This is a genomic window from Xanthomonas sp. DAR33341 (assembly GCF_003992815.1).
GTDB classification, from domain to species: Bacteria; Pseudomonadota; Gammaproteobacteria; order Xanthomonadales; family Xanthomonadaceae; genus Xanthomonas; species Xanthomonas cissicola.
Genome location: NZ_QEYV01000041.1, coordinates 1 through 57,671, shown reverse-complemented (window position 1 = coordinate 57,671; position 57,671 = coordinate 1). Strand labels below are relative to the sequence as shown.

Below are 57,671 nucleotides of genomic sequence, written 5' to 3'. Positions count from 1 at the left end.
CGCGTTGTAAGCGCGTCTTCCAAAGGAATCCGCATGTCCCGCACCGTGTTCTGCCACTACCAGCAAAGCGACGCCGAAGGCCTGGATTTCGTGCCGTATCCGGGCGAGCTCGGCCAGCGCATTTTCGCGCAGATCGGCAAGAACGCCTGGCAAGCGTGGTTGGCGCACCAGACCATGCTGATCAACGAAAACCGGCTGTCGCCGCGCGACCCCAAGCACCGCGCCTTTCTCGAAGCCGAGCTGCAGAAGTTCCTGTTCGAGCGCAATGCCGACAAACCCGAAGGCTATGTGGCGCCGGTGGGTGACTGAGCGCGCGGATGTGGGATTGCGGAGTCGTGAGTTGCACCAGTAGTGGCAGCCTTTGCTGCATCCAATGCGTCTGAGAAGTAATGGGGTGGCTGCATCTGCTGAAAAGAGCGAGTGCCGGAACGGCCAGGCCCTTCACCGACGTGGCGTGGTGTTCCCGTCGCAAAATAAGCTTGGCGATCCGCCCATATCCCGCGCACGACGTGGGTGATCTGGCGGATGCGCCATGCGTCGAGCTCCGCGGGCCTCATGGTCGCCAGCAGCGCCCGATGCCTGCTGCTCCGGGCGCTGCGCTAGCGGACTGCCGCAATCTTGAAGCTCAACGGCGGTTGCAGTGCGATGCCGCAGCGGCATCGCAATGGCGATCTGTCGGACTCAACCAACCCCGGTCGGCCCATCCAGCAACATGCGGATGCGCTTAAGCAATTCCTTCTGCGTATAGGGTTTGTTCACCACATCGAACTCAGCGCCGCCCACATCGGTACGCTGGATGCTGGCATCGGCGTAGCCGGTGGTGAGCAGGATCTTGACCTTCGGCAACATGCGGCGCGCCTCACGGGCGAGCATCACCCCGTTCATACCGCCGGGCATGATCAGGTCGGTGAATAGCGCATCCACTTCCGGGTTCTTCTCCAGGATCTCCATCGCCTCGCGTCCACTGGACGCAGACAGGATGCGGTAACCGGCATTTTCCAGAAACATCCGCGCCACCACCGCCACATCCTGCTTGTCTTCCACCACCAGGATGGTTTCGTTGCCACCCTTGTCGATGGCGCGACTCTTGGCTATCTGCAAATCGTTTTCGAATTCGCTGGAGGCGGGGAAATACAGCCGCACCGTGCTGCCCTCGCCCACCTCGCTGTAGATGCGTACGGTGCCGCCGGACTGCTTGACGAATCCATACACCATCGACAGGCCCAGGCCGGTGCCCTGGCCTTCCTCCTTGGTGGTGAAGAACGGTTCCATCACCCGGCTGACCACCTCCGGCGGCATGCCCGAGCCGGTGTCGGTCACGGCAATGCTGACGTAGCGGCCCGGTGCCAGCTGGTGGTACATCGCCAGATCGTGGCCGGTGATCTCCACGTTCTGGGTCTGCACCGTCACTTCTTTGCGTTCGGCCTGGGCCATCGCGTCGCGCGCATTGATCAACACGTTCAACAGCGCCACCTCTGCCTGGGTGGTGTCGATCTGGCAGTTCCACAGCCCTTCTTCCAGCGACTGGCGCAGAGTGGCCCCGCCTCCCAGCGCGCGCTCGGCCATGTTGGTCATGCCGGCCACCAGTCCGTTGAGGTTCACTACCCGCCCGCGCAGTTTCTGCTTGCGCGAAAACGCCAGCAGTTGCTGGGTCAAGGTGGCCGCCTTGGCAGCCGCTGCCGCCGCGTGTTCGGCACTGAAGGCAATGCGCTCGGCACTACCGCCGCCGGCGCTGGCCATCATCTGGATCACTTCCAGATGGCCAGACATCACCTGCAGCAGATTGTTGAAATCGTGCGCGATGCCGCCGGTCAGCTGGCCCAGCGCTTCCATCTTCTGCGCCTGGCGCAGCGCATCTTCGGCATCGCGGCGCCGGCTCACATCCAGCTGCGAGCCGAAGAAATACACCAGGTTGCCCTTGTCGTCGAACACCGGCGAGATGAAGAGCGCATTCCAGAACGAGGAGCCGTCCTTGCGGTAATTCAGCACCTCGGTGGCAAATTCGCGACGGCTTTCGATCGATTCGCGCACATCGCTGATGCTGGCCGGATCGGTCTCCGGCCCCTGAAGGAAGCGGCAGTTGTTGCCGATGACTTCATCGGCGGCATAGCCGGTCATCTCCAGGAACGCGCGGTTGGCGAACACGATGGGATTATCCGGAAGATGGGGGTCGGTCACCGTCATCGGCATGCGCGTGGTTTCCACTGCGGCAAAGAAGATGTCCGAGCGGTGCTTCTCGACAGGCAGGCTGCGAGATTCGCTGATGTGAGGCGCTCGCAGCTCTCCGTGACCGGGATCGTTCAAGTGATGTTCTCCGCGGGGCCATTCCCGTGGCCACAGTCTAGTTGGGTCCGGTGAGGCGATTCGTCACATCCATGAGCATTTCCCGTACGGCCGCGCCTGCCGCTAAACCAGTGCGCTGCGATTGCAGCTGCGCACCCGTGAGCGCTGGGTGTCACCCGCCCCTCGTTTGGCGGCGTTCCCGGCCCGACGGCGCTGCGCCCACTGCGCTCACTCAGTGCAATACCGCCGGCTCGGCCGGGACACCGGCGCGCCGCGCACTGACACGTTCGCCATGATCCCGGCACTACACGCAGAGCCGGCGACGCGCGGGCGAATGAACGCACAGCGACGCCATCACGTTGCAGGCGTATAGGCAGATAGCAGGACCGGCTTACCCGGGTCGGCGGCAATTTCTTTGTGTTCGCTCAGGCGCAGCGCGTCGGCATCGGCAGCGGCGCGTCCTGGGTGTTCATTTCCCATACGTCGATCACGCGCTTGTGGAACACGACAGCGCCGCGGTGGCGGTCGTAACGAAAGGTGATGCAGTCCGTCCGGTATTGTCCGCACGCCAATCCGTTTTGCACGGTGAAATACGCGCCCTTCGCGACCAGGCCCTGGTCGCTGTCCAGAAACGGATCGCACTGCCCGCCTTCGTCGGCTTTGAAAATCACCCGCGTGTTGCGCACGGCTTCGACAAACCCACCGTCCGCGTTTGCAAGCAGCACCAGCAAGGTACGCGGCGGTGCCGCATGTCCATTGCCACGCAGCGTCTGTTCTGCGGATGCACGCAACGCAACCACGTCGTCCAGCCGGCCACCTCGGTGAGATCTGCGCTAGCGACACCCATCCACCGATAGTAGGTAACGATTCGGCAGCGCCTGCGGGTAGCGTTGCGACGCCGGTTGGCATGGCGAGCGTCGCCGTCATTGCCGGCACTGTTGCCCACCATCCGCATGGTGTCGTCATCGCGGTGTCCTGGTCTGCGTCGAGGCTGCCTGCATGGCCGGCCGTCGTTGTCGCGCGCGCCGGCATCGGATTGCAGGACCTAGGACCGTGCGGCGCACGCGCATGGTTGAGTCGACATACTGTCGAGCGTCTGCAGCATTGCTTCGCCACACCGCGTTTTTCGGCAGTGAAGATCGCTCGTCAAGCCCGCTTGCCGGCTCACGCCTAGCTGTCGAAATCCCCACGTCCGATTGATGCCTCCACCGCGATGCTGGCCTCGCACCACGGCGTCCAGTGGTGCATTCCCCAACTGACGAAACGAGAATCCGCAATGGCAAATCAGAACGACAACAAGGGTGGCACCAGCAACCGCGGCTTTGCTTCGATGGACGAAGACAAGCAGCGCGAAATCGCATCCAAGGGCGGCAAGGCGGCCCATGAAAGTGGCAATGCCCACGAGTTCACCTCGCAAGAAGCGCGCGAAGCCGGCAAGAAGGGCGGCCAGGCGAGCGGTGGCGGCAACAACCGCTGAGCTGCACAACACTGCAGGTACCACGGCGCTTCCGGAAGAGCTGAAGCTCTTTCGGAAGCGCGTTCTTTTCATGCGGCGTCTCAGCTGATGCGACAGCACATCGGCACGCTGCCGCCCGATGACAACGATTTTCCAGGCATTCCCACATGCCACCGTGCATACAGCAGCGCCGCGCCATCTGGGTGGTTGCGCACGAGTCGATACGCTGACGCAGCAGACCAAGGTCCGCCGTGGGCCGCAGTGAACGCGTTCGCCGCGCGCTCGGCGCGGTCGAATACGCCTACCCCGACCATTTGCGCAGCACGCTCGCGACCTTGCCAACGACTGCCGGGGTGTATCTGTTCCATGGCAAGGACAGCGGACTCCCCTTGTACATCGGCAAGAGCATCAACCTGCGGATGCGGGTGATGGATCACTTCCGCACGCCACGCGAAGCCTCGTTATTGCGCCAGACCCGGCGCATCAGCGTATTCGAAATGGCCGGCGATCTCGGTGCGCAGCTGCTGGAATCCCAGCTCATCAAATCGATGCGCCCGCTGTACAACCAGAAGCTGCGTCGCGTACCGCGTCAGTTTTCGATCCGCCTGTATTGCGGCGAGGTGTCCATCGTGCATTCGGCCGAGCGCGATCCGGCGGTAACACCATGGCTGTATGGGCTCTATTCCAGCCCACGCGCCGCCAAGGAGGCGTTGCGGCGGCTGGCCGATCGCGACCGCCTTTGCTACGGGCTGCTCGGCCTGGAACGCGCCACCGATGGTCGCCCGTGTTTCCGCGCCATGTTGGAACGCTGTGCCGGTGCCTGCCATGGCGCCGAGTCGCTGGGCGACCACGAGACGCGTCTACGCGCTGCCCTCCAGCACCTGGAACAGGTCGTATGGCCGTTTCCTGGCGCGGTCGCACTCATGGAAGAAGGTAAGCAGTTGCGCCAGTTTCACGTGCTGCGCGACTGGCACTATCTGGGCAGCGCCACCTCGCTGGCCACTGCCCGCAAACTGCAGTCCACACCCGGCGACTTCGATCGCGATTGCTACCGGATTTTGCGCAAGGGCCTGCAAACGCATCTGCACAACGTGGTGTTGCTATAAGCACGACATGAGTGGGCGCACCCACTTCGGCACTCGCAGTACGCGCCGAGTTCATGCGAGGCATCGCGCGACTTGCCGCCGGTCTTCCCTGTTCCCCGCCAACCACGATCTCGCCACCTGCACGCTCGAAGCGCACGCAAGAGTCCGCGATTCTTCAGCCGCTCTGCCTTTCGCAGCTGCGGTATTCCTTGGGGTCCAAAAACTCCGCCAGACAAGAACCTACGCGCAGCGCCTGCTCGCGCGCGTCGCCCCGGTACTCGCCCTGCCCTGCGCCCTCGATCGTGGCCACGGGGGCGGCGCGGTCGCGGTGGTAAACGAACGCAGTCGAAAGCCACAACGTCGCGCCAGGCGCCTGGCTTTCCAGGGTCTCCACGCGGAATTCACCGCAGTAACCGTGGATCAGGGTGCGTCGGAGTGTCTTGTGCGTCATGCGCGCAGTATCGCCATGCACATTTGAAGATCACGTCGAAATCGATTGCATCGGGCGCACGTAGCACCTACGCGCACGACCGGGAAGCCGAACCAACGCGCAAGTCTGTGTCCATGCTGGATCAGATCAGAATCAGCGCGCGCGCGTGCAACACGCATCACTGCCCACCGCGTGTGCAATCGAGAAAGTGATAGGGAGAGCGACAGATCCGGCGATGACCGGGAAGCCTTGCGAACGAAGGCTTGGAATATGGTGGCCGAGGACGGAATCGAACCGCCGACACGGGGATTTTCAATCCCCTGCTCTACCAACTGAGCTACTCGGCCACTTAACCTGCAACACGATGCCTGCGTTGCGAGGACGCGCACTATAGCGAGCAGGCGCAGTTTGGGCAAGCGTTGCGAGCAACTTTGTTGCCGGCCGCTCTCGGCGCCGGCGTTTCTCGCGCCGGTTCACGCCGCGCGGCCGGGTGCATGGCCTAGCCTGCGCGCGTCCACCGGAGATTGTCATGCGCCTGCCCCGCCTGCTGTTGTCGTTCGTCGCCCTCCTGCCGCTGACAGCGCTGGCGCAACAGCCGGTGCGTGCGGTGCCGCAGCTGGACATCTCGCGCTACGCGGGCCAGTGGCACGAGATTGCGCACCTGCCGGTGTCGTTCCAGAAAAAGTGCCGCGGCGACATCACCGCCAGCTACACCTTGCGCGACGATGGCCTGGTCGGCGTGCGCAATGGCTGCCGCACCGCCGATGGCAGCCTGACCCAGGCCGACGGCGTGGCGCGCCCGGTCGATGGCCAGCCCGGGCAGTTGCAGGTGCGCTTCGCTCCCGAGTGGCTCGCTTGGTTGCCGCTGGTGTGGGCCGACTATTGGGTGATCGCGCTCGACCCGGATTACCAGTGGGCGATGGTCGGCGAGCCGGATCGCAAATACCTGTGGATCCTGTCGCGCTCGCCGCAGATGCAGCGCGCGCAATTGGAACGGCTCAAGGCAAAGGCGGCCGAGATGGGCTACGACCTGTCGCCGTTGATTGTCGCCGCGCCGTTGTTGTGAGGCCTGCCCGCGCCCCGGCCTAGATCCGGCGCCACCGCTTCGCGCTCAGGAGCGGCGACCGTACTGCGTAGTATTCTTGGCGCCGCCTCATTCCCGCCAAGGACCCGAGTCCATGCGTCGTGCCTCTCGCCTTCTTCTTGTATCGCTGGCCTGCGGGCTGCTGCTGAGCGCCTGTGGCGGCGCAGTCCGCCGGGTGTCCGAGCCGGCCGCCAGCATCCAGCAACTGACCGTGCGCGCCGACGGCTCCTGGTCGCTCGACCTGCGCCTGCAGAACTACAGCAGCATCCCGATGCAGTTCGAACGCGTGGCACTGGAGATCTCTGCCAGCGACCAATTGGCCGGCAAGCTCGACCAGGCAGTGGGCATGTCGATCGGCCCGGAAACCGCCGATGTGGTCACCGTCGCCGTGCAACCCACCTCGCTGGGTCGTATCACCGTGGCCGACGTGCTGGCCGGCGGCCGCTCGTTCCCGTATACGCTCAAGGGCACCGTCTGGGCGACCCCGCAGGACAAGAAGCAGCGCCAGTTCCGTGTGGAATCGCGCAATACGCTCAGCCCGGCCCCCGGCCTCAATGGCGTGCTGCGCTAAGAGTGGCTAACAAAACTACTGCGCAGCCGCCAGGCGGCGCGGCCGGTGCTCGGAATCGGCATGTACCCCTCGTACATTCCGGTTCTGAGCGCGCCGTCCGCGCCCACCTGACAGCTGCTCGCTACGTTTTGTTAGCCGCTCTAAGGCGCACGCCTCCCGTCCCCGCTTCCAAGGATCCCGCATGAGCAGCTACACCGCCCCGCTGACCGATTTTCGCTTCGCCCTGCACGATGTGCTCGGCGCGCAAGCCCTGTTCGCCCGGCTCGGCTATACCGAGGCCAGCACCGACATCATCGACGCCGTGCTCGAAGAGGCCGGCCGCTTCACCTCGCAGGTGCTGGCGCCGCTCAACAGTGTGGGCGACGAGATCGGTTGCGCGTTCGACAAGAGCACGCACGCGGTGGCCACTCCGCCCGGCTTCCGCGCCGCCTACGATCAATTCGTGGAAGGCGGCTGGAACGGGCTCACCGCCGAACCGCAATTCGGCGGCCAGGGCATGCCGCACACGCTGGGCGTGCCGCTGAGCGAAATGATCAATGCCGCCAACCTGGCCTGGGGCAACTTTCCGCTGCTGTCGCATGGCGCGATGGAAGCGCTGCGCCAGCACGGCGAGACCTGGCAGCAGGACGTCTTCCTCAAACCCCTGATCGACGGCCGCTGGACCGGCACCATGTGCCTGACCGAACCGCATTGCGGCACCGATTTGGGCCTGCTCAAGACCCGTGCCGAACCCAATGCCGATGGCAGCTATGCCATCACCGGCACCAAGATCTTCATCACCGCCGGCGAGCACGACCTCACCGACAACATCGTGCACCTGGTGCTGGCCAAGCTGCCGGACGCACCGGCCGGCGCCAAGGGCATCTCGCTGTTCGTCACTCCCAAGTTCAAGGTGGACCGCGACGGCACCGTGGGTGAGCGCAACGCGCTGCATTGCGGCTCCATCGAGCACAAGATGGGCATCAAGGGCTCGGTGACCTGCGTGATGAACTTCGAGGGCGCACAAGGCTACCTGGTCGGCCAGCCGCACAAGGGCCTGCAGGCGATGTTTACGATGATGAATACCGCACGCCTAAGCGTGGGCCTGCAAGGCATCGGGTTGTCCGAGCGCGCCTACCAAAACGCCCTGCGCTACAGCCGCGAGCGGTTGCAATCGCGGGCGCTCAGCGGCGCCAAATCCCCGGACAAACCGGCCGACCCGATCATCGTGCACCCGGACGTGCGCCGCATGTTGCTGACCGTCAAGTCGCTGACCGAAGGCAGCCGCCTGCTCGCGTTGCATGCGGCCAGCCTGGTCGACGTCGCCCATCGCGGCGAGAGCGAACGCGAACGCGCCGACGCCGAGACCCTGGTGAGCTTCCTCACCCCGATCTCCAAAGCCTGCCAGACCGAATGGTCGATCGAGAATACCTACCACGCGCTGCAGTGCTTCGGCGGCCACGGCTACATCCGCGAGTACGGCATGGAGCAACTGGCCCGCGACGCGCGCATCACCACCATCTACGAAGGCACCACCGGCATCCAGGCGCTGGACCTGATCGGCCGCAAGACCGCCGCCAGCCAGGCTGCCGGGCTGAAGCTGTTCCTGGCCGATGTGGAAACCTTCGCCAACGCGCAGGACGGCAACGCTGCGCTGGCCGAGTTCATCAAGCCGTTGCGCGACAAGTGCAGCGAATGGGCGATGCTGACCCGCGATGTGCTCGATCGCGCCGCGCGCAACCCGGACGAACTCGGCGCCGCCAGCCATGACTATCTGTTTTATTCGGGCTACGTGGTGCTGGCGTACTGGTGGGCGCGCAGCGTGGCCGCTGCCGACGCATCGGCGCACGGCGAGGACTTCAGGCGCGCCAAGCGGGAGACGGCGCGGTTCTACTTCGCCCGCATCCTGCCACGCACCCTGACCCATGCCGCCGCCATCCGCAGTGGCGCCGCACCGCTGATGACGCTGGAAGCGGAACTGTTCGGCGAAGGCTGAGCGCCGTCATCACGGCGCTGCCGCTGCCGTAGGAGCGGACCTGGCCGCGACGGGGCGGTGTCGCTCGACAAGGCGTCGCGCCCGGGTGCGCTCCGACGGGTAACGCCGCAAGATTCCGCCGCTGCCGTAGGAGCGGACCTGGCCGCGACAGGGTGGTATCGATCGGCAAGGCGTCGCGCCCGGGTGCGCTCCTACGGGTAACGCCGCGAGATTCCGCCGCTGCCGTAGGAGCGGACCTGGCCGCGACGGGGCGGTGTCGCTCGGCAAGGCGTCGCGCCCGGGTGCGCTCCGACGGGTAACGTCGCGAGATTCCGCCGCTGCCGTAGGAGCGGACCTGGCCGCGACAGGGTGGTATCGATCGGCAAGGCGTCGCGCCCGGGTGCGCTCCTACGGGTAACGCCGCGAGATTACACCGCTGCCGTAGGAGCGGACCTGGCCGCGACGGGGTGGTATCGATCAGCAAGGCATCGCGCCCGGGTGCGCTCCGACGGCTCACCAACGCCATCACTGCGTTCGAAGGGTGATCCCGCAGCGCGGCGGCACGGCATCGCGGCCAACAGTACCTGCTGAGCCATACTTTGGAGACACGTGCCAACGCCGTTCGCTGTGATACACAAACTGTCAACGATCGGGTATAAGCTGTTTTCCCGATGGAGACAGACACGCACGTTCGTGATGTGATCGTCCCCGGAGGCAGCTATGCCCCGGACGCGGGCGGCGCTGTCGCTGCAATCCACCAACTTCCCACGCTTCGCCTGCTGTCGCTCGATGCGCACGGCCGCGTGCTGGATTGGATCAACTGGCAAGACGCCGCCTGCCTGTACGCCCGCGATGCGGTGTCGTGGACGCTGGGCGAGCCTTGCATGCAGATCCACGGCGGCATCTCGCGGCTGACCGGCGAGCGCAGCACGCTGGAACTGCACCCCATCATCGCCGCGCGCGGGCATGCCCGTTCGCGCGCGCTGGACCCGACCCCGACCCTCAGCAACACCGCGCTGTTCGCGCGCGATTCGCAGCTGTGCATGTACTGCGGCCAGCATTTCAGCCGCCCGCACCTGACCCGCGACCACGTCATGCCGGTGTCCAAAGGCGGTCGCGACAGTTGGGAGAACGTGGTGACCGCCTGTTTCCAGTGCAATTCGCGCAAGGCCAACCGCACGCCGCAACAGGCGCATATGCCGCTGCTGGCGGTGCCCTACCGGCCGAGCTGGATCGAGCACCTGATCCTGTCCAACCGCAACATCCTGTCCGATCAGATGGCCTTTTTGCGCGCGCAGCTGCCCAAGCGCTCCAAGCTGTCGTTGTAAGCCGACTGTCCATTTGTTGCGGCTGCTGGCTGGTCAGTGGCACGCACGCTTCCCAGAGTGCCAAGACAGCCGCAGGTGGTTGAGCCTGGACGCGCGTGCCGTTGCCCACTCGCGCAGCAGCGTTGGCGGCTTCACTGACGCACCGGGTGTCGGTCGTGACATCGAACCCGGCTACCGCGATCCAACGCATGAGACGCCCGATACGGCGCAGTGTCGGCCCCCTACGCAGAGGCGCGGAGCCAAGTGCTCGCGGAGACACGGCGCAGCCAGCACATCGCCAGGTGCGGCAGATTGCCGCAGGTGTCGGGCGAGCGTCGCGCGCGCCAGGCGTCACGGTGCGCGCGTCCATCACTTCCCGCTGACAGCTGAACCGGTTTGCTTGCCGGGCCTTCGCATGGGGAGGACAATACGGCTTCAGAAGATTGACACGATGATGATCGACACCACCCGCTATCCGCGCCTGTCCCGCATCCAGACTCCCGACGATCTGCGCCGCTTCGACGAAGCCGAGCTGACCGCGATCGCCGAAGAACTGCGCTCCTATCTGATCGAATCGGTGGGCAAGAGCGGCGGGCACTTCGCGGCCGGCCTGGGCGTGATCGAGCTCACCGTCGCCCTGCACTACCTGTATCAGACGCCGGTCGATCAGCTGGTGTGGGACGTCGGGCATCAGACCTACCCGCACAAGATCCTCACCGGCCGCCGCGACCAGATCCACACGGTCAAGCAAAAGGACGGCGTGGCGCCGTTTCCCAAGCGCGAGGAAAGCATCTACGACACCTTTGGCGTTGGCCATTCGTCGACCTCGATTTCGGCCGCGCTCGGCATGGCCATCGCCGCGCAGCGCAACGGCGACGACCGCAAGGTGGTGGCGGTGATCGGCGACGGCGCGATGACCGCCGGCATGGTCTACGAAGCGCTCAACCACGCCGGCGGCATGGACCCGGAACCGAATCTGCTGGTGATCCTCAACGACAACCGCATGTCGATCTCCGAAGCAGTGGGCGGGCTGACCAAGATGCTGGGGCGCGCCAGCGGCAGTCGCACGCTCAATGCGATCCGCGAAGGCGGCAAGAAGATCCTCGGCGACAAGAAGAACAACCCCACCGCGCGTTTCGTGCGGCGTTGGGAAGAACACTGGAAAGGCATGTTCGTGCCATCCACGCTGTTCGAGGAAATGGGCTTCCATTACACCGGCCCGATCGATGGCCACGACCTGCCCAGCCTGGTCGGCGCACTGAAGACTCTGCAGACGCTCAAGGGCCCGCAGCTGCTGCACGTCATCACCACCAAGGGCAAGGGCTACGAACTGGCCGAAGGCGATCAGATCGGCTACCACGCCGTTGGCCCGTTCGATCCAAGCAAGGGCCTGGTCGCCAAGACCGGCGCAAAGAAGCCGACGTACACCGACGTCTTCAGTGACTGGGTGTGCGACATGGCCGCCGCCGAACCCAAGCTGCTGGTGATCACGCCGGCGATGCGCGAGGGCTCGGGCCTGGTGCGTTTCAGCAAGCAATATCCGCAGCGCTATTTCGACGTAGCCATTGCCGAGCAGCACGCGGTCACGCTGGCCGCCGGCATGGCGACCCAGGGCGCCAAGCCGGTGGTCGCGATCTATTCCACGTTCCTGCAGCGCGGCTACGACCAACTGGTGCACGACGTGGCGGTGCAGCAACTGGATGTGCTGTTCGCGATCGATCGCGGCGGCGTGGTCGGCCCGGATGGCGCCACCCATGCCGGCAATCTGGATCTGAGCTTTTTGCGCTGCGTGCCGCACATGGTGGTGATGGCGCCTGCCGATGAGGCCGAATGCCGTCAGATGCTGAGCACCGGCGTGCAACACCAGGGGCCGGCAGCGGTGCGCTACCCGCGGGGCACCGGTCCCGGCGCAGCACTGGACGCCTCGCTTGCCACGCTGCCGATCGGCAAGGCGCAGCTGCGCCACAGCGGCACCCGCATCGCCCTGCTCGGCTTCGGCGCGACGGTGGATGCGGCCGAGGCGGTCGGGCGCGAACTGGGGCTGACGGTGGTGAACATGCGCTTCGTCAAGCCGCTCGACAAGGCGCTGCTGCTGGAGCTCGCAAAAACCCACGATGGCTTCGTCACGATCGAAGACAACGTGGTTGCCGGCGGCGCAGGTTCTGGCGTGTCGGAACTGCTCAACGCCGAAGCCATCACCATGCCGCTGCTGCATCTGGGCCTGCCGGACAGCTTCCAGCATCACGCCAGCCGCGAAGACCTGCTTGCGGAAGCCGGCATCGACCAAGCCGGCATTCGCGCCGCCTTGCTTAAGCGCTGGCCGCAGCTGATGATCAGCCTGCCGCCTGCGTTGAACGCTGCGACAGGCTGATCGCGCCTGCCAGGCTCCTCGTGGCGCGTGCCGCCTTACATCGGCGGCGCCGCGCCAGTACGCGCAAAACCTTCCACCAGGTGCACGATGCGCGCCTGCGATTGGATCAGTTGCAGCTCCGCCTGCAGGCGACGCACGCCGTGTGGTACCTCGTCAGCACCGAGCGCCTCACGCAGCGACGCCGGCAACCCATCCAGATCGCGCACCCACCAGCCAGCACCTGCCACCTGCAGGCGCGCGGCGTGGTCGAACTGGTCGTAATCCAGCGGGTAGACGATCGCCGGCAATCCCACGGCAAGGCAGGCGTAGAGAATGCCGGCACCGCCGTGGTGGATCACCAATGCGTAGCGGTGCAGGTGCTGCGCGTAATCCACGTACGGCAGACGCTGATAGTTGCCCTGCCCCGGCTGCAGCGGAGCGCCGGTGTCGCCGTCGCTGAAATGGAAGACCACCTCCGGGAACTGCGGCGCCAGCGCACGCAACACGCCATCCATGCGCTGCTTGACCCATTGCAGATGCGTGCCCAGCGTCACCAGCACATGCCGGCGACCGTCGATGAAGGTGGGCGCCGTCACCGACGACGGCGGCGTGCACAACTGCGGCCCGACAAAGCGCACTGCCGTCGGCCAACGCTGCGCCAGCTCGAACGACGGGACTCCCAGAGCCAGGATGCACTGCGGCGAATACACCGCCTCGCTGCGATCGCTGCGATAGATCGCCGGCAACCCGCAAGCGCGCATCTGGCGCCGATAGCAACGGTGCAGGGTCCGTTTGAAACCACGCGTGAGCCCGCGCACCGCTGCATGCCAGACACGCTGCAAGGGCGTGGTCGCAGGCAGCAACCCACCAAAGTAGGCGGGCGGCCCATCCGTGGTTTCGATCACGCACGGCGACGGCATGCTGGTCCACCAGGCAATGCCCATCGTCTGTGCGGCCAGTCCTGCGCTGGGCAGGGTGAAGTCGACGATCACCAGATCCGGCCGCCGCTCGCGCCAGCGCTGCTGTAGCGCTTCGCCAAGCTGCGCCATGAGCCCGAGTGCGCTGTGCAGCTGCCGACGCAGGCGCACGGGGTTGTGGCCCACTGCATGCGGCGGGTTGGCGATGGAAAGCAGCACGCGATCGGCATGCGCATCCAGCACGCTGGCAGCGGTGAGCCCACATGCCTCGATGCGCGCCTGCGCGGCAGGCGTGCTGATGACGCATACCGCGTGCTGCGCAGTGAGTTGTTGCGCGATCGCCAGGATGGGATGCAGATGGCCGCTGTATGGCGGTGCGATCAGATCAATGCGCATGCGCTACGCCCTGTCGCGTCCGTTCGATCTGCGCAACAAAGCGCTGGCACTCGGCAAGCACCTCGGCGTTATGCAGGTACGCCATGTGTCCGCACGCAGGCCTTGCATCGACCCGCCCATCGAACAGTGCGCGAGAGATCCAGTCGCTGCGGCCCTGTACCACGCGCAGCTGGCCGAACACGGCGGGCGCATCACACACCGGGCCGTACGCAAAAACCGCCAGACGCGCGCGCAGCGCATCCGGCAACTGCAATGCGGTCAGTAGCTGCAGCCCGCAGCTGCCGGCAAGAAGCAGCGTCATCGGCCTCTGATCCAGCAGTGCATGCACACGCTTGCGGTCGGCCTCGGCAAGGCGGGCATGTCGGGCCGCAAGATACTGCCGCGCATTGGACAGGCTGGCACGCCACAACGGCGTGCGCCGGTGCGGCGCGCTATTGCGGCGGTACGGATAATTGCAATCCACCAACTGCCGGCCTGTGCCCTGCAGCTGTCGCAGAAATGCGCCCTGTTCCGTACTCAAGGCGCAGCTTGCCGGATCGCTTTGCCCGGTGAGAAAGGCGATCTGCAGCGGGCTCGACTCACTCCGCACGAAAGCACCCGTCGGGTAACACGCGGTAACGCCGCGTGCGCCAGCGGATCGTGCGCACCAGCGCTGCGTGCAGCAGATGCAGCGGCTGCAGACATTCGGCGCATAGCGACAGCAGCAGGCGATGGCGAACGGCGCCGGTGACGCGCCATTGCACACCGCACAGCAGCAGCGCGCGTGCCAGCAAAACGATCAGCACGCAGAGTGCAGCCGGCCAGGTGTGCTGCACGCAAGCGCAGACCAGCATGGCCAGCAGCAGCACCGGCGGCAGCCCCTGCAACACGCCGATGGCACTGCGTACACGCAGGCGTTGACGGCCTAGCAGGATCGATGCGAACAGCATCCAGCGATGCATCTGGCGTACATATCCACGCAGGTCGGGCATGTCGGTACGCATCGCCACCGGCGCAGTGGATTGCCAGAGCCGCCCGCCGCGGTCGCGCACCAGGGTGGCGAAGGCCAGATCGTCGGTCAGTTGCTCCAGCAATGCAGTAAAGCCACCCCAGCGGCGCAGTTGTTCGGTACGCGCGGCATAGCACATGCCGTTGATGGTCAGCGGCGCTGCGAATGGCAGCCAGCCCAAGTACGTGAGCGCGGCATTGTTGTTGACGAACTGCGCCAACAAGCGCCCGGCCAGCGTGGCGCTGTCGCGGTAATACGGCAGTGCGGTGACCACATCGGCATGCGCGAGGTCCAGCAACAGTTGCGACAGCGCACGGTCGCCAAGGTGCGCATCGTCGTCGAGAATCAGGCTGACAGGCGCATCGATGTGCGGCAGCGCGCAATCGAGTTTCCAGGCCTTGGGGTTGATGCCAGGTGGCGCCGGGGGCACCAGCATGCGCGCGATACGCAGCTGCGGATATTGCGCAACGACTGCATCGGCAGCGGCGTTTCCCGGGCCATCGTCGGTATCCAGCAACCAGATGAACTGCGCCTGCGGCACTGCCTGCACGTTGGCGGCAAGCACCTCTTGCAAATGCGCATCGCCACCAAGAATAGGCTGCAGGATCGCCACGTCGGCCGGTGTCGCAACGGCACTGCGCGCTGGCCTCAACCGTTCGCCGCGCACGACCCACAGCGCGGCCGCCGTCTTGACCAGCAGCACGGCCAGATACGCCGCTGCCAGGATTGGGACGATCAGCTCCACTGCGCTGCCTGCCAGCGCACGAAGGCGTCCACACCCTCGTCCAGGCCAACACTGGGCGGGCCAAGATCGGCAAGCGTGCGGCGCGGATCGAAGGTCTTGGAATACGCGAACACGCCAACGCCGAAGCGCGTGATTGGCGGCTCGCCCCGCAGCCGCAGCCCGCGATACACCGCCTCCACCGCGCTGGCCATGCGCAGTGCGGTGCCGATGCGTACCTCGCGCCGTGGCAATGGCAGCTGCAGGCGCGCCAGCACCTCCAACAACACGTGCTGCAGGTCCACCGGTTGTGCGTTGGTGAGATTGTAAGCAGCCTGCAACTGCGGCGCGGTGGCCGCGCGGTACAGGTAATCGCACAGCGTATCGATATAGATCAGGTCGCCGATCACCGGCTGGGTCTGGCCGACGAAACGTGGCAACGCGCCCTTGCGCGCCGCGGCGATCACGCGCGGAAACAGCACCGTGTCGCCGGGCCCGAACACCGCACGCGGGCGCAAGACGCACTTCTGCCCCGGGTAGTCATCGAGCAGGGTTTCGCCAAGATATTTGGTTTCTGCGTAAGTATTGACGAACGCCGGGCCGATCGGGCTGTCTTCGTCCAGGTCGTATTGATGCGCTTCGCGATAGAACACCGAACTGGAGGAAACATACAGCAGGCGCGGGCAGCCGTTGCGTTTGCAGAAGTCGATGACATTGGCGGTGGCCTGGACGTTGTGCAGCTGAAACTGCGCACGCGTGCCCCACGGCGAGGCCAACGCAGCTGCATGAATCACCACATCCGGTTGCCAGTCCAGCGAAAACGCCCGGCTCAGATCGATGCGATGGTAGTTGGGCAGATCGCTGGCGCGACGACCGATGCCGCGAATCTCGACAGCCGGCTGCCCCTGAAAGCGCCGCAGGAACGCACCACCGACAAAACCGGACGCGCCGGTCACGAGAATGCGCAGGCTCATCGCCACTCCGGTTGATAACGGTCAAGACTCGGCTGGCAATGCGAGGGCAGGATCGCCAGCTCCGGATGGGCGTGCGACAAGGCGTGCAAGCGATGCACGGTGCGCTGGAATGCGTGCCAGTCGTGCATCAGCAGGCGCGTGGGCCAGGCCGGCCATTGCAGCGTGGCCCAGGTGGCCGAGGACCACACCGCGTCCGCACACAGCAACACCTCGCGGTCGTGCTGGTCGCGAACGCGTAATCCCATCTGGCCGGGCACGTGTCCGGGTAGCGATACCGCGAGCACGCTGCCGTCCTCGAACAGATCGTAAGCCGGGCCTAACCCCTGCCAGGCTCCAGTCAACGCGCGCTGCGGAGCCTGGTCGGCAAACTGCAGCCGCTGGTCGAAGTCGTCGGGCAGCAACTGCGGCAGCAAGGCGCGGCGCAACCCGCCCACGCGCGAGCAGCTGCGCAGCTGCTGGTGGTCCGCACGCAGGCACATGAAGCGCGCATTCGGCAGATCGCGCAGACCGCCGACATGGTCGGCGTGGAAATGCGAAATCAGACACCAGGCGATGTCATCCAGCGCTACGCCGCGTTTGCTCAGCTGGGCGCCCAGGATTTCGTGAGCGGGCAGGCGCACTGGCGTGGTCAAGCGATACAAGCGCTCCGGCCAGGCATCGGTGGCACGAAAAAAATGCGCCGCGTAGCCGGTGTCGTACAACAGCGCGCCACGCTGCGGATGCCGGATCAGCACGCTCAATGCGGGGAATTCCACCGCGTGCCAGTGACCATCGGCGCGCACCATGCGTTCGCAATGGCGACAGTGGCCTACGCGCAGCAGCTCGAGCGACACGCGTACCGGCATCAGTAGCGCAACACCGTGCCGCCGATGGCAAGCCCTGCCCCGGTGCCAAGCAGCGCGACCAGATCGCCGCGCTGCAGGCCCAGGTCGACGCGTGCCTGATGCAACGCATGCGGCAACGACGCGGCAACCTGATTACCGGTGGTCTGCAGGATGCGCACCACCTGATCGGGGCGCAGTCCCAAGGTCTGCACCACATGATCCAGGCCGCCACCGGAGGCCTGGTGCGGTACCAGGCAGCGCAACGCTGCGGCGGCGATGCCGGCCTCGTGCAGCAGCTGTTCCCAGAACGCTGGCAGATGCCGCGCGGCGAAACGGTAGGCGCCGCGTCCGTCCATGCAGAACACGCGCGAAGCATCGGGCGCGCTGTCTTCGCCGTGCGGATAACGCGTGCCGCCGCCGCGAATGCGGCACAGCTCCGCGCCATTGCCATAACTGGACAGCCGGCTGGAGAGCAGCGCCGAGCCCTGCCCTGCGTCGCTGCGGCCAACGACCACCGCGGCTGCGCCATCGCCGAACAAGCCGGCCGTGGCCGGCGTCGCTGCGTCCAGCCCGGCCGATGCGACTTCGCTGGAGACGATCAGCACGCACTCGTACCGGCCTAGCGCCAGTGCGTTGGCCGCCATATCCAGGGCCACCAGGAAACTCAGGCAGGTGGCATTGACGTCGAATGCGGGGATGCCCGAATCGCCGAGGCCGAGCGCGCGTTGGATCAGCACCGCCTGGCAGGGAATCGGCTGCTCCATGACGCTGCAGGCGGAGATCAGGCAATCGATCCGACTGGCATCGAGCCCGGCGCTGGCCACGGCCTGTTGCGCAGCGGCTGCCCCCATCGACGATGCGGTTTCGCCCTCGCCCACGTAATGGCGCGTCTGCACACCCAGACGCGCGAACGTTGTTCCGGCCGGCAACTGCCAGCGCTCGTCCAACTGGTGCGATGTCACTTCCGTCGCCGGAACATGGCGCCCGGTGCCCAGGATGCGCAGCGGCAATGCGTTCAACGCGCAGCTCTCAAAACGTGAAGGCGCGCAGCATACCGTGGCCGCATCGGCAGGCCCACCGCCATGCATGCCGATACACATCTAAGCGCAAGCACCGCGACGCACGCCGCGCAATAGCCGCCTGCCGCATCCACTGGATCGATGCCAGCTCCGGTGCTCGCGCGCAGCATGACGCGCCAGGCGCACGCGGCGGCATCGGCTCAAGGCGCTTCCACGGCATAGCCCAACGCCTGCAGGCGTGCCAGATAGCCGTCGGGCGCGGTCAGCCGGCTGATCGGCAGCACCGCGAACGTGCTGCGATTGCGTTGCAACGCGGCGGTGGCGATGCCCAGCCAATGCTCGCGCATGCGCCGCTCCAGGTCGCCGATGCCGCGTTTTTTTGCGGCACCAGAGCTGGCCATTGCGCCCATGCAGGCGGCCTGCGGGTCTTCGCGTGGCAGCTGACGCAAGGCCTCGATATCGCCCACCGACCAGGCATTGGCGCGCTCCACCATCGTCGGCAGATCGCGTTCCACCGTGACCAGAATGCTGCGGAAACACGCGGTATCGTCCATTCCGCCCGCACGGAATTCCTTGAGCGCCTGACGTGGATCCTTGATTTTGTAGTCCAGCGCGGTCGGGGTCGGCTTGATCCCCGCGCGCTTGGCCGCGCGTTCCACCACGGGCCAAACCACCGGCGCACGGGCCAGGCCGGAGCGCTTGATTGCCGCCTGATACAACTCGCCGGCGGCCAGCATCGGACGCTTGCGCTCCACGCCGCGGTCGCTGCCGAGATAGCGCGCCTTGGACACGCTCCAGCGCGCATACAGGTCGGCCGGCAAGATGTCGCGCAGCTCGCGTCCGTCTTCATTCTTCATCGCCTTCATGGCCGACGGCAGCAAGGTCAGCTTGCCGAAAAATCCCATGTCCGCATCCACCTGCACGGTTGGCGCTTCCAGCACCTGCTGGGACTGGCCGATGATGGTCTCCACTTCGGTCGACTGCCACTGCAGTCGCTTTGGCAATGGCGACAGGGTGCCCAGGATCCACAACACATGATCGCCCTTGCTGACCTTCCACAAGCCCGGCCCGGGCTGCACGCCGCGCACGACCATGGCCTCCAGATCCACCACTGCCGGTGCCGGCGCCGGCACCGCCACCTTGGGCGGCGCGGCTTCACTGGCGGTCGCCAGCAGCGACACCAGCGTCAGACCCATTCCCCATCCTGCGACCTTGCGTTGCATGGTGTGTCGCCCCCTGTTTGAGGCGGACAGTACGCCAAGCCGGCAGCAGCCGCGTTAGGGAAGCGTTCGGAACCGCAAGCGCCGTCGATGATTAGCGTGGCAGCAGCGTCGCCAGGTGTGCGGCCAACGGCGAGGCCTTGTCGAGCAGCGCAAATCCTTCCCAGACAAATCCCGGCGATACCGTGCAGCCCACCAGGGTGAAATCGCCGAGCGAGCGTGCCGCTTGCCAGCAGCCTGCCGGCACCACATGCATCGGCTCGCCGCGTTCGGCGGCATCCACGATCACATGCTGCACTTGCTCGGTGCAGGTGTCATAGATCAGCAGTTCCAACGCATCGCCCAGCTGCCAATGCCAGGTTTCTTCCGCATCCACGCGGTGCCATGCACTGCATTCGCCTGCACTCAGCAAGAAGCGGATGGCGGTCATTGCCGGACGGGTATGGCCGTTGTCGGTCACCTGACGTGCAGAGGCGTAGACGCGGCGATAGTGCCCGCCTTCCGGATGCGGGGCGAGGTCCAGCGAGCGGATCAGAGCGGCGGCGGTCGGATGCATGCGTGCATGCTAGGCCAGACGCATCCCCCCTGCATCAGGGCAGCTGCTTTCCTGCGCGCAGGCAGGTGCGGAAGAACACCAGCAGATCCCAGCTATAGCGCTTGAGCAAACGGCGTGGCTCGTTGAGCAGCCGATACATCCATTCCATATGCAGGCGTCGCACCCACTCGGGCGCACGCTTGGCGGTACCGGACAAGAAATCGAGCAACGCGCCCACCCCGAACACCAGCGGCACGCTCAGCGCATGGCTGTGGTCCAGGATCCAGCGCTCCTGCAGCGGGTTGCCGAACGCCACCAGCAGCACATCGGCACCGGAGCGATTGATGCGATCGGCCAGGCCCTCGCCCGCCGCCGCAAATTCGCCATAACCATCGCACATGCCGACCACCTGCTGCCCCAAGGTCCCGGTCAGCGTGGCCGCAGCGGTCTTGCCCACGCCCGGACGGCCGCCCAGCAGAAAGAACTTCAGCGGTTGCGCACTCTCGCTGCACAGATACGGAATCAGGTCGGTGCCATTGAGGTTGCCGGCAAAGCGGCGGCCGTGGATCAGCCGCGCAGCCAGATCCAGGCCGATCCCGTCGTTGACGATACGCACGCTGGGCTCACGCATGCGCACCCGCAGCGCCTGGCACTGCACGATGAAATTGGTATTGGCAAAGAACACCCGCCGCGGCTGGTGGGCGGCCAGTGCATGAAATAGATCCAACGCGAAGGCTTCCTGCGTAGTGGACAACACCGGAAAGCCGCCCAACGGAATCACCACACCCGGTGGCGTGGCCCCGCTGGCAATCCCCGTTGTTTCCACATCCACGCGCTGGCCCTGCATCATCGAATCACCAAAGGTCGTAGGGGAAGGCAGCCAACAGTCCAGCCTGCAGCCTTTCCAGATCGAAATCGCCGTTGCCGCCCAGCTGCAGACACTCTTCCACGCTGTTGCCGGAATGCCACTGCATACGCCCGGTGCCGTTGTAGTAGTCGTCGTACTTGAAGCGATCTTCGCCGTTGCCCCAGTCCAGGTACACCGCCGGGATTCCATAGGCTTCGGCAAGGATCAGGCCGTGCAGCGAGCTACTGATCACCAACTCAGCGCCAAGCAACGCGCTCATGAAGGTTGCGGGCTTGACGTTGGGAAATACCAGGTGGTCCTTGTACGCGCTGTACTTTTCGACCGGCTCGTTGAAGTGCGGAACGATGGCGAACGGGCGCTTGTTGATCGCGCCGAGCGCATCGGCCGGGAAGAACATCGGCGTCAGCAGCCCGGGATCGCCATACACTTCCGGCACTGCGATGCCGCGATCGAGCAGAAACTTGCGCGTCTTCGGCCCACGCACCGCACGGACATCGAGCGTACTGAAGGTGTTGCGCTCGGCAGGAATCTTGCCGTTGATACCGCTACCCCAGACGGTGTCGCCGTCTTTGGCGAAGTGCAGCACCGAGCCGATCGCGATCAGCTTCTTGCTCAGATCCCGCTTCTCGATCAGCGTTTTGTCCTGCAACGACAGCACGCAGGAGACGATCACCTTGGACAGGTGATCTCCCATATTCACGCCAGCGTTCTTGGGCTGCCACCAGAACAGCGCACGACGTTCTGCATGTTCTATCCATTTCTGCAGCAAGGCGTTGGCCATAACGTATGAGTCTCCTAAAGAAAAAATGTGCGCCGCATCAGTGCGAGAGCGCAGCCTCCGACGAGGTATGCACCGCTGCGCTTTGCTGTGGATACAACCGAGTTTCCGGATACGCACTGGGATCCAGCACGCGATCGGTGGTGTCGGACCAATTCAGGCACTGGCGATAACGCACGCGTGGCGCTTCCAGGGCGCGGCCGATTGCCGCAACGACAGAATCGGCGTTCCCCGGAGTGTAGCCGAAACGCGACTGATACGGCCCCACCACGGCATTCGGACACACCGCAGGCAAGCCGAAAAAGTCGTATTGCAACAACTTCATCGAACTGTCCGCCAGGTAGACCGGCACCTGCTCGGACGCATACGGCGCAATCCCGAACCGCGCGTGCTTGATGTAGCCAATGGTCTCGGCGTGCTTCATCTCGCCGTAGACCACCACGTTGTCGCCGTATCCCGGATGCCGCCCCATGCCCGAGCCGATCACATGAAACGTCACCTGCGGGAAAGCCTTGCTGGCAACCACGAAGAATTCCGGATCGAACAGCATCGAACCGACGGCCACTGCGTGGGTGCCCTCGCCGTACGGCGACGGGTCGCCGAGTTGATCCAGGTTGTGATCTACACCATGGCCAACGTGATAGACATTGTCACGGCTGGCGATTTCTTCTGCCATCGCCGGCGATACCAGTGCAATCACATCGAGCTTGGGTGCCACGCGGTCGAACTCGCGTTCGATATACGACGCAACATTGATCGTGCTCAGTCCGTCTGACGCGCGGTACACCAGCTTGGCTGCGGGATTGACGCGCTTGGCCAGTTCGATGAAAGCGACCGCAATGCCGCTTTCGAACACGATCACATCTGCCTCGCGCATCCAGTCGAGTAACTGGCGCGGCGGATGCGCGGCATACCAACGGAACATCGCATCCTCGACCGACCGCAGCCACGGACGGCGCGTATTGAACGGATGCACGGTCGTGCGCCACAGGTAGCAGTCGACGCCTTTGTGCGAGACGACCGTGTTTGCGGTCTCGTCGAGCGGCAGACGCATATCCCCCTTCATGCGCGACAACCGGCTGTAACGCAGCGAGAAGAACCGCGTGGTCCCGCGCAATGCCAGTTGATCGGTGATGAAGTGGATATTAGCGCGCCGGGGCGTGCGGTAATCGTGGGCGGACAAGACCAGGTAGCAAGGCCGGCGGATGCCGGAAGCGGCGGCGGGTGTGTCGCTCATGGGCCGTGTCCTATGAATGAGTGAGAGAAAGCATGACCGACTGCAGGCGAAGACGATGTCGACTCATCGACGTGCCTTGGCCTGCGTCAGCAGCTTGCGAATGTTGACGATGGCAATCACATCGCGGCGGAATGCAGGCCAGATCGCCAAGGCAAGCAGGCAAACGGCAAGCATCGTCACAGCGCCGACAGCCAGTTGCTCCCACAGCGGGCCGCCAACCGTGATGGAGGCATAGTACGCACAGCCACCCGCTACCCCGTAGGCGACCATGGCGCGCAGCGCATTGGTGAAGAGAGCTCCGACCGGCGCGTCTGAAATCTTGCCGATCCATAGCAGCGACAGCGGCCAGGTCAACAACAGACCGAACGAATAGCCGATCGCCACCCCCATCGCGCCCCAGCGCGAGCCGACGAAAATGCAGGCAATCAGCAGCACGCGGCTGACCAGCGAATACACCAGCTGCGCGCGCATCAATCCCCGCGCAAGGAATACCCAATACGTCGCATAGGCCGCCGTCTGGAAGATACCGCCCAGTGTCAGCACCTGGAACAGCGGCACCGCCTCACGCCACTGCTCGCCCAGTACCAGCACGATCAGCGGCATCGCCAGTGCGCAGGCGAACGCGAACAGCGCGAAGATCAGGTGCACCATCACGGTCTGCCCGCGCAGCAGGAACGCGCTGAAGCGCTCGCGGTCGTCCTGCAGCTGCGACAACACCGGCAGCGCCACGCTGGTGGCAGGCGCATTGATCTGGTTCAACGGCATCATCAGCAACTGGAATGCGCGGTTGTACAAGCCCAGCGCGTCCGGTCCGGTCCGCCAACCGATGATCACCTGGCCCACGTTGCGACTGGCATATCCGAGCAACTGCGCAGCCATCAGGTTCCAGCCGAAACTCATGAAATCGCGCATCGGCGCCGAACGCTGGTAGCCACCCGGCAACCAACGCGCGCAACTCGCTGCGATGATGAAATTGACACCGGCCTGCACCACCTGCTGTACCACCAGCGCCCAGTAGCCCCAGCCCAGCAGCGCAGCAGCAACCGCTGCGCCAAGACCGAGCACCTGCGAGCCGACATCGCTTAGCGCCACGTGCCCGAAGCGCAGCCCGCGGCTCAGATGCGCGCGGTACTGCGTGGTCATGCCATTGATCAGGAAGGTGACCGCCAGCGCCTGGGAAATCGCCACCAGGGCCGGCTCTTTGTAGAAGTTCGCAATCAGATGCGCCGAGGCGAACACCGCCAGCGACAGCGCCAGACCAATGCCGCTATTGATCCAGAACAGGTTATCGCGCTGCTCGCGACTCACTTGCTTGGCTTGCACCGCTGCGGCCGACAGGCCGAAATCGCGCAGGATCTCGGCGGCGCCGACGATGGCAGTGACCATTGCCATCAGACCGTAGTCGTAGGGCGTCAACAAGCGCGCCAACAGAATGATGCCGCCGAACTGCACCACCATCTTGGCCGACTGGCCAAGCATGGTCACCGCTGCGCCGCCGGCAGCGCGCGAGCCCAGACTGCGCTGTGGCGGTGGGGGCGGTGTGGAAGATGTCATCGTAGGTGTCTCTGCGGTCACAGCGCGGCATCTCCATCCTTGCCCAACGCTTCCAGATAGGTGCGGTAATGCAACTGCCCGATCCGCGGCCAGTCGCGCTGCGAGAGATCCGGCGCCGGGCCGCGTGGCGCAGCACGCACCTTGTCCAGCATGCCCGTCAGGAGCGCGGCATCGAACTCGCCTTCATACAGGAACACCCAACCGGGGCCGACTTCCTCGGCGATGGCCGCGTTGGATTCGCTCCACGGCGCCAGCACCGGACGCGCCAGCGACAACGCCAGCAGCAACGTGCCGGAGTTATGCATCCGCCGATACGGCAACACCACCAGTTCGGCCGCGCTGACTTCGCGCGCCAGCACCGGCTCTTCCACATAGGCCAGCAAAGCGCTGATCCGCGGATCCTGCGCGCAGGCGTCCTCCACCAAGGTGCGCATCTGCGGCGTGGCCGGGTTGCCGACGATACGCAGGCTGAGACGCGCATCGTCCACCCCGCGCATGACCTCCAGCAAGGTTTCGACACCTTTGTACGGGCGAATCAGGCCAAAGTGCAGCAGCCGCCCAGGCACCGTGCTGCCCTGCTCCATGGTCGCGAACCAGTCGCGATAATGGCCGTGCAGAATCGTATCGGTGAACGGCGGACGTGACGGCGTGGTCGCATTGATGCGAATCCAGCGCCGCGTCAGCCGGTCGATCCAGCGCAGCAGGCTACGTTCACGCCAGCCGCGGTCCTCATGCGGCGCAAGATTGTGCAGGGTGCGCACCACCGGCGTGCCGGTCAGCTGCAGCTTGAGCAACAACAACGCAGCGCAGACCTGCTTGGCCAAGGTGCCGGCAGTGCTCGGATGGCGTAGCAGGTATTCGGGCCAATGCAGATGCAACACGTCGTAACGCGACAGCAATGCATCGCGCATCGAGAAGAAACGCGGATGCACTGCGGCAGGCAGCGCGTCGTAGAGCTGGGTCAGGTACGGGTTGGTGTTGGCATTGGGCTTTTCGGTGGAAAACAGCACCGTCACCTGCGGCTGTGTTGCCGCATGCGTCATTGACGCAGAAGCTGGCGCGCTCATCGCACAGCCTCCTGCACGCGCGGAATGCCCAACGCGTCGTGGTATTCGTCGACGTAGCGCCCGACCACGTGCTTCCAGTCATAGCGGCTCACATAGGCCATGGACGCCGAGCGACGGGTGTCGAAATCGCTGTCGGACTGCAAGGCAAGCGCCTGCACCTGATCTGCTGCCGATTCGATCCTGTCGCGGTTGACGATCACGCCCTGGCCCGATTCGCTGGCAAGCCGCACGAATGGCGGAATATCGCTGAGGATCGGGATCAGGCCCGCGCTCATCGCCTCCACCGCCGCGATACCAAAGCCTTCATGCCGCGACAGGCACACAAAGAACTGCGCCTGCTGCATCAATGCGCGCAACTGCTCCTGCGAGGGCGACATGCTCAGCTGCACCTTGTCCTGCAGCCCGCGCTCGGCGACCGCTTTGCGCAGATCCGCTTCGTTCAGATCGTATTCGCGGCCGGCAATGATCAACCGCCATTGCGGGTCGCGCTTGAGCGCCGCCTGCAACAACTCCAGGGTTTCGATCAGCCCCTTGTTGACCGACCAGCGCCCGAAATACAGCATGGTCCGGCCGGGCGTGGTCGCCCCCTGCCCTGCATATTTTTCTACGTCCACACCGTTTTCGATCACCCGCAGCCGCGCCGGTGCCACCACCTTGGCGAACAGATCGCCATCGTTTTCGCTGGTGGCGATCACGCGTGCATAGGCCAGTGCCGAGGTGCGCGTGAGCGTCTGGAACCACAGCTGCTTCATGCGCGATGCGTAGGCGGTATGGAAAAACCCGCCGTGCGTGGACACCACCATCGGCTTGCCGTGCAGCGGCTTGGTCAATGCCAGATAGTCGTAAAAAAAGTCGATGCCATGCAGATGCACGACATCGGCCGAACGAATCGCACCAAGCACCGAGGGCGCCAGCGGGTAGCGCGACGAGCCGCGATAGCCAATCCGCCGGATCGACAGCCCTTGATGCGTGTCCTGCGCCGCAAGTTGCGCACCCGGATCGGTGAACACACGATCGAGCGTCACGACCTCGACCGTATCGGCGCTAGTGGCTTGATGTTGGCGGGCAACATTGAGAACGACCTCTTCCATGCCCCCGATCGAAGGATGGAATTGGCGGACGACATGCACCACTTTCATTACGCCACTCTCCTTTGCCAGCGGCGCGCACTCAGTTGCTGCGACGGCTGATGATTCTGAAAACTCGTCATTTGCGTTTCAACCCCAACATCCACGGCGCGATCGGCACCAGCACCGCGCGCATCGGCACGCTTGCAGCAATCGCGAACGCGCTCAGCCCCAACGCCCAGGCAGGTGTGCCGATTGCGCTGCGTGCGATCAGGCCCGTACGCGCCACCACGCTGGTGGTCACCAAGAAAACCAGGGTATGCGTGCACAGAATCAGCAAGGTGTTGGTACCGATCCATTGCACCCAGCGCAGACGCCGAATGAAATAGGCGACGCAAAACGTCATCGCCGTTCCGAGCAGACTGACCAGCAGGAAGATGGCAGCCGACTGCCCGAACTGCAGGTTGTTCACGTCCACCTGCCCGTTCCACCCGGCCAGCCACCACCACAGTGCGGCTAGCGGCAACAAGGCAAGCGCCCACACCTGCGCGCGCAGCGATCGTAACGCATCGGCGAACCGCGATAGCCAACCGCCAAAGGCAATGAAGAACAGCGCGACCGGCAGCACATCCAGCGCGAGCGGCAAACGCTGCTGCCGCGAAGGAAACCACCCCGCCCATGCCAGCGCTAGTGGCAGACTGATCGTCGCCACCGCGGCCGCACTCAATCGCGCACGCAACGCAATGTAAGCCAGCGTCGTGACAAATAGCGCGGGCAAAAACCACAGCGCGGGAAGCACATACAGGCGTGACCCATTGGCCCACAGCAGTCCCGTGAGCGGGTGCCACCACGGGCGCGTCTGCGGATGCCCCGCATGCCCATCGATCGCAGCAGTCAACAGCCACAGCGCATAGGCGACCATGAAAAAAGCGAGATACGGCACCAGCAACGTGCGCGCCAGCTTTGCGACGGATGCCGCCGTCAATGCCCGATGTCCAAAACGCTCGCCAACCCAGCCCGACAACACGAAAAACAGCGGCACATGGAAGCTGTAAGCGAACATCTTGTACGCTGGCGGCATGCCGCTGGCATGGCCCAACACCACCAGCGCGATGGCCAGCGCTTTGGCGGCGTCGATCTGCCAATCGCGCGTCAGCGCAGGCGCCGTGTTGGCGTCCGTGAGGTGATGCGCACGCATGTCGTGTAGTGAAGAGAATCCGCTTGTCATGCCAAAACGCCGCTCATGCCGCCACCGGGCGCGCACCCAGCGCCCACGGGGCGAAGCGCATCAGGATCCAACGCAGCGGCACGCTGGCGGCCAATGCGAACAGCGTGACGAAGACCGCCCAACCAAGCCCCGGACGCGCGCCGCCGAATCCACCAGCCAAGGCCGCAACACCGGACAGCACGAAGAACACCAACATATGCGTACAGAGAATCAGCAAGGTGTTGCGGCCGATCCACTGCAGCCACGCCCAGCTCTGTACCAGCCGCGCCGCGCAGATCACCATCAACGAACCAAGCAACGCGCTAACCAGGAACAGCGCGTGATCGTGTCCGAATTCGAGCATGTTGACGTCGATTCGCCCATTGGCGACGGCCAGCCAGGCCACCGCCAATGCCAACACGACCGTTGCCAGGGCGCTGCCGGCCAAGGATGTCGGCAGGCGTGGCGAGAGGTAGATCAGCAAGGCGCCCAATGCGTAAAAGCACAGCGACACCGGTAGCACGTCCAAACCGAAAAAAATCCGCACGTACTGGGCCGGGAACCAGTTCATCCAGAACCATGCCACGATCAATGCCAGCCCTGCGATCAGGATCGGCGACATCAGGCGGCGCAAGACCAGGTAACTCACCACGGTCGCCAACATGACCGGCAGAAACCACAGCGGAGGTTGCACGTACAGGTCCGGGCCGATACCGGTGAACATCGCCACGATGGGCTCCCACCACGGGTGACTTCCCCAGCGCGCAGCCTTTTCGCCGATATTGCGGGTCAGCAACCAGTAGGCATAGCCCAACAGATAAAAGGTGACGTATGGCAGCAGCAGGCTACGTGCCTGCTTGCTGATCGTCTGCGTCAAGCCGGTATTGCGCGACGCATAACCGGCAGCCAGCCAACCGGATACCAAGAAAAACAGCGGCACGTGGAAACTGTAGGCGAACAAGGTCATGCCATGTGGGACGCCCTTTGCATGACAGAACACCACCAGCAAGATCGCAATGGCCTTGGTGGCATCGATGCGCGGGTCGCGGACGCGACCGCTGGTTGCAACCCGTGCGTTGGCGGCCGGCAAAGCCGACGGCGATGCCGGCATTGCCGACACGCTCATCGTGCCGCTCCCGCAGGCAATGGCAACTGCGCGCCATCTGCCGTTGGATCGTCCTTGATCAAGACAGCCTGCGTGCCGGACGCAGACCAGGTCGGCAGCATGTGCCACATGCAACCACAGACGAACCACCACAACGCCGAGGTCTTGATCGAAAAGTAGCCGTTGGAGACAAGCAGGCTCAATGCGAACGCAAAGATCGCCAGGTTCTTGAACAGCTGCCCTTCCTTGCTCGGCATCAGCAGCAGGAACGAATAGGCCAGCAGGAAGGCCAGCACGCCCACGATCGATTGCGATGCGATGAAGTACGAAATGCCGCTGTCGAAGTAACGATACGCCTGTGCAAAATCCAGCCCCATCCACGATTCGAACGACAGGTTATTCATCGAATAAACGGTGAAGAACACGCGCCCCATCGTGGTGTCCTGGTACGCGGTGATGCCCGTGACCCAGACAAGCAGCCATGCGCTCATGATCACCAGCAGAAACACCAGGAAGGCCAGCCGCTGATCCAGCCGTTTCAATAGCGGCGTCAGCAGCACCATCAACACACAGGTGCCCGCCGCCAATCGCCCGTCTGAGGCGACGATCATGAAGCCGATCAACCCCACCGACAGGATCAGCGCCGCCGGTCGCATCCAACGCCAGAACACCAGCACGATCGCGGTGAAAAAGCAGATGTAATTGCCCATCGTCACCGGCTCGATGAACATCGAGGAGGCACGCGGCAGATTGGAGCCCGGCAGGAAGTTACGCTCGCCCGGTCGGGTGGCGCTGACGAACAGATTACTGTCTTCGTTCCAAAAGCCTTCGGCGCTCATGCCGCGCGCATTGACAAAGAAGCTCTTTGGATTGATCAGATCGCCGTATTTGACTGGCATCGCCAGCTCGAACGCGGCAACCAATGAGACGATGATGGTCATGCGGATGAACAACTTGGGCACCGAGCCGGTGTAGGCAGAGCCAAGCACGACGAAGGCGAACACCACCAGGGCGTCGCGGAAGAACTTGGGGTCGATCTGCCAGTTCACCAAAAACCGCACGAACATCAGCGTGACGATCAACCCGAGTCCACTGACGATCAGGGCAATGCGCTTGCGGCTCAACGAACCCATGCCAAGCAGGAAGCACGCCGCGTAGACCATGAACTCGACCGCGTAGGTGATCACCGGCCGCACGGTGAACACGTTCGCGTTGATGAACGCCAGCACCAGGTTGTAACCCACGCCGACCAGCAACGTCAGCTCGATCAGCAGGTTATGCCAGCGCACGCGAGTTTCCTCGCTCATTCGAATCAGCATGCAGATGCCCGCTTGGAAGGAGCGGCTGCAATGCAGCCGCCCGCGGCGCCGGACGCGCCAGCTCGCACGCTCCCCACCATCATCAGTACGCGGTCTTCTGTCCGAGCACGCGTACAGCGGTCAGCACGATGATGCGGATATCCAGCCACAACGACCAACGGCGGATGTAATCGAGGTCGTACTGGATACGCTTCTTCATCGTCCGCAGTTCCGGGGTCTCGCCACGGAAACCATTCACCTGCGCCCAACCGGTGATGCCCGGCTTGACGTAGTGACGCTGCATGTAATGGTTGATCAGCTTTTCGTAGTGCGTGTTGTGCTGAGCAGCATGCGGACGCGGCCCGACGATCGACATGCTGCCGCCCAGCACGTTGAAGATCTGCGGCAATTCGTCCAGGCTGCTGCGGCGCAAGAACGCACCGAAACGCGTGATACGTGCGTCGTTCTTGGTTGCCTGCTGAATCGTCGTGCCATGGTCGTCGTGCACACGCATCGAGCGGAACTTGAACATGTAGAACTCACGGCCACCCAGCCCATGACGGCGCTGGCGGAAGAACACCGGACCCGGCGAGCTCAACTTGACGCCCACTGCAATGGCGGCCATCAGCGGCCACAGGCCAAGCAGCGCGATGACGGCCAGGATCTTGTCTTGAAGCGCCTTGGCCACCACGAAGTAATTGTCGCGGTCCACACCACCCTGACGCAGATTGATCACCGGCACATTGCCGATCTGTTCGCCAGACTGATTGAGCAGACCGAAATCGAACAGGTCAGGTACCAGTTTGACGTTGATCGGGTAACGGTCCAGGCGCTGCAACAGCTGCTTGATGTGGTCGCGTTCGCCCAGCGGCAGCGAGATCCAGACCTGTTCGACCTGGTTTTCCTTCAGATAGTCGATCAGCGCGTCCGGCTCGCCCAGGCACGGCAGCGACTGACGCTGTTCGGTCACGGCAATGTCGTATGGGGTACGGAAATAACCGACCAGGTTCATGCCGACCCACGAGTTACGGCTCAGGTAGTGGTTGATTTTCATCACCGGGTGGCGCAGCCCCACCACCACCACACGTTGCACGTCCACGCCTTGGGTACGCAGATGGTTCAGAAAGCCACGCAGCACCGTGCGTGCCGCCACCAGCGAGGCCAGACCACCGACGAACCACAGGCCGATCCAACCACGCGACACCTGCTCGCCCACCTGCACGATCAGCGCATGCACGGCAAACAGCGCGAACACGCCGCCGAACGCACCGCCCAGCACCATCAGTTCGCTCAACAAGCCACGGCCGCGCCAGCTGCGGTACAGCGGGAACAGCGCAAAGCAGATCACCGAATACAGCAGCGTCGTGGCGATCGCCAGCCGATACGGCGCCGCCGGCACCCAGGAACCAAACACAATGCGGTAAGCGACCAGACCGGATACCACCACCATGGTCAGGTCGAACACGCGCAGAACCAGATCGGCCGCAGCCGAATATTTGGACAACAATCGCGGCGAGGAAGTTGTGTAGGTCGCGCTACTCAAGTCTGCCAAAAGCATGGGGATGTCCTCCAAACTCGATACGACGCATGCGGGGGAACATACGAATCGCACGCGAGCTTTCAATCATCTCCGCCAAGCGATCACCGCGGTAAACCTACCGACCCCAGATCACTCGACAGCCCTTTGTTTCAACAGAGACAAACTTTCAAACGAAGGAGCCCGAAACATACTGGATCCCACCTTTTCCACGCTGAATCAGTTGTCACTTTAATTAACCAACGTTTTGCAACATCACGATGTCAGTTCAGCCGCGTTTCCTGGCCATTGACGCGCAAGAAGTACCGCACGAGCGCCACAGCCAAACCTAGGAATACGCCAAAGATCAGGCCCAAGGCGAGGTTCAATTTCAGTTTCGGCGAAGTCTTCGACGTAGGCACATCTGCGGTATCGACGATGGTCACGTTGTTGGCGCCGACATTGCCTGCCACGCCGATTTCCTTGTAGCGCTGAAGAAGCGCATCGTAGAGCTGGCGGTTGGTGTCGACGTCGCGCTTGAGCATGTTGTAACGAATGCTGCGGCCCTGCAGATCCAGCTCGTTGTTCCGCAAACCGGCGATGCGCTCGTTGAGCAACTGCTCTTGATGCACCGACGCATCGTAGGTCGCCTTCAGCGACTGGCGCACATTGACGACCTCGCCGTTGATCTGCCGACGCGACTCTTCGATTTGCGCCTTCAGACGCTGCATTTCCGGGTAGTCCGGCTTGAAGGTCGATAGCTTTTGTTGGTATTCGGCGGTGAGACGCACCTGCTCGCTACGCAGGCTCTGGATCAACGGACTGCTGAGCACCTGGGGCAACGACATGCCATCGCCACTGGCTGCCTGGCGCCAGGCGGCCTCGGCCTTGATGCGGGCATCCTGCGCAGAAGCGAGCAAGGCGTTGAGATCGGTCAGGTTCTGCGCCGGCAACGAAGGTTTGTCGTCGCCCACCGACACAATCTGCTCGTCGGTCGAGTATGCAACCAGCGACTTTTCCGAGTCTTCGACCTTGCTGCGCAACTGCTCCAGTCGCTCGGCAAGGAACTTGGTCGCGAACGAGGACGCCTTCATGCGGCGTTCCTGCGTACTGATGATGAACATCTTTGAGTACGTGTTGGCGATCTTGGCCGACAGCACCGGGTCCGGCGAATCGTAATTGACGTAGACCAGGCGCGAATTGAGGATAGGCTCGACCACCAGACCGGCCAGCAACGTGTCGGTGAGGCTGCGCTCGACGATCGCCTGACGCGAATCGACCGATTTCCCCGCTTCGGGATTCTTCGCCGCGGCCTTCTCCAGCGCCTCGTCCACCTGGTCCTTGAACGCCGGCTCCTTGTCGAGCTTGGCTTCGCGGATCACGGCACGTGCCAACGAACGGCTCTGCAGCAACTGATACTGGGTCTGGTAGAAGTCGCGATCCTGCGGCGACTCTACCGGCATCAGGTTGTCGACATTCACCACGTTCAGCGAATCGCGTTCGATCTGCAGCGTGCTGGTCGCGCGGTACTTCTCCGGCATGAGCAACGTGATGGCCAGCGCCAGCAACAATGCCGCCAGTGCGATCGCGATAATCAACCAACGCTGCGATACCAGGGCGCGCCAGTAATCGAGCAACCCCACATCGGCAAGTTCGAGATGCCCATGACGCTGCGACGAAGAGGAACGATTGTCGGAATTCATGCTCATCGGTAAGCGCGCCACACCATCACAAGAGGAGTCAGTTCCAGCATGGTGCGCAACCACACGCGCGCATCCGAGCGGTACACCACGACGATGTCGCCGCCATAAATCTCAGGATCCGGATTGGTGCCCTTCTCGATTTCGGTCAGGTCGAACCGCGCGAGCATCTTTTGCCCGTTGACCATGCGAAACACGATGACATTGCCGCGGCTGGCGACCGTACTCACACCCTTGGCCTGCGCAATGGCTTGCTGCAAGGTCAGATTGGCGCCGATCACCGGATAGGTGCCCGGCTCGTCGACCGCCCCGGTCACGGTGACGCGACGGCCGTTGGATTCCTGCACGAACACCGACACCTGCGGATTTTGCAGATAACCGTTGCGATACCGGTCGGCCACCATCTTTTCCAACTCACCGACGCCCATGCCGGCCGCATTCACATCGCCAATGAGCGGCAACGAAATATGGCCGTTCTGATCGATACGGACCTGCCGCTCCAGATCGTCGATCTGGAAGACCTTGACCAGCAACAGGTCGCCTGGCGAAAGCCGATACTCGGGCTGCACTGCCGACATTGCGAGCGGGTCAGGCAGCGGCAACGAGGTCGCCATGTCCTTACCGGTGCTGCAAGCGCCCAGTGTCATCGAGCAGATCAACGCCAGGCTGAGCGCTTGGCAAAATCGTCCGATCAGTTTCTTCATGCGTGTGGCTGGCTGCCTCGGTTGGGTGGGACAGGAGCTCGCGCAGCATTCAACCGGCCAAACGCGCCAGCACGAACGTACGACAGAGGATTCATCCCAGGACATCGGGATCACGACAGGTAACGCGTGCTGCACTGCACTATCGCACAGAAAAATCGCACCGCAAGAGACCGCACGCCATTTTTTTGACAGCGTTGGCCTATTGATTCAAGTTCGTCGATATCGCGTTAACGAACCGTGATCCACGTTTGAATCTGGAGAAAATGTTTCGGAGTGTTTTCGGACACTTAGCACCATTGCGTGATCCAAGTCCATAGCGAACCGGACTGCAGAAAGTGGACGCTAGTGCGCCGTTCATGCTGCATCGCGATATGCCGATATGCATATCCACCCAGGCGATCGCAGCCACAAAATGCAATGTTGCGGCGCAACAAAAAAGCCCATGACAGGACGTCATGGGCTTGATGTTTGGTCGGGGTAGCCGGATTCGAACCGACGACCACTAGTCCCCCAGACTAGTGCGCTACCAGGCTGCGCTATACCCCGAAGATGCTGCGTTCCGCCGCGAGAGCGGCCTGCGATTATAGCGGCTTTGTGAAACGTTTTCCTAGCGGCGCAGCAGTTGCAGGACTTCTTCCAGCTCCATCCGCACCTGCTTGATGATCTGATTGCTCAGCGCCGACTCGCTCTTGGCGCCTTCGCCTTCCAGACGCAAGCGCGCACCGCCGATGGTATAGCCCTGCTCGTACAGCAGCCCACGGATCTGACGCACCATCAGCACGTCATGGCGCTGGTAGTAGCGTCGGTTCCCGCGCCGCTTGACCGGCTCCAGGCTGGGAAACTCGGTTTCCCAATAGCGCAGCACATGCGGCTTGACGTCGCATAGCTCGCTCACCTCACCAATGGTGAAATAGCGCTTGGCCGGGATCGGCGGTAGCTCGCGATTACTGCCCGGATCCAGCATAAGCCTCCACCCGTTCCTTGAGTTTTTGGCCAGGGCGGAACGTCACGACCGTCCGTGCCGAGATCGGAATTTCTTCGCCGGTCTTGGGATTGCGACCGGGCCGTTGGTTCTTTCGCCGCAGATCGAAGTTGCCGAAACCCGACAGCTTCACCTGACGGCCCTGCTCCAGCGCATCGCGCAGCACATCGAAGAACGCGTCGACGAATTCCTTTGCCTCACGCTTGTTCAGACCGACCTCGTCGAACAGACGTTCGGCCATCTCCGCTTTCGTCAATGCCATGCCAACCCCCTGGTTACCGCCTCAACTCCGGATCCGGGCGCGATGCTCGCGCTCGATCACGGCCACCACGTCGGCGACGACCGCATCGATGTCCCGGTCGGTGAGAGTGCGCGAGTTATCCTGCAAAATCAAGCCCATAGCAAGACTCTTGAAACCTGGCTCGACCCCTTGCCCGACATAGCGGTCGAACAATTGCACCTCACGCAACAATGGCCCGACCGTGGTGCGTACGCTGGCCGACACTGCCGCCCAGCTCACCTCGTCGGGCACCAGGAAGGCCAGATCGCGGCGCACCGAGGGGAAACGCGACAGCTCGCCGGCGCGCGGCAAGGTCCGCTGGACCAAGGGTATTAGCTGCAACTCGAACGCGATCACGTCCACGTCGATGTCCAGCGCCTTGGCCAGACGCGGATGCACCTGCCCGATCCAGCCGATACAGACGCCCTCGCGATAGACATCGGCCGACCGGCCCGGGTGCCCGAATGGCCGCGTCGACGGCTGGAACTCCAACTGCGCGCCACTGGCCGCAGCCAGTGCCATCAGGTCGCCCTTCAAATCGTGGAAATCCACCTTGCGCGCTGGCTCGCCCCACTGCAGCGCCAGCGCATCGCCGCACACCGCCGCGGCAACGTGCTGCGATTCCCCGGGTGCTGCACCGGTTTCGGCCGCAGCCGCGAACACCTTGCCCAATTCGAACAAGCGCACCCGCCCAGCCTGACGTGCAGCATTGCGGCCCAAGGTGGCGACCAGGCCCGGCAACAGGCGCGGACGCATGATCGCCAACTCCGCACTGAGCGGGTTCGCCAGCGGCACCAGCCCTTCTGTGAGCTGCCAACGCTCCAGCAAGGCGGCATCGACGAAGGCGTAATTGATGGTTTCCTGCAGCTCGCGCGCCACCAGTTGGCGCCGCACGCTGAGCTCGTCCAGCTGGGTTTCGCTTGGCATCGCGATGCGACTGGCGCCACCAGGCAGCGTGGTCGGCACCCGGTCGTAACCGTGGATACGCGCCAGCTCTTCGATGAGATCTTCTTCGATGGCGATGTCGAAGCGACGGCTCGGCGCCACCACTTCCCAGCCTTCGGCAACCGTCTCGACGTGCATGCCGAGCGCACGCAGCATACGCACGACGTCGGCATCGTCGATCTGGATACCGAGCACGCGTGCAATGCGCGCGCGGCGCAGGCGGATACGCGCCGGCTGCGGCAGATGCTCCGGCAGCTGCGCATGCACCACCGGGCCAGGCGTACCGCCGGCCAGTTCCAGCACCAGGCGCGTGGCCACTTCAATTGCCTGCGGCGGCAACGCCGGATCCACGCCACGCTCGAAGCGATGCCCGGCATCGGTATGCAGGCCGAGTTTGCGGCCGCGCCCCATGATGGCCGCAGGGTCGAAGTACGCCGACTCCAGGAACACATTGCGCGTGGTTTCGGTGACGCGCGTGTCCAGCCCGCCCATCAAGCCGGCCAAAGCAACCGCACGCCCGGCATCGGTAATGGTCAGAAAACTGTCGTCCAGCGTGACCTGGCGCCCGTCCAGCAGCGCCAGCTGCTCGCCAGCGCGGGAACGGCGCACACCGATCGGGCCGTGCAAGGTCTCCAGGTCGAATGCGTGCATCGGCTGGCCCAGCTCCAGCATTACGTACTGGGTGATGTCCACCAGCAACGACACCGGACGCACGCCGCTGCGGCGCAGCCGCTCGGCCAGCCACACCGGCGTCTTGGCGGCCGGGTCGATCCCTTCGATCACACGACCGCAATAGCGCGGCGCATCCTTACCGGCGTCCAGTTCCACTGCCAGCGAGCGCGTGGACACCGGCGCCACGGCAACGGCGTCGAACGCCACCACTTCGCTGGCGCACGCGGCGGCCACGTCGAAGGCGATGCCGCGTACGCTGAAACAATCGGCGCGATTAGGGGTGAGCTTGATCTCGATGCTGGCATCGGGCAGGCCCAGATACTCGGCCAGCGCCTGCCCAACCGGCGCATCGTCCGGCAACTCGAACAGGCCCGACGCATCGCTGTCCAGACCCAGTTCCTTGGCCGAACACAACATGCCGTTGGACGCCACACCACGCAGCTTGGCCGCAGTGATGGTCAGCTCGCCGATCTTCGCGCCGACCAGCGCCAACGGCGCCACCAGACCCGCACGCGCATTCGGCGCGCCGCACACGATCTGCAGCAGCTCGCCCTGCCCGGCATCGACGCTGCAGACCTGCAGACGATCTGCTTCGGGATGACGCACCGCCTCGACGATACGCGCCACCACCACCTGACCAAGCGACTCGCCCAGCGGCGTGACCTCTTCGACTTCCAGACCGATCGCCGTCAGCGTCGCGGACAGTTCATCGCGCGTGGCCTGGATCGGAACGTGGCTGCGCAGCCAATTTTCAGAGAATTTCATGAGAGGCCGAGAATCGGGAATGGGGAATGGGGAATCGCAAAAGCGGGGTTGTCAGGCCTTGGGGAGCGAACCGATGGAGCACATGGCTCTTACGATTCCCGATTCCCAACTCCTGATTCCCACCATCAGGCGAACTGCCTAAGGAAACGCACATCGTTCTCGAAGAACGCACGCAGGTCGTTGACGCCATAGCGCAGCATCGCGAAGCGCTCCACGCCCAGGCCGAAGGCGAAGCCGGTGTAGCGCTCAGGGTCGATACCGACGCTGCGCAGCACGTTGGGGTGCACCATGCCGCAGCCCAGCACTTCCAGCCAGCGCGTGCTGCCGTCAGGCTGCTGCCAGGCGATATCCACTTCCGCGCCCGGCTCCACGAACGGGAAATAGCTGGGGCGGAAACGCATTTCGAAATCGCGTTCGAAGAACGCACGCACGAACTCGGACAAGGTGCCCTTGAGGTCGGCGAAGTTGGAATGCTCGTCCACCAACAGGCCTTCGACCTGATGGAACATCGGCGAGTGGGTCTGATCCGAATCGGAGCGATACACCTTGCCGGCCGCGATCATGCGCAGTGGCGGCTTATGCGCATCCATGTAGCGCACCTGCACGCCCGAGGTATGGGTGCGCAGCAGGCGTCCGTCGCCGAAATAGAACGTGTCGTGCATCGCGCGCGCAGGATGGTGCGGCGGGAAATTCAGCGCTTCGAAGTTGTGCCAGTCGTCCTCGATTTCCGGGCCGTCCGACAGCTCGTAACCGAGCCGGGCGAAGATTTCGACGATGCGCTCCAGCGTGCGCGTCACCGGGTGCAGACCGCCGCGTTCGCTGCGGCGGCCCGGCAAGGTGATATCGATGCGCTCGCCGGCAAGACGGGCATCCAGCGCGGCGGTTTCCAGGGTGTGTTTGCGTTCGGACAAGGCCGCGGTCAGCGCATCGCGCGACAGGTTGATCGCCTCGCCAGCCGCCTTGCGCTGCTCTGCCGGCAACGTCCCGAGCTGCTTGAGCTGGGCGGTAATGCTGCCGCTCTTGCCCAGCAATGCGACACGCAAGGCTTCCAGTTGGTCCGGCGTCTGCGCCGCGGCAACATCGGCCAGCGCGCGTTCGGTCAGGGATTGAATCTCACTCATTGCACTTGCGCCTCAACTGCTAGCCGAACGGTGTTCCCGGATACACCGGAACGCATTGTCACTGCATCGCTCTGTCATCGCCCGCTTGGCGACTTCGCAAAAACGCAAAAGGGGAAGGACTCGCGCCCTTCCCCCTGCATATCTGCTTTGTCCTCATCAGAAGCCGGCACAAGAATGTGCAAGCCCCTACGAGAAACTACCCTGTCAAAAGTCCGCACATGGATGTGCGGGCTCTTGCGAGGGACTCGCACTATGCCGCCAGCGCGCCCTTTGCCTTCTCGGCCAGCGCGGCAAAACCGGCGGCGTCGTGCACGGCGATATCGGCCAGCACCTTACGGTCCAGGGTGATGCCAGCCTTGAGCAGGCCATTCATGAAACGGCTGTAGCTCAAGCCGTTGATGCGGGCAGCCGCATTGATGCGGGTGATCCACAGCGAACGGAAATTACGCTTCTTCTGCTTACGGCCAATGTAGGCGTACTGCTGTGCCTTGATGACCGCCTGCTTGGCAACGCGGAAGACCTTGCGGCGAGCGTTGTAGTAGCCCTTCGCCAGGGTCAGAATTTTCTTGTGGCGGCGGCGCGCCTGCACACCACGCTTTACTCGTGCCATGGTTCAGTCCTCAGAGATAGGGAAGCATACGATCGAGACGGCCTGCGTCCTCGGCACGGACGTGATTCGTCTGCCGCAGGTTGCGCTTCCGCTTGGTCGCTTTCTTCGTGAGGATGTGGCTACGGTTTGCGTGGCCGCACTTGTACTTGCCGGAGGCGGTCTTGCGGAAACGCTTGGCCGCCGCCCGGTTGGTCTTGATCTTGGGCATTGCAATGTCCTTGATGGTGTTTTGTCACTGACACGGGCGGCAATCTTGCGACCACGCTTTCCATCCTTGCCCTTGCCTGCTTGTAAGTCCTTGATCGAACACGATCCGGACAGGTCCTGGTGCCGCTCGCACGGCTCCCCGGTAAAACCGGGCCGCGCAGTCTACCCGTTAACGGGAATTATTGCAAATCGTTGAGCTTGCGACGCAACGGACCGGCCGGGCCCGTTGCAGCGCCGAATCGGATCCTCAGACCTTCTTCTTGGGGGCGATCATCATGACCATCTGGCGCCCTTCCAGGCGAGGACGCGACTCGATGACGATGTCGTCGCCCAGATCGGCCTCGATCCGCGCCGCCATCTCGCGACCAAGCTCCTGGTGGCTCATTTCACGGCCACGGAAGCGGATGTTGACCTTGACCTTGTCGCCCTCTTCCAGGAAGCGGCGCATGTTGCGCAGCTTGATCTGGTAGTCGCCCTCGTCGGTGACCGGGCGGAACTTGAGTTCCTTGATCTCGACCTGCTTGGTCTTTTTCTTGGCCTCGTTGGCCTTTTTCTGCTGCTCGAACTTGAACTTGCCGAAATCCATGATCTTGCAGACCGGCGGATCGGCCTGCGGCTGGATTTCGACCAGATCCAGGCCTTCTTCTTCGGCCTTGGCGAGCGCTTCGTCGCGCGACAACACGCCGACCATCTCTCCGTCGCTGCCGATCACGCGAACGCGCGGCACACGGATTTCTTGGTTCTTGCGGTTCTGTTTGTTGTCAGGGGTACTGATATTGCAATCTCCCAGAGGAATCGAACCGGCGCATCCGGATCATCCAGACCGGCCGGGGTTGGCTCACGCTGCCTGCTCTGCCTGCAGACGTTCGATGAAGGCCGAGACCGTCATGGTCCCAAGGTCCTCGCCTGAACGGGTCCGCACGGCGACAGCGCCATTTTCCTTCTCGCGGTCGCCGACCACGAGCAGATATGGCACGCGTTGCAGCGTATGCTCGCGAATCTTATAACCGATCTTCTCGTTACGCAAATCGGCGCTGACACGGAAGCCTTGATTTGCAAGGGTTTTCCGCACAGAGTCGACATATTCAGCCTGAGCATCGGTGATGTTGGCGACAACGACCTGCACCGGGGCCAGCCAGGACGGGAAGGCACCGGCGTGGTGTTCGATCAAAATGCCGATGAAACGCTCCATCGAGCCGACAATGGCCCGGTGCAGCATGACCGGATGCTTCTTCTGGCTGTTCTCGTCCACATACTCGGCGCCGAGACGGCCCGGCATCATGAAATCGACCTGCATGGTGCCAAGCTGCCAGGTGCGACCGATGGCGTCCTTGAGGTGGTACTCGATCTTGGGGCCGTAGAAGGCACCCTCGCCCGGCAGTTCCTGCCATTCCACCCCGCACACGCCCAGCGCGCTGCGTAGCGCGGCCTCGGCCTTGTCCCAGGTGGCATCGTCGCCCAGGCGCTTTTCCGGACGCAGCGCAATCTTGATCTGGATGTCGTCGAAGCCGAACGCAGTGTAGACCGCCAGCGCCTGCTGGTGAAAAGCGGTGACTTCGGATTCGATCTGCGATTCCAGGCAGAACACGTGCCCGTCGTCCTGGGTGAAGCCGCGCACGCGCAGGATGCCATGCAGCGCGCCGGAGGGCTCGTTGCGGTGGCAGGCGCCGAACTCGCCGTAGCGGATCGGCAGGTCGCGGTAGCTATGCAGGCCCTGGTTGAACACCTGCACGTGGCCGGGGCAGTTCATCGGCTTGACTGCGTAGGTGCGCTTCTCCGATTCGGTGAAGAACATCGCGTCCTGGTAGTTGTCCCAGTGGCCGGATTTCTGCCACAGCGACACGTCCAGGATCTGCGGGCAGCGCACTTCACCGTAGCCGCTGTCGCGGTAGACCTTGCGCATGTACTGCTCGACCACCTGCCACAGCGACCAGCCCTTGGGGTGCCAGAACACCAGGCCGGGCGCTTCTTCCTGAAGGTGGAACAGGTCCTGCGCCTTGCCGATGCGTCGATGGTCGCGCTTGTCGGCTTCTTCCATGCGCAGGATGTAGGCGTCCAGCTGTTTCTTGTCGGCCCAGGCGGTGCCGTAGATGCGCTGCAGCTGCTCGTTCTTGGCATCGCCGCGCCAGTAGGCGCCGGAGATGCGGGTCAGCTTGAACGCCTTGAGGAAACGCGTATTCGGCACGTGCGGGCCGCGGCACATGTCCACGTATTCCTGGTGGTAGTACAGGCCCATCGCGGTGATGTCCTCGGACATGTCCTCGATCAGGCGCAGCTTGTACTCCTCGCCGCGCTGGGCGAATACCTCGATCACTTCCGCGCGCGGAGTGACCTTCTTGATCACGTCGTAATCCTGCGCGATCAGTTCCTGCATGCGCTGCTCGATCGCGGCCATGTCTTCGGGCGTGAACGGGCGCTCGCTGTAGATGTCGTAGTAGAAGCCTTCGGCGATGACCGGGCCGATCACCATCTTGACCTCGGGATACAGCTGCTTGACCGCGTGCCCGACCAGGTGGGCGCAGGAGTGGCGGATGATCTCCACGCCCTCGGCGTCCTTGGCAGTGATGATGCGCAGGCTGGCGTCATGGTCGATGACGTCGCTGGCATCGACCAGCTGGCCGTCGACCTGGCCGGCGATGGTGGCCTTGGCCAGGCCGGCGCCGATCGACTGGGCGATCTGCATCACCGAGACGGGGGATTCGAATTCGCGGCGGCTGCCGTCGGGGAGCGTGATAGTGATCATGGGCAAGAATGAGGTCTGGTCTGGCTGCAGCGGTCGGCTGCCATGGGAGATCTGGCCATCGCTGGACAGGATCGGAGGACAATGCGGGACGTGAGGCAAGACGGCGCCATGCAGGCGCTCTGCGCGCTGGCGCAGGCAGGGATCAGCGGTGGGCGGTGGTAGTGCTCATGTCGCACGCTGGGCCGGCGCGGGGCGCGGGCCACCTTCTCGCAGGGGGTCTTGGGCGTGAATGGTAAACCAATCAGACGCCCGCTGCGTACGGCGGCACGGCGCTGGCAGGCGCATGGCATGATGCCGGCCACCTGTCCTGCCGTTGCCAATCATGACCATCAAGGGTAAAGCCACCTCGCTGGATATCGCCTACCTGGCCGGCGTGTCGCAGCCGACCGTGTCGCGCGCACTGCGCGGCAGCCCGATGGTCAACGAGGAAACCCGCAAGCGCATCCTGCGCATCGCCCGCGAGCTGAACTACAAGGTCGACAAGAACGCCTCCTCGCTACGGCTGCGCAATGCCGGCACGCTGGCACTGCTGTTCTTCGAAGACCCCACTGCCGACGACTCGCTGATCAACCCGTTCTTCCATTCGATGCTGGGCTCGATCACCCGTGCCTGCGCGCTGCAGGGCTACGACCTGCTGGTGTCGTTCCAGCAGTTGTCCAAGGATTGGCAGGCCGATTATGAAGACAGCAACAAGGCCGACGGCATCATCCTGCTGGGCTATGGCGACTATCAGCAATCGCGCCAACGGCTGCAGCTGCTGGTCGAGCAAGGCACCCACTTCGTGCGCTGGGGCGCGGCCCTGCCCGGCCAGCCCGGCATTTCGATCGGCAGCGACAATTACCAGGGCGGGCTGGACATTACCGACCATCTGCTGGCGCAGGGCTGCCGGCGCATCGCGTTCCTCGGACACGCGTCCAACCACTACCCCGAATTCGAAGAACGCTACCGCGGCCATGCCACGGCGCTGGCGCAGCACGGCCTGGTAGCCGACCCGGCGCTGCAGTTCGATGCGATCACCACCGAGTTGTCCGGCTACACCGCATGCCTGGCACTGCTGGACAGCGGCAATGCGTTCGATGCGGTCTGCGCAGCCAGCGATCTGATCGCGATCGGTGCGATGCGCGCCCTGCGCGAGCGCGGCCTGCGGGTGCCGCAGGACGTGGCGGTCAGCGGCTTCGACGATATTGCGTTGGCGGCGTCGGTTGCGCCGGCGTTGTCGACCGTGCAGCAGGACACCAAGCAGGCCGGCACACTGCTGGTGGAAAGTCTGGTTGCCTTGATTCGCGGGGAAGCGGCGCAGAGCCGCACGATTCCGGTGCGCCTGGCGCTACGCGATTCCTCGCGCAGCAGCGGGCTGCAGCCGCCACTGGGTTGGGCGCCGTCCGGCGCAGAGGCAGGCGATGCGATGACGGGTCGAGCCGCGGACGGGGCGGTCAGGCGTTGATTCGGGATCGGGACCCGGGACAGCGCGCCGGTTGGGTTGCGAGATCTCGCAACCCGCTGGGTGCGTCGTAGGAGCGCCCGCGGGCGCGACGCGTTACCGGTAATGCCTGATCGCGCCCAGATGCGCTCCTACCTGTTGCGCGCGTCGCGCGCGGCCTGCTCGGCCATCTGCAGGTCGAGCTGCTGGCGCAGGGCCGGGTCGGTGATCGGCGCATCCGACAGCAACACGCGCACGCCATGCGCCGGCACCGCTGTTGCGAAACCACGCTGCACCTGCAACTGCTCGCCATTGATCGCATCGCGCCATGCGCCGGGCTGCAGGAAGCGCGTCACTTGAATGGTGGCTGCGGTATCGGCCTTGTTGAGCAGCACCAATGCGGTTTGGGTTGTGCCAGCATGCTGATAGACGCGCAGGAACGCGGCTTGATTGCCACGCAACTGCACATCGACCTGTACGCCACGCTGCAATGCCGGGGTGTTGCGACGCACCTGGGCGATGCGTTGCAGCGGGCCGAAGATCGGGCTCTGCGGTGCGGTACGAATGCGCTCGACGCCGAAGTAATTGCGGTTGCCGGCATGTTCGGCACGCCCACGCATGAAGCCGATTTCCGAGCCGTAATAGATCACCGGAATGCCGCGGGCGGTGAACAACCAGTTGTGCGCATCGATAAATCCGTTATCGCTGGCATCCAGACGCGCCATGTCGTGGTTGTCGTAGAAGCTCATCAACGCGTAGGGGTTCGCATAGGGCCCTTGACGCAGGAACAAGGGCGCGGCGAGTTTTTCGAAGCCGGCCTGTTCATGACCGAATACCGCGGCAAGCTGCTGTTTCAGCGGGAAATCCAGCACGCTGACGCCGGCATTGCGCGTCCAGGTATGCCCGGCGATCTTGTTGGCGTCGTAATCGAAGGCTTCGCCGAACATGAAAAAGCCCGGGCGTTTTTCACGTATGCGCGCCACGAAGGCATGCCAGAAGCGATCCGGCATCCAGCCGATGGTATCGATGCGAAACGCATCGGCGCCCTGCTCCATCCACTGTAGGTATGCGCCGGCCAGATAATCCAGCACCGCCGGATTGTTTTCGTTGAGGTCGGACAATTCCGCCAGGCCGCCGCCGGTGTTGTAGAAGGCATGCAATGGGTTGTGCTGCGGATCCAGTTGCGCGGGCGCAAGGTTCTGGTGGTCGGCGACCAGGCGCCCCTGTGCATCGTAGAGCTTGCCAAAGCCGGGTTGCGCCTGCGGCATGGTGTAGGCCGGCGAACCATGGTTCCCCACGATGTCCAACACGACCTTCAGCTTGCTGGCGTGCATGGCACGGGTAAAGCCGGCGAAATCCAGGCCCGGGCTGGGCAGATGTTCGTCGAGCGTGTAGAAGTTGACGCCCCAATAGCCGTGATAGCCGGTCTTGCCATGGTCGCTGAGCGTGCTGCCGCAGGTGATCGGCTTGCCGCCGGTAAACGCTTCGTCGGGGTTGTCGACGATCGGGGTGATCCACACCGCCCCGAAGCCCAGGTCGCGGATGTAATCGGCATGCTCGACGATGCCCTTGAAGTCGCCACCGAGATAGCCGATGTTGTCCTCGCTGCCGTCGGCGCATGGTGTGGGCACATCGAAGGTGCGATGCGCACCGCCCTGATCGCGATGGTCGTTGCCGGTATCGCCGTTGACGAAGCGGTCGGTCACCACGAAGTACACCGCCTCGGCGGCGAACGGCTCCAGGGTGCCGTAGTAGTCCTTGGCTGCAGGCGCCGCCATCGCCACGCCTGCGTACATCGTCAACGCTACATACATCGCACTGCGCATCATTGCCCTCCCGAGGCCACTGGAACCCGCACCACGCACACACCTGCAATCAACAGGCTGAGCCCGCCAATGGCCAATGCATAGATCGGCTGCCCGCCCAGCCACGCGCGCAGCACAAAGCCCAGCGCGCTGGCGGCGACCAACTGCGGAATCACGATAAAGAAATTGAAGATGCCCATGTACACGCCCATCTTGGGAGCGGGCACGCTGTCTGACAGCAAGGCATATGGCAGCGACAGGATCGAGGCCCAGGCGAAGCCGACGCCCAGCATCGACAGCAGCAACCACTGCGGGTCGCGGATGACCAGCATCGACAACAAGCCGGCGGCACCCAGCCACAGATTGCACAGATGGCTCCAGCGCAAGCCGATCGCACGCACCAGCAGCGGGATTACCACTGCAGCCAATGCAGCGAAGCCGTTATAGGCGCCGAACAACACGCCGACCCAGTTTGCGCCATCGTTGTAGGCCGCCGAAGCGGTGTCGCTCGCACCGAAATGCACCTGCGTCACCGCGGCAGTGGTGTAGATCCACATCGCAAACAAGGCAAACCACGAGAAGAACTGCACCCAGGCCAGGCGACGCATCGTCATCGGCATGCTGCGCACGTCCTGCACGATCGCCACCAGCATGCTGGTGGCGGGCAACATGCGGGCCAGGGCAAGCAAGACGCCGTAGGCGAAACACAACCCGGCCAGCACATACAGCATGCGGTCGCCGTGCTGCCAGGCGATGGCCGCGGCGAGCAGCACGCCCAGACCGCACCACAGCACGCTCGCCATGGATGTCGGCACCATGCCAGTGCTTACCGCCTGCGCGAGAGGCGGATGCGCATCGTCAAAACCGGCCAACTGCTCTGGGCTGTACTCGCGCGTGCGCAGCACCGTCCAGGTGATCGACAGGAACAGCACCGCTGCACCGAGGAAGAACGCGTAGCGCACGCTGTCGGGCAACTGACCTGGCGGCGCGGTGTTGGCAATGCCCCAATGGGTCAGCAGCCAGGGCAGAAAACTCGCGACGATCGCGCCGATGCCGATGAAGAAGCTCTGCATTGCATAGCCGGTCGGCCGTTGCGACGGCGGCAACTGGTCGCCCACCAGCGCACGGAAAGGCTCCATCGAGATGTTGATCGATGCATCCAGCACCCACAGCGTGCCGGCGGCCACCCAGAGCATCGGCGCGTTGGGCATCACCAGCAAGGCCAGCGTGGTAAAGACAGCGCCCACCATGAAATAGGGACGCCGGCGACCCCACGGAGTCCAGGTACGATCGGACAGGTAACCGATGACCGGTTGCACGACCAGGCCGGTGAGCGGTGCAGCAATCCACAGGCCGGGCACGTCGTCGACCTGCGCGCCCAGGGTCTGGAAGATGCGGCTGGCATTGGCGTTCTGCAGTGCGAAGCCGAACTGGATGCCGAGAAAGCCGAAGCACATGTTCCAGATTTGCCAAAAATCCAAGCGTGGCTTGGCGGTCATGGCGTAACCTCCACGCGTGCTGCAGGCCCGACCAACAACGCACTGACCTGCGCAGCGTTGACCACGCCATCGCGGCCGCCGCGACCGCCGTTGTACTGCGCAAAGTGCGCCAACGCGCTCATGTTGAAGCCGTTCTCGAGCCGGAACGTGCAGGCCTGCCCCGCCACCGCATCGAAAGTGACCTGCGTGGAGAGCTGCTCGCCCACGCTATGCGGCATCACGATGACCTGCGATTGCGCGGGTTTGCCTGGGCATTCCAGCACCAGCTGTTTGACCGCGGCGGTGACCCCGGTATTGATCGGGCCGTTGTCGTTGCGGTAACGCAGCGACACCCGATGCACGCCTGCACGTGCCGGACGCCAGCTCCAGCGCTGGCTGCCTGGCAACCGCTGCAGTGGGCCGAGCGTCAGCGACGGGCTATGCAGCGACTCCAGACCATCGCGCCGCCGGGTCAGGCTGAGCACATGCAGCAGGCCATCGTCGGGAAGATCCCAGTGCGCGCTGGCATCGAGTGCGCGGCCGTCCAGATACAGCGTTGTTCCTTCCGGAATACCGATGCGATACGTGTTGCCGATCTGTTGCGCGACCGGCGCCTGTGGCGTCTGCGGTGCGAACACCTGCTCCGGTCGCGGTGGCGGCGTGAGGTCGGCATCGCGCCCAACCAACTGCACCAGCGTGGTCTGACCCTGCCGTTCGATGCGTCCTGCCACCAGCAACTCGCCGGCATCGTTCGCCGGGCGCTGCAGCACGTACCGTCGTGCGCCCTGTTCCAGCACGATCTGCTTGGCCTCGCCAAACAACAGGGGTAGCAAGGACCGCGGCAACTTCGGCTGTACCTTGCCAGCGGCCGACAGGCCGAACACACCCTCCCGCACTGCAGACAAATAGCCCGCCACCGACCACAGCTGGCGTGGCGAGTTCACCACCGGACCGCTGCGTGCGCCCTCTTCCACGTGCACCGCAAGGCTCTGCATCTCGTAGTTTTCCATGTTGGAGCCCGCCAGCGCGCTACCGCGCATCAGCGATTGCAGCTCCAACGCGATGCGTGGCGCATCGTCCAGCGCGCGTGCGGCGCGTAGCGCATAGGCACTGACGAACGGCCAGACAGCGCGGTTGTGGTAGATCGGCTGCGCCGCCTCTTGCGGCCACACAACCGGGCTGCCACCCGCGACCATCGGGTAATTGCGCAACGCAAGGCGTGCCCGCTGTGGCGGAAACACATCGGCCAGCACGCCTAGCGAGAGGCCGAGCAGATCCACCTTGGCGTAGCGCACCGGATGCGCTGCGCTGCCGAGATAGCTGACGTATTGGCTGCTGCGCGCATCCCAGAAACGCCCGTCGATGGCCTGGCGCAGTGCATCTGCCCACCGCGCGTACTGCGCAGCGCGTGCATCGCCATGCTGGCGCGCCAACTGTTCGGCCAGCCGCAATGCCTGGTAATGCAGCACGTTGGTGGAGAGCGCAAAGGATTCGGCAATGAAGCGCACGTCCTCGCGCGTCCAGTCCGGGTAGGTCTGTTCTCGCCAATCCAGAAACGAGGTTTCGCCGCGGTAGAGGCCGATCTGCGCATCGAACACGGCATGGCGGTCCTGCGCGATCGTTGCCTGTAGCGCCTGCCAGACCTCTTCGGCAAACGGTTTGTCGTCCAGCAGGCCGCGTGCGGCAAGAAACCACACCACTCGGTCGCTACTGATCGGCCAACTGCCGCCGGAGCCGGTGTCCTGCGCCACGAACAGTCCCGGCGTGCGCCCATCGCGTGCGGCAGAGAGCTTGAAGCGCAGTGCATTGCGCGTGCGCTCCGGCTCCAGCTGCGCCAACGCAAGATCGGCCGCAAAACTGACATCGCGCGTCCACACGTAGGGCCAGCGCTCGCCGGTTTCGAAGCAGGCGCACGGCACCGGCTTGCCAGCGTTGAAGGCGGGGTCGCGGATCGCCTCGACCCGGTCATCGGCCATTTCCTGCTGTGCCAGCGCGAACAAGGCGTCGAACAGCGGGCTGGCGGTGTGCGTGCGCATCGGTTGTGCCGCAATGCGGCGTTCGCCTTGCGGCCAGCGCAACACGAAGCTGCCATCGTCCAACGCCTGCGCTTGGGCCCGGCGTCCTCGAAATTCCAGTTCGTCGGCCAGTGCCGGCGAGCTTGCCGCAACGCCCAGCGTTGCAGCCATGCAGATCATCTTCAACATCGAAGCGGCAAGACAGCTTGCGCCGTCGGCCTTCCTCCCTCGTTGCACGCGTTGTGGTGCGCGGCACGGACGTGCCACGGGCGCGGACCCTCCCAGGTGCCGTCCGCCATGGTAGACGCGCACTTCGCTGTTCCGCACCACTGCATACGTATTCATGGGTTTCCAGCAGTGCGCAGCACGGCGTATCCACAGCGACGCACTGCATAGTCACTGCTTGCGCAACGGTCACCTTGGGAGGAGATATGCCGCTGTCTTCACGTCGAGCGCACTCGACACTGGGCGCCGCATGGATCGCCCAGCTGCTGGTCCTCACGCTGTTCGGCGGTGCTGCGCCGCAGCTGCATGCCGAAGTCACCACCGTCAGCGTGGAGTCGCCGAACAAGGCGTTGCAGGTCAGCCTTGACGTGGATGGCGGCACGCCTTATTACCGCGTGCAGCGCCTGGGCGAGGCGGTGGTGCAACGCTCGCAACTGGGCTTCGAGCGACGCGACGGCCGGCTGGACCGCGGCATGGTCGTACTTGCACAGACACGTCAAAGTCACGACGACACCTGGGAGCAGCCCTGGGGCGAAACGCGGCTAGTGCGCAATCACTACAACGAATTGCGCGTGAGCCTGGGCGAGCGCGACGGTGCGCAGCGCACCTTTGACGTGATCTTCCGCGTCTACGACGATGGGTTGGGCCTGCGCTACCACTTCCCCAAGCAAGCAGGCATACGCGAGGCGATCATCGACGAGGAAGTGACCGAGTTCGCCATCGCGCAACCCGCCGATGCCTGGTGGATTCCCGCAGGCGAGCCGATCCACTACGAATATCTGTATCGGCACACGCCGTTGAATCAGGTTGCGCTGGCGCATACGCCGCTCACCCTGCGCACCGACAGCGGGCTGCACATCGCACTGCATGAAGCGGCGTTGGTCGACTACGCCGGCATGTGGCTGCGCCGCACCGACAACCAGCGCCTGCGCGCGCAGCTGTCGCCGGCTGCCGAAGGCTGGAAGGTGCGCCGCAGCCTGCCCTTCGATACGCCATGGCGCACGCTGCAGATCGCCGATCAGGCCACCGGCCTGGTGGAATCCAACCTCATCCTCAACCTCAACGAGCCCAACCAGCTGGGCGACGTGAGCTGGATCAAGCCGTCCAAGTACGTGGGCGTGTGGTGGTCGATGCATCTCAATCAACAGACCTGGGCCACCGGGCCCAAACACGGCGCAACCACCGCGACGACAAAACGCTACATCGATTTCGCCGCCGACCACGGCTTTCGCGGCGTGCTGGTCGAAGGCTGGAATCCCGGCTGGGACGGGGAATGGTTCGGCAATGGCGGTAGCTTCGATTTCACCCGGTCCACGCCGGATTTCGACCTGCCAGCATTAACCAAGTACGCCGCCGCCAAGGGCGTGCATCTGATCGGCCATCACGAAACCGGGTGCGCAGTGGACCATTACGAAGATCAGATCGCCGAGGCGATGGACTTGTATGCGCGCTTCGGCGTGGACTCGGTCAAGACCGGCTATGTCTGCGACGACGGCCAGGTGGAACGTCGCAACCCCGCGGGCGGCAACCCGCTGCGCGAATGGCACGACGGGCAATGGATGGCGCGTCACCACCTGCACGTGGTGCAGGAGGCGGCGCAGCGCCACATCGCGGTCAATGCGCACGAACCCATCAAGGACACCGGGCTGCGCCGTACCTATCCCAACTGGATCTCGCGCGAAGGCGCGCGCGGCATGGAATACAACGCCTGGGGCCAGCCGCCCAATCCGCCCGAGCACGAAGTCAACCTGGTGTTTACCCGGCTGCTCGCCGGGCCGATGGATTACACGCCCGGCATCGTCAGCCTGAAGGGCCGCAACGGCCAGGCGATTCCCAGCACGTTGGCGCGTCAGCTGGCGCTGTATGTGACGCTCTACAGCCCGATCCAGATGGCCGCCGATCTGCCCGAGCACTATCTGCAACACCGCGATGCGTTTCGCTTCATCGAAGACGTCGCGGTGGACTGGGACCAGACCCGCGCGCTGAATGGCGAAGTGGGCGATTACGTCACCATCGCACGCAAGGACCGGCACAGCCGCGACTGGTTCCTGGGCAGCATCACCGACGAGCACGGCCGCCTGCTGCGGGTGCCGCTGGGCTTTCTCGAACCTGGCGTGCGCTACACCGCGCAGATCTATCGCGATGGCGACGGCGCGGACTATGCCAGCAACCCGTTCGCCTTCGTGCGCGAAGAACGTCAGGTCGGCAGTGCCGATACGTTGGAGCTGCGTCTGGCACCGGGTGGTGGCCAGGCCATTCGCTTTGTTCCGGCGGGTGGCAAACGCTGATTACGACACCGCTTTGGCGCCAACGCGCACAGCCAGCACGATCGATCGCACGGCGCAGCAGTCCCAGCGCCGTTGCGCATCGCGCATCATGTCGTTGCTGAGCGCAATCACCGCGCTGTTGTCGGCATGGCCCTGGATGGAATCGATTTCATCGCGCGACGCCGCAGTGAATACGTATGCAGTGCACGTTTGCACCCAGGTGCGGTGTCTACCATACGTCGCAGTCGTGACGTCCATCGTGGCACGCGACGCATGACATCCAGGCATCTGCCGGATCAAAAATCAAAAACAACATGTACCTGGGAGGGGAAAATGTTGAAGCACAAGCGCTCTGCGCTGAGTATCGCCCTGGCCGTTGCCATGGCACCGACATGGGCCGCCGCGCAAACGGCAGCGCCTGCACACGCAAGCGACACCCCACAAGGCGCGTCCGAACAGGCTGCTGGCGCGGTCACCGACTTGGACAAGGTCCAGGTCACCGGCCTGCGCCGCGCGATCGAAGGCGCCATCTCGGTCAAGCGCGATTCCACTTCGATCGTGGAAGCCATTTCAGCCGAAGACATCGGTCGCCTGCCTGACGTCAGCATCGCCGAATCGCTGGCGCGCCTGCCCGGCCTGGCTGCGCAACGCGTTGCCGGCCGTGCGCAGGTCATCAGCGTACGTGGCCTGTCACCGGACTTTTCCACCACGCTGCTCAATGGGCGCGAAGTGGTCAGCACCGGCGACAACCGCAGCGTGGAATTCGACCAATATCCATCCGAACTGGTCAGCGGCGTCACCGTCTACAAGACCCTCGATGCCGGCCTGGTTGGTCAAGGCTTGTCGGGCACCGTGGACATGCAGACCGCCCGCCCGCTGAGCTACAACGAGCGCGTGATCGCCATCGGTGGCCGCTATCAGCGCAACTCCTTGGGCAAGGCCGCCAACGTCGACCCGTACGGCAACCGCTTCAATGTCAGCTACATCGACCAATTCGCAGACCGCACCATCGGCCTGACCATCGGTTACGCGCACACCGACATGCCGATCCAGGAAAACCAGGTGGGCCTGTACGAACCGTGGCAGCAGGTCAACGCGCAGCGGCAGCGTCCTGGCGTCGCAGATGGCGTGTATTTCTCCGATGGCATCAAGGCCCTGCGACGCACCGGCAATCAGAAGCGCGACGGCGTCATGGCCACGCTGCAGTATCGCCCGTCCAATGCCTGGACCAGCACGCTCGATGCCTTCCACACCGAAGCCGAGCAGATCGACACCGCCAACCAGTTCGAGCTCAACCTGAGCAACTACAACGGCGGCTACACGCCCGGCCTGAACATCAGCAACGTGCGCGTCAACGATCGCAATACCTTCGTCGGCGGCGATGCCAGCGGCGTCTATCCGTTGGTGCGTGGCATGTACAACAAGCGCGAAGACAAGATCGACGCCTTCGGCTGGAACAACGAAATCACAGCCGGGTCCGTCAAGATCGTCGCGGACCTGAACTACTCCAAGGCCACTCGCGACGAACTGAACCTGGAAAACAATCTTCAGCGCGCCCCCATGCCGCAGCTGGACACCGTGGGCGTGTCGGTTGTCGGCAACGGCTTCTCGCAGCTGTCGCCGGGCATGAATTATTCCAATCCGGATGAGCTGTTCCTCACCAACACCATCTACGGCTCCGGCTACGGCAAGGTGCCGCGCGTGGAAGACGTGCTCAAGGGCGCGCGCCTGCAGGCCAGCTTCCCGATGCCCGAAGCGCTGAGCTGGTTCTCGGATCTGGATGTGGGCGTCAACTACGCCAATCGCGAAAAGCAGAAGACCCAGCCCGAAGGCAATATCACCCTGGGCGCGCAGGGCGAGGCCACGGTGGCGGCGGACCTGCAATACGCACCGGTCAATCTCGGCTTCGCCGGTCTCGGCTCCCTGCCAGCATGGAATGTGCCGGCGACAGTGGCGCGCTACATGTTGTTCAACCCCAGCGACGACGCCTCGTTCCTGGTATCCAAGGCCTGGACGGTGGAAGAAAAAATCACCACTGCCTGGCTGCGTGCGAACATCAATACCGAATGGGGCGAAGTGGGTGTGCGCGGCAATATTGGCGTGCAGCTGCAACGTGCAGACCAGTCCTCGCAGGCCAACTACTGGGACGCCTCGCAGCCGGCCGGTAGCGAAGTGCGGCCCATCGACGATGGCAAGACCTACCGCGACTGGCTGCCCAGCTTGAACCTGGCCTTCCAGTTCCCGTACGAGCAGACGTTGCGCTTTGCGATGGCCAAGCAGGTCGCACGCCCGCGCGTGGATCAACTGCGTGCCTCGCTGGAATTCGGTGTCGACACCTCGACCGGGCGCCCCGGCGCCAGCGGCGGCAACCCCATGCTGGATCCGTGGCGCGCCAATGCCCTGGACATCTCCTACGAGAAGTATTTTGCCGAGCGTGCTTACGTGGCCGCGGCGTTCTTCTACAAGGACCTCAAGAGCTACATCTACACCCAGAGCCGCGACAACTACGATTTCTCCGCACTGGTGGCCGGCTACGTGCCGCCGCCGGGCTCTGCCCCGGTGCTGACCACCGGCACCTTCAGCGCCCCGTTCAACGGCAAGGGCGGCACCTTGCGCGGTGTCGAACTCACCGCCTCGCTGCCGCTGGAGCTGATCTTCGCGCCGTTGGAAGGCTTCGGCATCCAGGCCAGCGCCACCTTCAACGACAGCGACGTCAAGATCCGCGACCCGGAAAGCGTCTCCAGCGTGGGCGACGGTGAAATCAGCCTGCCCGGCTTGTCCAAGCGCGTCTACAACCTGACCGCCTACTACGAGCACAAGGGCTTTGAAGCACGTGTCAGCCAGCGCCGGCGCTCGGACTTCATCGGCGAAATCGGCAATTTCAACGGCAACCGCACGCTGCGCTACGTGGTCGGCGAAAACATCACCGACGTACAAATCAGCTACAACTTCAGCGAAGCCAGCAGCCTGTCCGGCCTGACCCTACTGCTGCAGGCCAGCAACCTCAGCAACTCGCCGTATCGCACGTACGCAGAAACCAAGGACCGTCCACTGGAATACATCGAGTGGGGCCGCACGTTTGTGTTGGGTGTGAATTACAAGTTCTGAGCCATTGCAGGAACAGATAGCGGGCTGTTTGCCCCTCTCCCTCCGGGAGAGGGCTTGGGCTGAGGGTACGGATTCCACACCAACACCCTCGGCATCCAAGAAGCCCTGCTTTCACCTCTTGGTAGATCTCCCGTCAGGAGCGATGGTCTATTACGCGGAATGCAATCAAAACGTCTCGCTCTAGAATCTCAAAATCTCCAACGAAGAAAGCCGCCGGCTAGACACCGGCGGCTTTTCTTTGAACCGCATCTCCCATTCGGGTCGAATCTTTCGGTAGAGGTTGGAAGGATCGAGCGCAATGCCGACACACGCACACTTTGCTTCCTGCAGTTCCTAGCGCAATACATCCTCTGGAAATTTAGCCAAGTCATCGCTCCAGAGTGTCGCTTTTGCAATCGATCTTCATCAAGCAGCCGCTTCCCTGAAATTGATGAACCGAGAAGTGATACATCACCATCTCCTGCGGCGGCACCACTCCATAACCTATCTTGACTTGCCGACCAGCCACCGCGCGTCGCATGCACGCTAACTCGGCTCTCACAACCCACCACAAAAAGCGAGGCATCCCAATGGAACGCCTCGCCGGTGTCAATCAAACATGCTCATAAAGCTCTCTGTGAAACGACCGCGTCACTGCCCGCCCATTGCGCAAACGACAGCATGCCCCGGCAAGCGCACGCGGCCATGCTCGATCACGCCACGCTCCACCCCCGGCACATCGATCTGGCGCCATGCACCTGCAGGCAGTGCCAGCTCGGTGATGTCCGCAGACAAATTGAACGCCAACAGCATGACCTGGCCCGCATGCTCACGCCGGAACATCAGCACCGGCTCTGCGATGTCGTAGAACGCGATCGCCCCTTCGCGCAGGGCCGGCAGGCTCCTGCGCCAACTCAGAAATGCCCGCACTGCGCGCAGCACAGACTGGGCATCGTCCTGCTGCACACTCACTGCAGCCAGACGATGCGGCTCGGACAACGGCAACCACGGCTTGCCGCTGGTGAAACCCGCCGACGGCGCATCGGTCCACGGCATCGGCGTACGGCATCCATCGCGGCCCTTGAAGGTCGGCCAGAACGTGATGCCGTACGGATCCCGCAGATCCTCGAACGCCACATCCGCCTCGCCTAGCCCAAGCTCCTCGCCCTGGTACAGGCAAACCGAGCCACGCAACGAACATAGCAGCGCCACTACCATGCGAGCGAACGCAGGCGACGCATCTTCACCGCCCCAACGCGTCACCGCACGCACCACATCGTGGTTGGAAATGGCCCAGCACGGCCATCCTTCCAACATGGTGGCCTCGAGCCTGCTGACCGTTTCGCGGATGTACGCCGCGCTGTAATCCTGCACCAACAGCTCGAAGCTGTAGCCCATGTGCAAGCGGCCCTTGGCGGTGTATTCGGCCGTGGTCGCCAGCGAGTCTTCCGAAGAGATTTCGCCCAGGCTTACCGCATCCGGATAGCGATCGAGCAGCGCACGCAGGCGCTCCAGGAACGCCAGGTTCTCCGGCTGCGTGTTGTTGAAGTAGTGGTACTGATAGGCGTACGGATTGTCCGCGCTAAAGCCCCGCCCCACCCGCTTGTCGGCCGGCTTGGCCGGGTTATCGCGCAGCTGCGCGTCATGGAAGCAGAAGTTGATCGCATCCAGGCGGAAGCCGTCCACCCCGCGGTCCAACCAGAACCGCACATTGTCCAGGGTTGCCTGCTGCACCTCGGCATTATGGAAATTGAGGTCGGGCTGATCGACCAGGAAGTTATGCAGGTAGTACTGCTCGCGCCGCGGCTCCCACTGCCACGCCACACCGCCGAAGAGCGACAACCAGTTGTTGGGCGGCGTCCCGTCCTCGCGCGGATCGGCCCACACATACCAATCCGCCTTCGCATTGGTCCGGTCCTGACGGCTTTCCTGGAACCACGCATGCTCGATCGAGGTGTGGCTCAACACCTGATCGATCATCACCTTCAGGCCAAGCGCATGCGCCTTGTCGAGCAGACGGTCGAAATCGTCCAGCGTCCCGAACAACGGATCCACCGCACGGTAGTCCGCGATGTCATAGCCGAAATCTGCCATCGGCGACTTGAAAAACGGCGAGATCCAGATGGCATCCACGCCCAGCCCAGCGATGTAGTCGAGCTTGGCGATGATGCCCGGCAGATCGCCGACCCCATCGCCATTGGAATCCAGAAAGCTACGCGGATAGATCTGATAGATGACGGCCCCGCGCCACCATGGTGTCTGCAACATGCACGCCCCTCCCGGGCCACTGCTGGCAGCCAACACGGCCACCGACTAAGGGCGTTAGCCTAGCGGTGTGGCGTGCTACAGGCGTACGCGTGCATACGTATTCATTGCGCTTGCTGAGAGATCGCGAGGCCTTGGTCAAAATTGGGTGGCGTCGCAGCGACACCACAACCTGATATTCGGCGTCGGTGAGCTTGAGCCCTTCCATGTGATCGTCGCGAGTGGCCGTCTGCTCGATCAATGCAGCGGCAATGTCGCTGGCCAGCGCGTCTTCGGGGCTCTGCGTGGCGAAAATGCCCAGGCCGTTTTGCTTTCGGATGGTCTTCTGCTTGTTCTTGGCAAACTCCTTCAGGCCAGCCTTGTCGTCCAGGATCCTCCAGAACTCGTCTATCACGTAGATCAGCGGGCGACCGTCGATCAGCGCTTCCAGGCGGTGCAGCAGGTAGTTGATCACCGGCACGCGCACTTCAGCGTTGTCGATCACGTCGGTGTAGTCGAACCCGATGATCGACGCCCGCGTCAGGTCGATCGTGTCCACCGGATTGTCGAACACCCAACCGAGCGAATTG

The 57,671-nt window shown here is 63.8% G+C and carries 46 protein-coding genes, 2 tRNA genes, 1 other RNA gene and 3 pseudogenes (1 of these 52 running past the window's edge); 13 read left to right on the top strand and 39 right to left on the bottom strand.

Translation table 11 applies throughout. The features are described from left to right. Window positions 1–10: part of an A/G-specific adenine glycosylase coding region (locus EO156_RS21750; RefSeq protein ID WP_164735864.1), annotated on the top strand (this coding region is incomplete at its 5' end). 868 nt of the annotated region lie to the left of the window's left edge; the window shows 10 of its 878 annotated nt. Between the two features lie 23 nt (window positions 11–33). After that, entirely contained in the window at window positions 34–309 is a 276-nt protein-coding gene (locus EO156_RS21745) for an oxidative damage protection protein (protein WP_005914056.1), read from the top strand. A 372-nt stretch (window positions 310–681) separates the two neighbouring features. Here the strand turns inward: EO156_RS21745 and EO156_RS21740 are convergent, their stop codons facing one another. Both EO156_RS21740 and EO156_RS21735 read right to left on the bottom strand, forming a co-directional pair. After that, window positions 682–2,304 carry a hybrid sensor histidine kinase/response regulator gene (locus EO156_RS21740; protein ID WP_016851550.1) on the bottom strand — a complete coding sequence of 541 codons (1,623 nt, stop codon included), beginning with the start codon at window positions 2,302–2,304 and terminating at the stop codon, window positions 682–684. Between the two features lie 333 nt (window positions 2,305–2,637). Then, window positions 2,638–3,210, bottom strand: a pseudogene (locus tag EO156_RS21735) (hypothetical protein). 349 nt (window positions 3,211–3,559) lie between these two features. On the opposite strand from EO156_RS21735, the gene EO156_RS21730 reads away from it, so the two are divergent. Continuing rightward, window positions 3,560–3,760 carry a KGG domain-containing protein gene (locus tag EO156_RS21730; RefSeq protein WP_003484886.1) on the top strand — a complete coding sequence of 67 codons (201 nt, stop codon included), beginning with the start codon at window positions 3,560–3,562 and terminating at the stop codon, window positions 3,758–3,760. A gap of 230 nt (window positions 3,761–3,990) precedes the next feature. Beyond that, window positions 3,991–4,845 carry an excinuclease Cho gene (gene cho / locus EO156_RS21725; protein ID WP_016851551.1) on the top strand — a complete coding sequence of 285 codons (855 nt, stop codon included), beginning with the start codon at window positions 3,991–3,993 and terminating at the stop codon, window positions 4,843–4,845. Window positions 4,846–4,999: 154 nt separating this feature from the next. On the opposite strand, the gene EO156_RS21720 is transcribed toward cho, so the two are convergent. Together EO156_RS21720 and EO156_RS21715 are read right to left on the bottom strand one after the other, a co-directional pair. Beyond that, window positions 5,000–5,275 (bottom strand): hypothetical protein, encoded by a 276-nt coding sequence (locus tag EO156_RS21720; protein WP_005914051.1) that lies wholly within the window; start codon window positions 5,273–5,275, stop codon window positions 5,000–5,002. A 250-nt stretch (window positions 5,276–5,525) separates the two neighbouring features. After that, a tRNA-Phe gene (locus EO156_RS21715) sits at window positions 5,526–5,601 on the bottom strand. 182 nt (window positions 5,602–5,783) lie between these two features. Here EO156_RS21715 and EO156_RS21710 point away from each other — a divergent pair. The 6 genes from EO156_RS21710 to dxs all read left to right on the top strand — a co-directional run bounded on the left by EO156_RS21710 (window position 5,784) and on the right by dxs (window position 12,541). Beyond that, entirely contained in the window at window positions 5,784–6,320 is a 537-nt protein-coding gene (locus EO156_RS21710; protein ID WP_003484872.1) for a lipocalin family protein, read from the top strand. A 112-nt stretch (window positions 6,321–6,432) separates the two neighbouring features. Beyond that, complete coding sequence (locus EO156_RS21705; RefSeq protein WP_016851552.1) at window positions 6,433–6,909, top strand: LEA type 2 family protein; 477 nt, start codon at window positions 6,433–6,435, stop codon at window positions 6,907–6,909. A 60-nt stretch (window positions 6,910–6,969) separates the two neighbouring features. Continuing rightward, window positions 6,970–7,046: non-coding RNA, sX9 sRNA (locus EO156_RS21700), on the top strand. A gap of 44 nt (window positions 7,047–7,090) precedes the next feature. Continuing rightward, window positions 7,091–8,884 (top strand): acyl-CoA dehydrogenase C-terminal domain-containing protein, encoded by a 1,794-nt coding sequence (locus EO156_RS21695; RefSeq protein WP_016851421.1) that lies wholly within the window; start codon window positions 7,091–7,093, stop codon window positions 8,882–8,884. A 650-nt stretch (window positions 8,885–9,534) separates the two neighbouring features. Continuing rightward, window positions 9,535–10,191, top strand: a complete 657-nt coding sequence (locus EO156_RS21690) for an HNH endonuclease (protein WP_003484866.1) — start codon at window positions 9,535–9,537, stop codon at window positions 10,189–10,191. 433 nt (window positions 10,192–10,624) lie between these two features. After that, window positions 10,625–12,541 (top strand): 1-deoxy-D-xylulose-5-phosphate synthase, encoded by a 1,917-nt coding sequence (gene dxs, locus EO156_RS21685; RefSeq protein ID WP_033482846.1) that lies wholly within the window; start codon window positions 10,625–10,627, stop codon window positions 12,539–12,541. 35 nt (window positions 12,542–12,576) lie between these two features. Here dxs and EO156_RS21680 read toward each other — a convergent pair whose 3' ends face one another. The 29 genes from EO156_RS21680 to thrS form a co-directional block, all read right to left on the bottom strand. After that, on the bottom strand, window positions 12,577–13,833 hold the full coding sequence (locus EO156_RS21680; protein ID WP_016848791.1) for a glycosyltransferase: 1,257 nt from the start codon (window positions 13,831–13,833) through the stop codon (window positions 12,577–12,579). Then, window positions 13,823–14,422: a hypothetical protein gene (locus EO156_RS21675; protein ID WP_005920322.1), complete on the bottom strand. Its 600-nt coding sequence runs from the start codon at window positions 14,420–14,422 to the stop codon at window positions 13,823–13,825. The genes EO156_RS21680 and EO156_RS21675 overlap by 11 nt, the downstream gene beginning before the upstream one ends. Beyond that, window positions 14,412–15,566, bottom strand: a complete 1,155-nt coding sequence (locus tag EO156_RS21670) for a glycosyltransferase (protein ID WP_016848789.1) — start codon at window positions 15,564–15,566, stop codon at window positions 14,412–14,414. Before EO156_RS21670 ends, EO156_RS21675 begins: the two co-directional genes overlap by 11 nt. Then, a complete protein-coding gene (locus tag EO156_RS21665; protein WP_016848788.1) occupies window positions 15,557–16,516 on the bottom strand; it encodes an NAD(P)-dependent oxidoreductase in 960 nt (319 codons plus the stop codon). Before EO156_RS21665 ends, EO156_RS21670 begins: the two co-directional genes overlap by 10 nt. Then, window positions 16,513–17,361: an MBL fold metallo-hydrolase gene (locus EO156_RS21660; protein ID WP_005930200.1), complete on the bottom strand. Its 849-nt coding sequence runs from the start codon at window positions 17,359–17,361 to the stop codon at window positions 16,513–16,515. The genes EO156_RS21665 and EO156_RS21660 overlap by 4 nt, the downstream gene beginning before the upstream one ends. Then, window positions 17,361–18,359: a 3-oxoacyl-[acyl-carrier-protein] synthase III C-terminal domain-containing protein gene (locus EO156_RS21655; RefSeq protein ID WP_016848787.1), complete on the bottom strand. Its 999-nt coding sequence runs from the start codon at window positions 18,357–18,359 to the stop codon at window positions 17,361–17,363. The genes EO156_RS21660 and EO156_RS21655 overlap by 1 nt, the downstream gene beginning before the upstream one ends. Window positions 18,360–18,559: 200 nt before the next feature. Beyond that, the gene (locus EO156_RS21650) at window positions 18,560–19,582 is read right to left on the bottom strand and encodes a TraB/GumN family protein (RefSeq protein ID WP_016848786.1); all 1,023 of its coding nucleotides are present in this window, start codon (window positions 19,580–19,582) and stop codon (window positions 18,560–18,562) included. Between the two features lie 91 nt (window positions 19,583–19,673). Further along, entirely contained in the window at window positions 19,674–20,135 is a 462-nt protein-coding gene (locus EO156_RS21645) for a cupin domain-containing protein (RefSeq protein WP_016848785.1), read from the bottom strand. Between the two features lie 34 nt (window positions 20,136–20,169). Further along, complete coding sequence (locus tag EO156_RS21640) at window positions 20,170–20,964, bottom strand: WecB/TagA/CpsF family glycosyltransferase (RefSeq protein WP_016848784.1); 795 nt, start codon at window positions 20,962–20,964, stop codon at window positions 20,170–20,172. Window positions 20,965–20,968: 4 nt separating this feature from the next. Further along, entirely contained in the window at window positions 20,969–21,763 is a 795-nt protein-coding gene (locus tag EO156_RS21635) for a polysaccharide pyruvyl transferase family protein (protein WP_003484852.1), read from the bottom strand. A 37-nt stretch (window positions 21,764–21,800) separates the two neighbouring features. After that, window positions 21,801–22,997: a glycosyltransferase gene (locus tag EO156_RS21630; protein ID WP_016848783.1), complete on the bottom strand. Its 1,197-nt coding sequence runs from the start codon at window positions 22,995–22,997 to the stop codon at window positions 21,801–21,803. Window positions 22,998–23,060: 63 nt separating this feature from the next. Beyond that, a complete protein-coding gene (locus EO156_RS21625) occupies window positions 23,061–24,551 on the bottom strand; it encodes a lipopolysaccharide biosynthesis protein (RefSeq protein ID WP_126936771.1) in 1,491 nt (496 codons plus the stop codon). Window positions 24,552–24,568: 17 nt separating this feature from the next. Beyond that, the gene (locus EO156_RS21620) at window positions 24,569–25,618 is read right to left on the bottom strand and encodes a glycosyltransferase (RefSeq protein ID WP_026006780.1); all 1,050 of its coding nucleotides are present in this window, start codon (window positions 25,616–25,618) and stop codon (window positions 24,569–24,571) included. After that, the gene (gumH, locus tag EO156_RS21615) at window positions 25,615–26,757 is read right to left on the bottom strand and encodes a GDP-mannose:cellobiosyl-diphosphopolyprenol alpha-mannosyltransferase (protein ID WP_016848780.1); all 1,143 of its coding nucleotides are present in this window, start codon (window positions 26,755–26,757) and stop codon (window positions 25,615–25,617) included. The genes EO156_RS21620 and gumH overlap by 4 nt, the downstream gene beginning before the upstream one ends. 67 nt (window positions 26,758–26,824) lie before the next feature. Further along, window positions 26,825–27,883 (bottom strand): acyltransferase family protein, encoded by a 1,059-nt coding sequence (locus tag EO156_RS21610; protein WP_016848779.1) that lies wholly within the window; start codon window positions 27,881–27,883, stop codon window positions 26,825–26,827. Between the two features lie 43 nt (window positions 27,884–27,926). Then, complete coding sequence (locus tag EO156_RS21605) at window positions 27,927–29,018, bottom strand: acyltransferase family protein (protein WP_005930218.1); 1,092 nt, start codon at window positions 29,016–29,018, stop codon at window positions 27,927–27,929. Further along, a complete protein-coding gene (locus EO156_RS21600; RefSeq protein ID WP_016848778.1) occupies window positions 29,015–30,304 on the bottom strand; it encodes a hypothetical protein in 1,290 nt (429 codons plus the stop codon). Before EO156_RS21600 ends, EO156_RS21605 begins: the two co-directional genes overlap by 4 nt. A gap of 94 nt (window positions 30,305–30,398) precedes the next feature. Continuing rightward, complete coding sequence (locus EO156_RS21595; protein ID WP_005920304.1) at window positions 30,399–31,853, bottom strand: undecaprenyl-phosphate glucose phosphotransferase; 1,455 nt, start codon at window positions 31,851–31,853, stop codon at window positions 30,399–30,401. A 242-nt stretch (window positions 31,854–32,095) separates the two neighbouring features. Then, window positions 32,096–33,535, bottom strand: a complete 1,440-nt coding sequence (locus tag EO156_RS21590; RefSeq protein WP_016848777.1) for a GumC family protein — start codon at window positions 33,533–33,535, stop codon at window positions 32,096–32,098. Next, a complete protein-coding gene (locus EO156_RS21585; RefSeq protein WP_016848776.1) occupies window positions 33,517–34,215 on the bottom strand; it encodes a polysaccharide biosynthesis/export family protein in 699 nt (232 codons plus the stop codon). The genes EO156_RS21590 and EO156_RS21585 overlap by 19 nt, the downstream gene beginning before the upstream one ends. Window positions 34,216–34,684: 469 nt before the next feature. Further along, window positions 34,685–34,761: transfer RNA gene (locus EO156_RS21580), tRNA-Pro, on the bottom strand. Window positions 34,762–34,822: 61 nt separating this feature from the next. Beyond that, complete coding sequence (locus EO156_RS21575; protein ID WP_005914014.1) at window positions 34,823–35,179, bottom strand: MerR family transcriptional regulator; 357 nt, start codon at window positions 35,177–35,179, stop codon at window positions 34,823–34,825. Further along, on the bottom strand, window positions 35,160–35,459 hold the full coding sequence (locus EO156_RS21570; protein WP_002811076.1) for an integration host factor subunit alpha: 300 nt from the start codon (window positions 35,457–35,459) through the stop codon (window positions 35,160–35,162). The genes EO156_RS21575 and EO156_RS21570 overlap by 20 nt, the downstream gene beginning before the upstream one ends. Before the next feature lie 21 nt (window positions 35,460–35,480). Beyond that, window positions 35,481–37,859, bottom strand: coding sequence for a phenylalanine--tRNA ligase subunit beta (pheT, locus tag EO156_RS21565; protein ID WP_016848775.1), 2,379 nt, complete (start codon window positions 37,857–37,859; stop codon window positions 35,481–35,483). Window positions 37,860–37,984: 125 nt separating this feature from the next. Then, entirely contained in the window at window positions 37,985–38,980 is a 996-nt protein-coding gene (gene pheS, locus EO156_RS21560; RefSeq protein WP_005920300.1) for a phenylalanine--tRNA ligase subunit alpha, read from the bottom strand. A 250-nt stretch (window positions 38,981–39,230) separates the two neighbouring features. Beyond that, window positions 39,231–39,590 carry a 50S ribosomal protein L20 gene (rplT, locus tag EO156_RS21555; RefSeq protein WP_003484828.1) on the bottom strand — a complete coding sequence of 120 codons (360 nt, stop codon included), beginning with the start codon at window positions 39,588–39,590 and terminating at the stop codon, window positions 39,231–39,233. 10 nt (window positions 39,591–39,600) lie between these two features. Then, complete coding sequence (gene rpmI / locus EO156_RS21550) at window positions 39,601–39,798, bottom strand: 50S ribosomal protein L35 (protein WP_002811096.1); 198 nt, start codon at window positions 39,796–39,798, stop codon at window positions 39,601–39,603. A 246-nt stretch (window positions 39,799–40,044) separates the two neighbouring features. Continuing rightward, window positions 40,045–40,572 carry a translation initiation factor IF-3 gene (gene infC, locus EO156_RS21545; RefSeq protein WP_074053091.1) on the bottom strand — a complete coding sequence of 176 codons (528 nt, stop codon included), beginning with the start codon at window positions 40,570–40,572 and terminating at the stop codon, window positions 40,045–40,047. Window positions 40,573–40,635: 63 nt separating this feature from the next. Beyond that, window positions 40,636–42,540 carry a threonine--tRNA ligase gene (thrS, locus tag EO156_RS21540; protein WP_016848774.1) on the bottom strand — a complete coding sequence of 635 codons (1,905 nt, stop codon included), beginning with the start codon at window positions 42,538–42,540 and terminating at the stop codon, window positions 40,636–40,638. A 322-nt stretch (window positions 42,541–42,862) separates the two neighbouring features. On the opposite strand from thrS, the gene EO156_RS21535 reads away from it, so the two are divergent. Further along, entirely contained in the window at window positions 42,863–43,984 is a 1,122-nt protein-coding gene (locus EO156_RS21535; RefSeq protein WP_016848772.1) for a LacI family DNA-binding transcriptional regulator, read from the top strand. A 128-nt stretch (window positions 43,985–44,112) separates the two neighbouring features. On the opposite strand, the gene EO156_RS21530 is transcribed toward EO156_RS21535, so the two are convergent. The 3 genes from EO156_RS21530 to EO156_RS21520 are packed head-to-tail and all read right to left on the bottom strand — an operon-like array spanning window position 44,113 to window position 49,447. Continuing rightward, on the bottom strand, window positions 44,113–45,738 hold the full coding sequence (locus tag EO156_RS21530) for an alpha-amylase family glycosyl hydrolase (RefSeq protein ID WP_026006779.1): 1,626 nt from the start codon (window positions 45,736–45,738) through the stop codon (window positions 44,113–44,115). Window positions 45,739–45,785: 47 nt separating this feature from the next. Then, window positions 45,786–47,264: an MFS transporter gene (locus EO156_RS21525; RefSeq protein WP_016848770.1), complete on the bottom strand. Its 1,479-nt coding sequence runs from the start codon at window positions 47,262–47,264 to the stop codon at window positions 45,786–45,788. Beyond that, window positions 47,261–49,447: a Six-hairpin glycosidase-like protein gene (locus EO156_RS21520; RefSeq protein ID WP_016848769.1), complete on the bottom strand. Its 2,187-nt coding sequence runs from the start codon at window positions 49,445–49,447 to the stop codon at window positions 47,261–47,263. The genes EO156_RS21525 and EO156_RS21520 overlap by 4 nt, the downstream gene beginning before the upstream one ends. Window positions 49,448–49,689: 242 nt before the next feature. Between EO156_RS21520 and EO156_RS21515 the strand changes: the two genes are divergently transcribed. Then, the gene (locus EO156_RS21515) at window positions 49,690–51,771 is read left to right on the top strand and encodes a glycoside hydrolase family 97 protein (protein ID WP_016848768.1); all 2,082 of its coding nucleotides are present in this window, start codon (window positions 49,690–49,692) and stop codon (window positions 51,769–51,771) included. On the opposite strand, the pseudogene EO156_RS21510 reads toward EO156_RS21515, so the two are convergent. Next, window positions 51,772–52,066 (bottom strand): annotated as a pseudogene (locus tag EO156_RS21510) (hypothetical protein). Window positions 52,067–52,083: 17 nt separating this feature from the next. Here EO156_RS21510 and EO156_RS21505 point away from each other — a divergent pair. Further along, window positions 52,084–54,858, top strand: a complete 2,775-nt coding sequence (locus EO156_RS21505; protein ID WP_016848767.1) for a TonB-dependent receptor — start codon at window positions 52,084–52,086, stop codon at window positions 54,856–54,858. Window positions 54,859–55,488: 630 nt separating this feature from the next. Here EO156_RS21505 and EO156_RS21500 read toward each other — a convergent pair. Together EO156_RS21500 and EO156_RS21495 are read right to left on the bottom strand one after the other, a co-directional pair. After that, window positions 55,489–57,105, bottom strand: a complete 1,617-nt coding sequence (locus EO156_RS21500) for an alpha-amylase family glycosyl hydrolase (protein WP_016848766.1) — start codon at window positions 57,103–57,105, stop codon at window positions 55,489–55,491. 154 nt (window positions 57,106–57,259) lie between these two features. Continuing rightward, window positions 57,260–57,671: pseudogene (locus EO156_RS21495) on the bottom strand (VirB4 family type IV secretion/conjugal transfer ATPase); the annotation flags it as partial.

What these genes read in the sequence shown, in the direction of transcription:
- EO156_RS21515 (WP_016848768.1), top strand. Translation starts at nt 49,690, where the DNA reads ATGCCGCTGTCTTCACGTCGAGCGCACTCGACACTGGGCGCCGCATGG.
- EO156_RS21690 (WP_003484866.1), top strand. Translation starts at nt 9,535, where the DNA reads ATGGAGACAGACACGCACGTTCGTGATGTGATCGTCCCCGGAGGCAGC.
- EO156_RS21585 (WP_016848776.1), bottom strand. Translation starts at nt 34,215, where the DNA reads ATGAAGAAACTGATCGGACGATTTTGCCAAGCGCTCAGCCTGGCGTTG.
- EO156_RS21520 (WP_016848769.1), bottom strand. Translation starts at nt 49,447, where the DNA reads ATGTTGAAGATGATCTGCATGGCTGCAACGCTGGGCGTTGCGGCAAGC.
- gumH (WP_016848780.1), bottom strand. Translation starts at nt 26,757, where the DNA reads ATGAAAGTGGTGCATGTCGTCCGCCAATTCCATCCTTCGATCGGGGGC.
- EO156_RS21695 (WP_016851421.1), top strand. Translation starts at nt 7,091, where the DNA reads ATGAGCAGCTACACCGCCCCGCTGACCGATTTTCGCTTCGCCCTGCAC.
- EO156_RS21640 (WP_016848784.1), bottom strand. Translation starts at nt 20,964, where the DNA reads ATGATGCAGGGCCAGCGCGTGGATGTGGAAACAACGGGGATTGCCAGC.
- EO156_RS21660 (WP_005930200.1), bottom strand. Translation starts at nt 17,361, where the DNA reads ATGCCGGTACGCGTGTCGCTCGAGCTGCTGCGCGTAGGCCACTGTCGC.
- pheT (WP_016848775.1), bottom strand. Translation starts at nt 37,859, where the DNA reads ATGAAATTCTCTGAAAATTGGCTGCGCAGCCACGTTCCGATCCAGGCC.
- rpmI (WP_002811096.1), bottom strand. Translation starts at nt 39,798, where the DNA reads ATGCCCAAGATCAAGACCAACCGGGCGGCGGCCAAGCGTTTCCGCAAG.
- EO156_RS21530 (WP_026006779.1), bottom strand. Translation starts at nt 45,738, where the DNA reads ATGGCGGCGCCTGCAGCCAAGGACTACTACGGCACCCTGGAGCCGTTC.
- EO156_RS21575 (WP_005914014.1), bottom strand. Translation starts at nt 35,179, where the DNA reads ATGCTGGATCCGGGCAGTAATCGCGAGCTACCGCCGATCCCGGCCAAG.
- EO156_RS21680 (WP_016848791.1), bottom strand. Translation starts at nt 13,833, where the DNA reads ATGCGCATTGATCTGATCGCACCGCCATACAGCGGCCATCTGCATCCC.
- EO156_RS21630 (WP_016848783.1), bottom strand. Translation starts at nt 22,997, where the DNA reads ATGAGCGACACACCCGCCGCCGCTTCCGGCATCCGCCGGCCTTGCTAC.
- EO156_RS21650 (WP_016848786.1), bottom strand. Translation starts at nt 19,582, where the DNA reads ATGCAACGCAAGGTCGCAGGATGGGGAATGGGTCTGACGCTGGTGTCG.
- EO156_RS21745 (WP_005914056.1), top strand. Translation starts at nt 34, where the DNA reads ATGTCCCGCACCGTGTTCTGCCACTACCAGCAAAGCGACGCCGAAGGC.
- EO156_RS21525 (WP_016848770.1), bottom strand. Translation starts at nt 47,264, where the DNA reads ATGACCGCCAAGCCACGCTTGGATTTTTGGCAAATCTGGAACATGTGC.
- rplT (WP_003484828.1), bottom strand. Translation starts at nt 39,590, where the DNA reads ATGGCACGAGTAAAGCGTGGTGTGCAGGCGCGCCGCCGCCACAAGAAA.
- EO156_RS21645 (WP_016848785.1), bottom strand. Translation starts at nt 20,135, where the DNA reads ATGCATCCGACCGCCGCCGCTCTGATCCGCTCGCTGGACCTCGCCCCG.
- EO156_RS21505 (WP_016848767.1), top strand. Translation starts at nt 52,084, where the DNA reads ATGTTGAAGCACAAGCGCTCTGCGCTGAGTATCGCCCTGGCCGTTGCC.
- EO156_RS21595 (WP_005920304.1), bottom strand. Translation starts at nt 31,853, where the DNA reads ATGCTTTTGGCAGACTTGAGTAGCGCGACCTACACAACTTCCTCGCCG.
- EO156_RS21500 (WP_016848766.1), bottom strand. Translation starts at nt 57,105, where the DNA reads ATGTTGCAGACACCATGGTGGCGCGGGGCCGTCATCTATCAGATCTAT.
- EO156_RS21705 (WP_016851552.1), top strand. Translation starts at nt 6,433, where the DNA reads ATGCGTCGTGCCTCTCGCCTTCTTCTTGTATCGCTGGCCTGCGGGCTG.
- dxs (WP_033482846.1), top strand. Translation starts at nt 10,625, where the DNA reads ATGATCGACACCACCCGCTATCCGCGCCTGTCCCGCATCCAGACTCCC.
- EO156_RS21620 (WP_026006780.1), bottom strand. Translation starts at nt 25,618, where the DNA reads ATGAGCGCGCCAGCTTCTGCGTCAATGACGCATGCGGCAACACAGCCG.
- thrS (WP_016848774.1), bottom strand. Translation starts at nt 42,540, where the DNA reads ATGATCACTATCACGCTCCCCGACGGCAGCCGCCGCGAATTCGAATCC.
- EO156_RS21600 (WP_016848778.1), bottom strand. Translation starts at nt 30,304, where the DNA reads ATGAGCGAGGAAACTCGCGTGCGCTGGCATAACCTGCTGATCGAGCTG.
- EO156_RS21710 (WP_003484872.1), top strand. Translation starts at nt 5,784, where the DNA reads ATGCGCCTGCCCCGCCTGCTGTTGTCGTTCGTCGCCCTCCTGCCGCTG.
- EO156_RS21605 (WP_005930218.1), bottom strand. Translation starts at nt 29,018, where the DNA reads ATGAGCGTGTCGGCAATGCCGGCATCGCCGTCGGCTTTGCCGGCCGCC.
- EO156_RS21720 (WP_005914051.1), bottom strand. Translation starts at nt 5,275, where the DNA reads ATGACGCACAAGACACTCCGACGCACCCTGATCCACGGTTACTGCGGT.
- EO156_RS21730 (WP_003484886.1), top strand. Translation starts at nt 3,560, where the DNA reads ATGGCAAATCAGAACGACAACAAGGGTGGCACCAGCAACCGCGGCTTT.
- EO156_RS21635 (WP_003484852.1), bottom strand. Translation starts at nt 21,763, where the DNA reads ATGGCCAACGCCTTGCTGCAGAAATGGATAGAACATGCAGAACGTCGT.
- EO156_RS21665 (WP_016848788.1), bottom strand. Translation starts at nt 16,516, where the DNA reads ATGAGCCTGCGCATTCTCGTGACCGGCGCGTCCGGTTTTGTCGGTGGT.
- EO156_RS21535 (WP_016848772.1), top strand. Translation starts at nt 42,863, where the DNA reads ATGACCATCAAGGGTAAAGCCACCTCGCTGGATATCGCCTACCTGGCC.
- pheS (WP_005920300.1), bottom strand. Translation starts at nt 38,980, where the DNA reads ATGAGTGAGATTCAATCCCTGACCGAACGCGCGCTGGCCGATGTTGCC.
- EO156_RS21610 (WP_016848779.1), bottom strand. Translation starts at nt 27,883, where the DNA reads ATGCGTGCGCATCACCTCACGGACGCCAACACGGCGCCTGCGCTGACG.
- EO156_RS21625 (WP_126936771.1), bottom strand. Translation starts at nt 24,551, where the DNA reads ATGACATCTTCCACACCGCCCCCACCGCCACAGCGCAGTCTGGGCTCG.
- EO156_RS21570 (WP_002811076.1), bottom strand. Translation starts at nt 35,459, where the DNA reads ATGGCATTGACGAAAGCGGAGATGGCCGAACGTCTGTTCGACGAGGTC.